Raw genomic sequence first — 57,671 nt, forward strand, 5'->3', positions numbered from 1 at the left:
GGTCGCAGCGGGTGACGAAGGAGAGCGACGCGCTCGATCTCAAGCGCGGCGTGTTTAAGCAGACAAGCGCGAAGAAGATCGCCGCGTCCCTGAAACGCTCGGCCGAGCACTCCAGACGCCGCAAGTCCGGCGCCTATCGCTCGGCGCTGTCGATGCTGACCTTCTATATCAACCGCGCCGGCAAGACCTTGCCGAAGACACAGCGCACGCGGCTCGAGCGCGCGAAGGTCGAGTTGAAGCGGGCGTTCGGGAGGGAGTGAGGGCCCTGTCGCTAATAGACTTAGACGGCGCCACAAACTCAGCTCGTCATCCCGGACAAGCGAAGCGCAGATCCGGGATCCCCGCGCGAGCGCACCGGGCTCGTCGCGAGAACCACAGGAAGTGGTTTGGCGAAGACTCGGGATTACCAGCCCCGCACCACAACTTCTCCCTGGGAGTATGGGTCCCGGCCTTCGCCGGGACGACAATTGAGAGTTGGGCAACAGCGAGCGCTAGACGCGCAGCGAAGATTTACGCCGCCCTGATATTCGCCATGAAGCGATCGAGCTCGGCGCGGAGGCGCGTGCTTTCGGCCGACAGCGTCTGGGCAGAGTTCAGCACCTCTTCCGAGGCCGAGCCGGTCTCGGCGGCGCCGCGGTTGACCTGGCCGATGTCGGTGGCCGCTGTCTGCGTGCCCTGCGCGACGTTCTGGACGCTGCGGGCGATCTCCTGCGTCGCGGCGCCCTGCTCTTCCACCGCGCTGGCGATCGACGTTGCGATGGTCGAGATCTGGCCGATGGTGGCGCCGATCTCCTTGATCGCGGCAACCGACTCAGCCGTGGCGCCCTGCATGCCCGTGATGTGCGAGGAAATCTCGTCGGTCGCCTTCGCGGTCTGGCTTGCCAGCGACTTCACCTCGCTGGCGACCACCGCAAAACCGCGGCCGGCTTCGCCGGCGCGGGCCGCTTCAATCGTGGCATTCAAGGCCAAAAGATTGGTCTGCTCGGCGATCGCCGTGATCAGCTTGACGACCTCACCGATCTGCTGCGCGGCATGCGAGAGTTTGCCGATCCGGCCGTCGGTCTCCCTGGCCTGCACGACGGCGGCCTCCGCGATGCGGCTGGAATCGCGGACCTGGCGGCCGATCTCCTCGACGGAGGCCGAGAGCTCTTCGGTCGCGGTTGCGACCGACTGCATGTTGGAGGAGGCCTGCTCTGAGACGCCGGCAACCTGGCTCGACAGCGTCTGCGTCGTCTCCGCGGTGCGGGTCAGCGTGGAGGCTGCCGATTCGAGCTGCACGGCTGAAGCCGACACGTTCGAAACGATGGCGCCGACCGCGGTCTCGAAATCATCGGCAAAGCGGATCAGCTCGGAGCGGCGTGCTGCGGCCGTCTCCTTGCTCTGGGCTTCGCTCGCCGCCGCATCGCGCTCGGCTTTCGCGACTGCCTGCATCTTGAACTCTTCGACCGCGCCGGCCATCTCGCCGATCTCGTCCTTGCGGCCGAGCCCCGGCAGCACGACCTCGAAATTGCCCGAGGCGAGCTCCCGCATCGCCTTGCACATCGCGATCATCGGCCGCGAGATGCCGTTGCCCAGCATCAGCGCGAGCACGGCACCGATCGCGAGGCCTCCCAGCGCCAGCATCAGGATGAGCCGCTCGGTCTCGCCGATCGCTGCATTGGCGCTGGCCTCGATGCGCTGCTGATCAGCCGTCAGGTCCGACCTCAGTTCATTCGAGAGTTTCAGGATGGCGCTGGCCGACTTCGTCATCTCGCCGTTCAGCTTGGCAACCGCCTTCACGTTGTCGGACAGTTTTGCGAAGGAGGCGCGGTACTGCTTCAGGAGATTGCCGATCTCGGTGGCGCGGTCGGTGATCTTCTGCTCGCTGGCATAGATCGAGACCAAAAGGGTCTCCAGGAACTTGATGCGCGCCGTGATACCGTCGGCCGCCTTCGTCTCGGGCTTGGCGACGAAGGCGCTGACCGAGGTGGAGACGGCGAGATATTGCGAGGTGATGTCCTTGGCCGTGGTCTGCACCGACGGCAGCCCCGCCAGCGCCGCAGTGTCGGCGAGGTCGTCGAACTTGAAACGGATCTTGTTGCCGACGGCATTGAGCTCTTCGCCGGCGATCCGGGTGTTCTCGCGCGTCAGCGTGACGATGTCGGCGAAGACTTTTGCGAAGGCCTGGAATTCCTGTTGCAGCTTGCCGATCTGCTCGCGCCGCGCCGGCGCCGTGGTGGCGGCCATCGATTTCGCGATCGCCGACTTGAGGTTCTCCTCGGCGGCCTTGGCCGCGGTCTCATCGTCAGCCGCGCCGGTCAGCGTGTAGGCCCGCGCCAGCGCCTGGTAGGAGATCAGGTCGCGATCGACGCCCCGGGCAAGGTCCGCTTCCGACACGCTGGTCCGGTAGGACGTCACGGCGCCCGCGACCCGCTCGAAGCCGAGATAGGCGAAGGCCATGCTGGCAGCCAGGATGACCAGCACCGCGGCAAAGCCGAGGATGATCTTTGCTCGGAAGCGCAACGTCGGACGCATCGCTCGCTTTACCTTCGTTGCTTGCTTCGACGTTTCCTTCAAGGTTTCCTTCGAAGTTTCCTTGGACTTGACGGACATGCCCCACCCCATTTCACCTGCGGCCAGCCAGCCGCAATCCAGGAGCAGCCCGCTCCCTGACTCCCAGGGAAAATACGGCGGAAAGGATAAGCCGCGGTAAATTTGCGGCGGTGCGGGCGGTGGCAGGCCGATGCTCGAAAGGCATCCTCAACTGTCGTCCCCGGGGGCGCGCGGAGCGCGAGCCCGGGACCCCCGCGCTCGTCGCGAGAGCCCAGGACGGGGTTTGGCGAAGACACGTGGTTACCAGTTCGCGCCGCAACCACTCCCTGTGGCTATGGGTCCCCGCCTTCGCGGGGACGACAGCCGAGTGTGGGCGACGACGCAATGCCTAAAGCGCAGCGAATACTCACGCCGCCCTTATGTTCGCCATGAAGCGGTCGAGCTCGGCGCGCAGGCGAGTGCTTTCGCTGGAGAGCGTCTTGGCCGAGTGCAGCACCTCTTCCGAGGCCGAGCCGGTCTCGGCGGCGCCGCGGTTGACCTGGCCGATGTCGGTGGCCGCTGTCTGCGTGCCCTGCGCGACGTTCTGGACGCTGCGGGCGATCTCCTGCGTCGCGGCGCCCTGCTCTTCCACCGCGCTGGCGATCGACGTTGCGATGGTCGAGATCTGGCCGATGGTGGCGCCGATCTCCTTGATCGCGGCAACCGACTCAGCCGTGGCGCCCTGCATGCCCGTGATGTGCGAGGAAATCTCGTCGGTCGCCTTCGCGGTCTGGCTTGCCAGCGACTTCACCTCGCTGGCGACCACCGCAAAACCGCGGCCGGCTTCGCCGGCGCGGGCCGCTTCAATCGTGGCATTCAAGGCCAAAAGATTGGTCTGCTCGGCGATCGCCGTGATCAGCTTGACGACCTCACCGATCTGCTGCGCGGCATGCGAGAGTTTGCCGATCCGGCCGTCGGTCTCCCTGGCCTGCACGACGGCGGCCTCCGCGATGCGGCTGGAATCGCGGACCTGGCGGCCGATCTCCTCGACGGAGGCCGAGAGCTCTTCGGTCGCGGTTGCGACCGACTGCATGTTGGAGGAGGCCTGCTCTGAGACGCCGGCAACCTGGCTCGACAGCGTCTGCGTCGTCTCCGCGGTGCGGGTCAGCGTGGAGGCTGCCGATTCGAGCTGCACGGCTGAAGCCGACACGTTCGAAACGATGGCGCCGACCGCGGTCTCGAAATCATCGGCAAAGCGGATCAGCTCGGAGCGGCGTGCTGCGGCCGTCTCCTTGCTCTGGGCTTCGCTCGCCGCCGCATCGCGCTCGGCTTTCGCGACTGCCTGCATCTTGAACTCTTCGACCGCGCCGGCCATCTCGCCGATCTCGTCCTTGCGGCCGAGCCCCGGCAGCACGACCTCGAAATTGCCCGAGGCGAGCTCCCGCATCGCCTTGCACATCGCGATCATCGGCCGCGAGATGCCGGTGCCGAGCAGGAAGGCGAGGATGGCGCCGAGCAGCGTGCCGCCGGCAGCCAGCATCAGGATCAGATGTTCGGTCTGGTCGATGCTGGCCTCGGATTCTGTTTCCAGCCGCTGCTGCTCGGACACGAGATCAGCCTTCATCGCCGTGGCGCCCTGCATGATGGCGCCCGCCGAGCCGCTCATCTCGGTGACGAGGTCGTCGATCATCCTGGCATTGGCGACGAGCTTCTCCAGCGCTTCGCGATAGGCCGCAAGCAGACCCTTGGCGTCCTTCAAGCCGGCGACGATCTTGTCGTCCATCGAATAGACCGCGTTGAGCGAATTCTCGACGAATTTCAGCCGCGCCAGCGCGCTTGCGGCAAGCGCCTGGTCGGAATTGAGGACGAAGTTGGTCGCCGCCGCGCTTGCGGTCTGGAACTGGGCATTGACTTGCTTGGTGCCGAATTCGATCGCCTGCGCCTCGGAGTCGGAGGCGTTGTTGCCGATGTCGTCGAGCTTGTACTTGAGGAGGTTGGCGTTGCGCTGAAGCTGGTTCTCAACCAGAAGCGCGCTGTCGCGCTTGGCGTGCAGGATCTTGGCAAAGGTCGCGGAGAAGTTCGAAAACTCCTTGGCGAGCTTGCCGAGGCTTTCCAGCCGCGCCGGCCTCTTGGCGCCCTTGATGGCCTGATCGATGGCCTTCTTCAGGCCGGCTTCGGCCTCCAGCGCTACCTTGGCGTCATCTTCCTTTCCGGTGACGACGAAGTAGCGGGCGGCCGAACGATAGGCCAGCAGCTCGCGATCGATGTTGCGGGCGAGGTCAGCCTCGGAAACGCTGGCACGGTAGGAGCCGACGCCGGCCGAGACGCGCTCAAAGCCGAAATAGGCGAAGGCCATGCTGACGGCCGAGATGACGAGCACGGCGGCAAAGCCGAGAATGATCTTGGCGCGGAACTTCAGGATCGGAAAAAATGTGCGCTTCGACTTCGACGCGGTACGCCCGGCCATTCCAACCCCCAACTTATGTTCTTGCAACATTCATGCGGCCCGGAAGCAGCCCCTCCCGAACCGATGCGGAAAATTAAGGCAGAAACGTCAAGGGGCGGTAAATTCGTCCGGCCTGCATCCTGCGTGGAGAAAGTTCCTGTCCAAGGCCGTCCGGGCGCCGTGTTGCGGCTAACCGGAAAACGCCTTACTCTTGGGGCACTTGTCGGGCACTTATCAGGCTCTTGGCGTAGACCGAGCCAGTCCTCGAGGGGAGAGACGGAGTGGGGCAAACCGATTTTCGGTTTGGCGGAGCGTCCGGCGTGGCCGTTGCCAAATCGAAGGCTGCGAGCGTCGATGAAGCCGTGGCCGAGCTCGCGGCCCAGCTCCCATCCGACGAGATGGCGCTGATCCTGGTCTTCCTCTCCCCTGCTTACGACCCCCATCACTTCATCACCGAGATCACCCGGCACTTCGATGACACCCAGGTCTGCGGTTGTACGACCGCTGGCGAGCTCGCCCCGGATGGCTGGGACGAGAACAGCGTCGTGGCGCTGGCGTTCAGCCGCGCCGACTTCTCGGCAGTAATCCGGCCCATTCTCAATCTCGACAGCTTCCGCGTCGAGGACGGCCGCAGGATCGGCGGCGAGCTCCGGCACGAGCTGCTGCGGGTCACCCCGCAGGTCGACCGTGGAAATCCCTTCGGCCTGGTCTTGATCGACGGCCTGTGCCGCCGCGAGGAAGCGGTGATGTCCGCCATCTATGCTTCACTCGACGACATCCCGGTCGTCGGAGGATCGGCGGGCGACGGGATGCGCTTCGAGAAGACCTGGGTGTTCTTCGACGGCAGGGCCCACACCAATGCCGCCCTCCTGATACTCCTGAACACGTCGCTGCCGTTCCGGGTCTTCAAGTGCGACAATTTCGAGCCGCGGCCGCAGAAGATGGTGGTCACCGAGGCCGACATCGAAAATCGAACGGTCAGGGAGCTGAACGCGGAGCCTGCGGCGAAGGAATATTCGCGCATGGTCGGGATCATGGACGCCAAACTCGACCCGTTCTCCTTCGCGTCCCACCCCGTACTGGTGCGCGTCGGCGGCTCCTATTACGCGCGATCGATCCAGCGCGTCGAACCGGACGGCTCCTTGCATTTCTTCTGCGCCATCGACGAGGGCATGGTGCTGACCGCTGCGACGTCGCGAAGCCTGGTCGGCTCGACGCGCGAGACCTTTGCCGAAATTCGCGATGAGATCGGAGACGTGTCGCTCTTCATCGGCTTCGAATGCCTGTTGCGCCGGCTGGATGCCGAGCAGCATCAGCTCGCCCGCGACATGTCCGAGCTGTACCGGCAGAACCGCGTCGTCGGCTTTCACACCTATGGCGAGCAGTTCGGCTCGATGCATGTGAACCAGACCTTCACGGGCGTCGCGATCGGAAGGCGCCCGTCGTGACGGAGACGTGGCAGGACCCTCAATCGGTCGAGCAGCTTCAGCGGGAAGCTGCGAAGCTGAAGAAGATCAATGCCGCGCTGATGTCCCGGGTCGAGCGCTCGATGGATCAGCAGCTCAATGCCTTCTCGCTGTTCGAGACGGCCATTGCGCTAGATCACCAGGTTCGCGACCGGACGCACCAGTTGCGCGAGGCGCTGCATTCGATCGAGCGCGCCAATGAGGGGCTCTACCGCGCCAAGCAGCAGGCCGAGGCCGCGAGCTCGCTCAAATCCTCTGTGCTGATCTCGGTCACCCACGACCTGTTGCAGCCGTTGAACGCGGCGCGCCTGACGCTGTCGGCGTTGACCGAGATGATGGAATCGCAGGAGGCGGGCCAGCTCATCGATCAGGTCGACCGCTCGCTGGTGACGCTGGAGGACCTGCTGCGCTCGCTGCTGGAGATCGCAAAGCTGGACGCCGGCGCGCTCAGGCCCGACGTGCGCGCTGTCGCGCTGGCACCCCTGTTCGAGCAGCTCCGCAACGAATTCGAGCCGATCGCCGCGCGGCAAGGTCTTTCCTTGCGCATCCGCACCTCACAGCTTGCGGTGACGTCGGATGCGATGATGCTGCGGCGGATCCTGCAAAACCTGCTTGCCAATGCGATTCGCTATACCCGCAGCGGCGGCGTCGTCATGGGATGCCGGCCGAGGGGGGAGCGCATCTGCGTTCAGGTCTCCGACACCGGGCCGGGAATTGCGCAGGCGCAGCAGGAAGCGATCTTCCGCGAATTCCAGCGTGGGGAAGCGAGCGCCACCGACCAGGCCGGTTTCGGGCTCGGCCTCTCCATCGTTCGCCGTTTCGCAACGGTGCTCGGACACGAGGTGCGGTTGTCATCGCAGGTCGGTCGGGGATCGACCTTTGCCCTCGAGCTGGAGCCGGCCGACCTCACTGAAGTCAGCGACGAGGTGCACGAGGTCAAGCTGGCCGAGCGGCACTATGGCGGGCTCGAAGGCGCCAAGATCCTGTTGATCGAGAACGATCCGAACGGCTCCGAGGCCATGGCCGCCCTGCTGGAAGGCTGGGGCTGCGACGTCGCGACCACGCGATCGGCCGCCGACGCATTGCTGCGCCTCAGCGAGCTCGGCGGCGCCCCCGATGCCGTGATCGCCGACCTCCATCTCGATCACGGCGAGAGCGGCCTGTCGGCCGTCGCCGACATCCGCCGGCATTTGCAGCTGGACGTGCCGGCCATGATCATCACGGCCGACTACTCCGAAAAGGCCGCGAAGGAAGCCAGCCTCCACGGGCTCGAGGTGCTGAAGAAGCCGATCAAGCCCGCCGAGATGCGCGCGCTGCTGTCGTTCCTGTTGACTTGAGGCGGGATGGATCGGGCTAATCGACCGGCCGTCACAAAATCCGCAAAATAACCCCATGCAAAGTAGAAGCGGGCGGCGGTGACGCCCTACGCTTTATCCGAAATCGCTTGACGCGTCGGGCAAATCACCGGCAAAAGCGTATCGTCGCGAAGAGCGGCATGGCTATCGCATACGGCGCTTGAGAAGCTGGTGAAAGCGCTCGGCCTCATGGTTCGAGACGCGCCGCGGGCGGTGCTCCTCACCATGAGGGTCAAAAATTTTCGCCGCGAAACAAGACCTCATCCTGAGGAGCCCGCAAAGGCGGGCGTCTCGACGGATGGGCCGCAAAGACGTCGCTCACCCACGGTCCTTACGGCGGAGCGAGGGAGACAATTGAGACCCAATCGCGGCCGTCCCGTTACTCCGACTGCGCGCGATCGTGCTTCGCTCCCGCCCGGTCGCTTGCCAGCGTCGCGAAATCTATGCGGGACATTTCGACGATCGCCTTGGTGCGGCTCAGCACGTTGAGCTTGCGCAGGATGTCGGAGACGTGGACCTTCACGGTGGTCTCCGAGATCTTCAGCTCATAGGCGATCTGCTTGTTCTGCAGGCCGCGCTTGAGCATTTCGAGGACGCGCAATTGCTGCGGCGTCAGATCGTGCAGGCGCTTGATGAGATCCTGCGCGGGGCCGGCGGCGCGTTGCGTACGTGTCGCACGATAAGCGCCGGGGACGCAGACCGCGCCGCGCAGCACCTCGCCGATCGACTGCGCAAGATCCTGCTTGGACGAGGATTTGAGGATGTAGCCGGCGACGCCGAGCGACAATGCGCCGGAAATGATCTGCGGATCCTGATGCCCGGATACGATGACGACGGGAATTTTGGGAAACGCCTTGCGGATGCGGATGATGCCTGAAAGACCCGTCGTGCCCGGCATCGACAGATCGAGGAGAATGAGATCGAGCCCAGATGTCGTCGACAACAGCTCCAGCGCGCCGTCGATCGAGATCGCCTGAACGATATCGGCCTCGGGCGCCACCATCTGTAGCGCCCCTTCGAGCGCCTCGCGAAACAGCGGATGGTCTTCGACAATCAGAAATCGCATCACGCGTGAGCCATTCCCAAGATGTTGCCGGGTCCAACGTTGAGATGAGAATGCCTCAGCCGAGCCCAACCGGGTTGATCCAGGTCAACAACGAGAGCGCGCATTATTGCGGCCTGCCGCGATCGGCCCGCGCATAGGGCCGGCCCTTGGGATCGGGCAGGTCCATCTTGCCGATCTCGATGATCGCCTTGTTGCGGCTGAACAGGCCGAGCTTGCGCAGGATCTCGGTGATGTGCGCCTTCACGGTGGACTCCGCAAGCTGAAGTTCCTGGGCGATCTGCCGGTTCGGATAGCCGCGGCGCAGGAGGTCGAGCACGCGAAGCTGCTGCGGCGTCAGCTCGCGCAGCTTGACCGCGAGCGCCTTGCTGGTGTCGGCGCGGCGCCGCTGCGGCGTCGCGACAAAATCCTTCGGCACCGAGACCGATCCGCTCAGCACACCCTCGATCGATTGCGCGAGCTCGCGTTTCGACGTCGACTTCGGCAGATAGCCGGCAGCGCCCAGCGCCAGCGCCTCGCGGACGACGTGCTGATCCTCCTCGCTCGACACGATGGCGACCGGCAGGCGCGGATAGGTCTCGCGCAGGCGGAGAAAGCCGGAGAAGCCGGTCGCATCCGGCAGCGAGAGATCGAGCAGCGCGAGGTCGATGCCCTGTTCGGCCGAGAGGATATGCAGGGCGTCCTCGATCGACATCGCCTCGAAGATCCGCGCCTCCGGCAATGCCAGCCGCACCGCATTGCCGAGCGCCTCGCGAAACAGCGGATGATCGTCGATGATCAGGAAGCTGGTCATGGCGCCTTCCCAAGAGTCGATCGCACAAGACTTCACCGCAGGAGCGGAAGCGGCGCATTCCTGCGGTGACCGTCCGGCACCGGGAGGATGCCGGATGGACGCTACCACATCCTCCCGATCGCGTCCGGTCAAGATCGTTCAGTCGTTCGATTCGGACTGGACCGTCAGCAGGAAGGAATAGATGTTGTCGAACTGGTCGTCCGTGAAGACTTCCTTCCAGGCCGGCATGCCCTTGGCAGGCCGTCCTTCATGCACGGTGGTCCAGTATTTCTCGCGCATCTCGTCGCCGTAGCGGTGACGCAGCAGCCGCAGATCGATCTTCTTCTCGCTCTGGATCGCGTCGGGACCGTGACAATGTGCACAGGTGCCGTTGAAGATCTCCTTGCCCGTGCCGACGGCCTCGGCGCTTGGCGCGGCCGCCTCGCCCTTGGTCTCGGTCGCCAGCACGTTGGCGATCTCAGTCACCCGGGCTCCGGTTCCCGTTCCCGTCGTTATTCCCGCCGGCACCGCCTGGGCGCCGAAGCGAACCGGTTGGCCGGTCGGCAAGCCGTATTTCACCGCGAGATCGGCGATCGTCTTCTGAAGCTGCGGCAGGATGGCATCGACGCGATCGCGCAGCTCCGTCGACGTCTTCGCGAAGCCGATGGCCGCGTCCCATGACAAGCCTTCGCCTTCGGTGAGCTCGATCTGATAGCGATCGCGGTAGGTGGTCTTGTTCAGCCAGCCGGCGACAGGCCCCCAGATGAAGGCGACGTCGGCCTTGCCCTGGTCGAGCGCCTGCATGCCTTCCTCGGGCGACAGCACGGTCACCTTCTGGATGTCGTCGCGGCTCGCGAGCAGGTTTTGCGGCGTGCTGGCGAACTGCACTGCGACGCGCTTGCCCTTGAGGCCGTCGACGCCGCCGATCGCCTGTCCCTTCGCCGCCACCAGGGCGTAGCCTTCCTTCGCGAAAGCGTTGGAGAAGATTACGGCCGGCCCCATGAAATCCTCGGAGCGCGGCAGGCCGATCATGGAGTCGCATTGCTTGCCGAGCAGCGTGACGCGCACGGTGCGCTTGCCGAAATAGGATTTGTACCAGTCGTACGCGATCGGCTGGCCGAGCGCCTGCGCCAGGGCCTGCCCGATCTCGACATAGAAGCCCGGCTGCGACGCACCGTCGCTCGAAAACGGCAGATTGGTCGGATCGGCGCAGAGCCGGAACGGCTGCGCCTCGTCCGCGTGAGCCGTTGCGATGGGCGCGGTCATCGCGGACGCTGCGATCCATGCGACCAGCGCAGTCATGGCGCGATTTCGGCTCTTGCCGCTTCCAAGATGATTCCGGCGCATCCTCATCTCCCGTAGTTGGGACTTGTTGGACCAGGCGTTGCGGCACAAGGCATCAACCGATGCCGCAACGATCGTCTGGAAAAAGCGCGCGCGTATCTCGTCACCTCTGAGATACGCGCGCGAGTGGTCACTGGACGGAGAACACGAAGAGCGAACCGCCCTCGGGAGCTGCGGCCGTCATCTTCCCGCCGATGCCGCCCAGGAATGCGGGCATCGCAGCGGTGCGACCGACGACGATGGCCACATATTGCTTACCGTCGACCTGATAGGTCACGGGACCTGCACCAATGCCGGAGCCGAGATTCTTGCTCCAGAGCACCTTGCCGGACTTCGCATCGATGGCGCGGAAATCGCCATGGATGTTACCGGCAAACACCAGGCCGCCAGCCGTGGTCAGCGTGCCACCGTTGAACGGCAGGTCTTCCTTGATGGACCAGACCTTCTTCTGCGCGACCGGATCCCAGGCCACGAGCTCGCCCATGAAGCCGCCGGGGCCTTCCTTGGGCGGGAACTCACCACCCAGATAGAACACGCCGCGCTTGTAGGAAATGTCGCTCACCGACCAGTCCATGCAAACATTGTTGGACGGGATGTAGACGAGACCGGTCTGCGGATTGAACGACATCGGCTGCCAGTTCTTGCCGCCGATCAGGTTCGGACAGACGTCCTTGATGGGATGGCCAGGTCCCGGACGCTTCTCGGGGTCTTCGACCGCACGCATGGTGGCGACGTCCCACTTCTGCGCCCAGTTGGAGAAGACATATTTCTCAGCCGAAAGAACCTTGCCGGTCTCGCGGTTGGCGACGAAGAAGAAGCCATTGCGATCCGCCTTCATCAGCGCCGGAACGTTGCTGCCGCCGATATTGAGGTCGGCGAGCACGGCTTCGTTGACGCCGTCATAGTCCCAGGCATCGGCCGGCGTGGTCTGGATGTGCCACTTGATCCTGCCGGTGTTGGGGTCGAGGGCGAGCGTGGAGGCCGTATAGAGATTGGTCAGCTTGCCGAAATCGCCATTGCCCGTCGAGCGGACAGCCGAGTTCCACGGAGCGGGATTGCTGGTGCCCCAATAAACCGTATCACTCTTGGGATCATAGGAGCCGACCAGCCAGGCCGCACCGCCGCCGTGTTCGGCAGAGTCGCCTTTCCAGGTGTCGCCGCCGGGTTCGTCCGGTTTGGGGACGGTGAAGGTCTGCCACATCTGCTTGCCAGTGCTGATGTCGAACGCGAGCAACGCGCCGCGCACGCCATACTCGCCGCCGCCGAAGCCGGTGATGACCCTGTCGCGAACGACGAGCGGCGGCGAAGTGATGACCGAACCCTGCTTGTAGTCGACCACCTTGGCGGTCCACAGCGACTTGCCGGTCGCGGCATCGAGCGCCGTCAGCTTGCCGTCGAGGCGGCCGACGAAGATCTTGCCGTCGGCGTAGGTGACGCCGCGATTGTTCACGTCGCAGCAGGCGTATTGCAGCACGTCATCGGGAATGTCGGGCTCCCAGGTCCATTTGCGCGCGCCGGTCGCGGCATCGAGCGCGTAGACGTATTTCGGGCCCCAGGAGCTCGAGACGTAGAGCGTGTTGCCGATCACGATCGGCGAGGATTCGTTCGAGCGCAGCGACGCCAGCGAGAACGAATAGGCGAGCGTCAGCTTGCCGGCGTTCTCGGTGTTGATCTGATTGAGCGGGCTGAAGCGCGTGTTGCCATAGTCGTGGCCGGAAACCGCCCACTGGTTCGCATCGGATTGCGCCTTGAGCACCGAGTCGTTGGCGCGAACGCCCGACGTGCTGGCGGCCAGCATCGCAATCATCGAAATGCCAGCCAAAAAGCCCTTCGTTCCAAAGGTCATGTATTCCCTCCGCGGTGTTGGTGTGCACGCCATGTTGGGCGCCTGAGCGCGCTGCGCTCGTGATGCGCAGTTTGTCTGCGATCCATCGTTGGAAATTACAGCATCGGCTTGGCGCGCTTAGTATAGGCGGAAGGTAGTAGTGCAAATCACTGGCGCCTTTGCCGCTCATCTCGTTGTCGACGCTTGCGTCTTGCCATTATTTTGCAGCTCGCAATGCACGATCGGATTTGCGGCAACATCGTGCCGTGATCCGATCGTTGCACCTGACGTCGCGCGTCGATCACCTGCGTCAATCACGATGATGGCGCTACCACAGTCGCAAAGCTCTCGAAGAAATTCGCGGCCAGCTTCTTCGACGTCGAATCGATCAGCCGCGAGCCGAGTTGCGCAAGCTTGCCGCCGATCTGCGCGTCGGTCTCGTAGTGCAGGATGGTGACGTCGGGCGATTCTTCCTCGAGCCTGACTTTCGCGCCGCCCTTGGCGAAACCGGCCACGCCGCCGGCGCCTTCGCCGATGATGCGATAGCCGTTGGGCGCGTCGATATCGGCCAGCGTCACCTTGCCGCTGAACGTCGCCTTCACCGGACCAACCTTCAGCACCACGGTTGCCGTCATTTCCGTCGGCGATGCCATCTCGAGCGATTGGCAGCCGGGAATGCAGCGCCTGAGAATGTCGGGATCGTTGAGCGCAGCCCACACCTTGGCCTTCGACGCCGGGATCCGCTGACTGTCGTTCATCTGCATCGCTTCCACCCTCCTGTTTGCTTGTAGGGCTCGACTAGGGGGCGGCGTCCGCTTTCGATCAATCGCCAGGAAGTACTAGGGCGCCCCAATCGCCGCGACGGCCGGACCCTGCCAGAGGCACCTCCAATAAAATCAATGGCTTAGCTCGCAAAAACCTACTACCAAGATCGCGATTACAAAGCCGTGAGCTCGTGCTCCTATTCGCTCAACGAACAAGGCATCAAAGGGAGAAACGACGCGCGACAGGGCTGAGGTCCGAGGGCGAGCGACGTCGCGCGGCGGCATGGAAGGCACGCCGCCGCAGGCGCGAAGCAGATCTTTCCGAAAGCGTCTCACGGGCCGCGCCACGCGTTGGCGGCGGCATGGAACGTCATGATCGAATCGCGCACCTTCGACTGGCCGCGATGACCTTTCCATGACGCGCAGTCACCAAAATCCCAGTTGCAAAGTTCCGTTCGCGCTGTCTCTAATTGGAATAACGACAAAACACATATGGGAGGTACTCACGTGTCTACAGTCAAACTGACAGTGAACGGCAAGGCTGTTTCTGTCGATGTCGAGGACCGCACGCTGCTGGTCCATCTCCTGCGCGATCACCTCAACCTCACCGGCACGCATGTCGGCTGCGACACCAGCCAGTGCGGCGCCTGCGTCGTGCATATCGACGGCCGCGCGGTAAAATCCTGCACCATGCTGGCAGGCCAGGCCGACGGCGCAAACGTCACCACGATCGAAGGTCTTGCCAAGGGCGACGAATTGCACCCGATGCAGGCGGCGTTCCGCGATAATCACGGTTTGCAGTGCGGCTACTGCACGCCGGGCATGATCATGTCGGCGGTCGACATCGTGCAGCGCCACGGTGGCCAGCTCGATGAAGCCACCGTCCGCCACGAGCTCGAAGGCAATATCTGCCGCTGCACCGGTTACCATAACATCGTGAAGGCGGTGCTGGATGCCGCCGGCCGCATGAAGGTCGCGCAGGCCGCCGAGTAAGCGGCGACCTCGCCTAATCGAACAACCGCCGCAGCTTTCGATGGAAAGCGCGGTCAAACAAATTCCGGTCGGGAGGACAGGACATGGGTGTTGAAGGCATCGGCGCAAGCGTTGTGCGCAAGGAAGACAAGCGTTTCATTACCGGCAAGGGCCGGTATGTCGACGACGTCAAGCTACCGGGCATGACGTATGCCCATTTCATCCGCAGCCCCCACGCGCACGCCAAGGTGAAAGGCATCGACGCCTCCGCGGCGTTGAAGCTGCCGGGCGTGGTCGCGGTGCTCAACGGCAAGCAGATCGTCGACGACAAGGTCGGCAACCTCATCTGCGGCTGGGCCATCACCTCCAAGGACGGTAGCCCGATGAAGATGGGCGCATGGCCGGCGATGGCGCCGGAAACGGTGCGCTTCGTCGGCCAGGCGGTCGCAGTCGTGATCGCCGAAAGCAAGAACCTGGCGCGTGACGCCGCCGAAGCCGTGGTCGTCGATTACGAGGAACTGCCCGCTGTCGCGAACGTGACCGACGCGATCAAGGCCGGCGCGCCTCAACTCCATCCCGAGGCACCCGGCAACCAGATCTATGACTGGGTCATCGGCGACGAGAGTGCCGTGAACGACGCCTTCTCGAAGGCAGCCAATGTGGTGAAGCTTGACCTCACCAACAACCGCCTCGCACCGAACCCGATGGAGCCGCGCTCGGCGGTTGCCGACTACAACGAGGCGGAAGAGCATTTCACGCTCTACACGACGTCGCAAAATCCGCATGTCGCGCGGCTCGTGCTGTCGGCCTTCTACAACATCGCGCCCGAGCACAAGCTGCGCGTGATCGCACCCGATGTCGGTGGCGGCTTCGGCTCCAAGATCTACATCTACCCCGAGGAGATGGTGGCGCTGTGGGCGTCGAAGAAGACCGGCCGTCCGGTGAAGTGGACCGGCGACCGCACCGAGGCCTTCCTCACCGACGCGCATGGTCGCGACCATGTCACGCATGCGGAGATGGCGTTCGACGCCAACAACAAGATCACCGGCCTGAAGGTGAAAACCTACGCCAATTTCGGCGCCTATATGTCGCTGTTCTCCTCGGCGGTGCCGACCTATCTCTACGCGACGCTGCTGTCGGGCCAGTACGACATCCCGGCGATCCATGCCGAGGTGATTGCCGTCTACACCAACACCACGCCGGTGGATGCCTATCGCGGCGCGGGCCGGCCCGAAGCGAGCTACCTGGTCGAACGGATGATGGAGACGGCGGCGCGGCAACTGAAGGTCGATCCGGCCGCACTGCGCAAGACGAACTTCATCACCCAGTTCCCGCATCAGACGCCGGTCATCATGGCCTATGACACCGGCGACTTTAATGCTTCGCTCGATGCAGCCATGAAAGCGATCGACTATGCCGGCTTCGCAGGCCGCAAGGCGCAGGCGAAGGCCCAAGGCAAGCTGCGCGGCATCGGCGTCTCCTGCTACATCGAGGCCTGCGGCATCGCTCCGTCGAAGGCGGTCGGCAGCCTGGGCGCCGGCGTCGGCTTGTGGGAATCGGCCGAGGTACGCGTCAACCCGGTCGGCACCATCGAGGTCCTGACCGGTTCACACAGCCACGGCCAGGGCCATGAGACGGCGTTCGCTCAGCTCATTTCGGAACGCCTAGGGGTTCCGATCAGCCAGGTCTCGATCGTCCATGGCGACACCGACAAGGTGCAGTTCGGCATGGGCACCTACGGCTCGCGCTCCGCGGCCGTCGGTCTCACCGCGATCCTGAAAGCGATGGAGAAGGTGGAGTCCAAGGCCAAGAAGATCGCGGCCCATCAGCTCGAAGCCTCGGAAGCCGACATCGTCATCGAGAATGGCGAGTTCAAGGTCACCGGCACCGACAAGTCGATCGCGCTGCCGATGGTCGCACTCGCGGCCTATACGGCGCACAATCTACCTGACGGGATGGAGCCGGGCCTGAAGGAAAGCGCCTTCTACGACCCCTCCAACTTCACCTTCCCGGCCGGCGCCTACATCTGCGAGCTCGAGGTCGATCCCGCCACTGGCAAGACGTCGTTCGTCAACTTCGTGGCGGCCGACGATTTCGGGCGCCTGATCAATCCGATGATCGTCGAGGGCCAGGTCCATGGCGGCCTCGCACAAGGCATCGGCCAGGCGCTGCTCGAGCACGCCGTCTATGACGCCAACGGACAGCCGATCACGGCTTCGTTCATGGATTACACCATGCCGCGCGCCGACGATCTGCCGTCGTTCAAGCTCAGCCACACCACGACCCTTTGTCCCGGCAATCCGCTCGGCATCAAGGGCTGCGGCGAGGCCGGCGCGATCGGCGCGTCCGCGGCCGTGATCAACGCGATCACGGACGCGATCGGCAAGAACAATTTGGAAATGCCCGCGACCCCTGACCGGGTGTGGCGCACGATCCACGCGGCTTAAGAGGAGGAACGAAGATGTACCAGACCACTTATCATCGTGCCTCCTCTGTCGACGAGGCAGCCGCGCTGTTCGCCAAGGGCAGCGAGGCAAAATATCTCTCCGGCGGCCAGACGCTGCTGCCGGTGATGAAGCAGCGGCTCGCCAGCCCCTCCGACGTGATCGACCTTGCGAAGATCAAGGAGCTGATCGGCGTTGATGCCTCCGGCGACACGCTGACCATCAAGGCCGCGACGCCGCATTACGACGTCGCGACCAGCGACGCCGCGATGAAGGCGATCCCGGCGGTTGCGTATCTGGCCTCACTGATCGGCGATCCCGCGGTGCGCTATCGCGGCACGATCGGCGGCTCGCTCGCCAACAACGATCCGGCCGCCGACTATCCGGCCGCCGTGCTGGCGCTGGGTGCGACGATCAAGACCAACAAGCGCTCGATCGCGGCGGACGACTACTTCAAGGGCCTGTTCGCGACCGCCCTTGAGGACGGCGAGATCATCACCGCCGTGTCGTTCCCGGTTCCGGCGAAGGCGGGTTACGCCAAATTCCCGCATCCGGCCTCGCGCTTCGCGCTGACCGGCGTGTTCGTTGCCCAGACCAAATCGGGCGACGTCCGCGTGGCCGTGACCGGCGCTTCGCAGAGCGGCGTGATGCGCGTTGGCGCCATCGAAGCCGCTCTGAAGGCGAACTGGGCGGCATCAAGCATCGACGGCGTGACGATCCCCGCGAGCGGTTTGCTCTCGGATCTGCACGGCTCGGCTGACTACCGCGCCAATCTGATCAAGGTGATGGCGCAGCGCGCGGTTGCTGCCGCGGGCTAATAGCTACTCAACACAAATTTTCCGCGGCGCGCAGCAATGCGCGCCGCTTTTATTATGCGCCCATGCATCAAAAGCGCTTGCCTCGTCGGGTCGAAGGCGAGAAAATTTAATCGACGGATTAACTCGCCCCGCAGAGGAACGTGCGTCTCCCGCGCCCGTCTTGCGACCCCGAGGAAACAACAACGTGCTCGATCAATCAGCCCAGGAAAGATCAGAAGGCTCCTCCGTCCGCGCCTCCGGCCCGCTCGCAGGTTTCCGCATCGTCGAATTCGCGGGCATCGGCCCCGGCCCCTTCGCCTGCATGCTGCTCGCCGACATGGGCGCCGAGGTCGTCACGCTCGATCGCGTCGGCGCGAAGAAGAGCATGAAGTCGGTGGCCGGCCGCGGCCGCAAGGTGATCGAGCTCGACCTGAAGGACAAGGGCGCAATCGCGCAGGTTCTCGACCTGCTCGCCAACGCGGACGCGCTGATCGAAGGTTTCCGTCCCGGCGTGATGGAGCGGCTCGGGCTCGGACCCGATGTCGTGCTCGCGCGCAACCCAAAGCTCGTCTACGGCCGCATGACCGGCTGGGGCCAGGAAGGACCGCTCGCGAATGCCGCGGGCCACGACATCAACTACATCTCCATTACCGGCGCGCTGGCCGCGATCGGCACGAAGGATGCGCCGGTGCCGCCGCTCAACCTGGTCGGCGATTTCGGCGGCGGCGCGCTTTATCTCGTGGTCGGCGTGCTCGCGGCGCTCCTGGAAGCGCAAAGGTCCGGCAAGGGCCAGGTGGTCGACACCGCGATGTGCGACGGCGCGGCCTCGCTGATGTCGTTCTTCTTCGACATGGCCGCGATGGGCCGCTGGACCGAAGGCCGCGACCAGAACTTTCTCGATGGCGGCGCGCATTTCTACGGCGTCTACGAATGCGCCTGCGGCCATTTCATCTCGATCGGCTCGATCGAGCCGCAATTCTACGCGCTGCTGCGGCAACACGCCGGGCTCACCGACGCCGATTTCGAGGCACAGATGGACCGCAAGGCCTGGCCGGCGCTGAAGGAGAAATTGAAGGCCGTCTTCAAGAGCAAGACGCGCGAGGACTGGTGCAGGATCATGGAAGGCACCGACATCTGCTTCGCGCCGGTGCTGACGATGTCGGAAGCCACCGAGCATCCGCACATGGTCGCGCGCAACGTCTTCATCGAGCGCCACGACGTGAAGCAGCCGGCGCCCGCGCCGCGGTTCTCGCGCACGCCGTCAGTGGTTCGCGAGCCGGAAGCGGCGGACATTGGGACGGTGACGAGCGCGTGGAAGGCGGGGCGGTAGCGGCGCTGCCGCCGCACTCCCCGCTCGTCGTCCCGGGGCGCGCGAAGCGCGAGCCCGGGACCCATAACCACAGGAAGTGGTTTGACGAAGACTCTGGGTTACCGCTTTCGCGCCACAACCACTCCCTGGGGTTATGGGTCCCGGCCTTCGCCGGGACGACAGTTGTGTTTGATGAGACAGCGTGCCCAACAACGCGTGCTTAAGCCGCGTCGTCCACCTTCAGCACGCCGCGCCGAATCTGATCCTCCTCGATCGATTCGAACAGCGCCTTGAAATTCCCCTCGCCAAAGCCGTCGTCGCCCTTGCGCTGGATGAACTCAAAGAAGATCGGGCCAATCGCGTTCGCCGAGAAGATCTGGAGCAGCACCTTGGTCTGGCCGCCGTCGACGACACCCTCGCCGTCGATCAAAATGCCGTTGCGCTGCAATCGCGCGACGTCCTCGCCGTGTCTGGGCAGCCGCGCGTCGACCTTCTCGAAATAGGTGTCGGGCGGTGACGGCATGAAGGGCAGGCCGGCCTCACGCAGCCCCTCGATCGTGCCGTGGATCTCGCGGCAGCCGCAGGCGATGTGCTGGATGCCTTCGCCGCGATAGACCTTCAGATATTCTTCGATCTGGCCGGACTCGCCCGCATCCTCGTTGATGGGAATGCGGATCTTGCCGTCGGGGCTGGTCAGCGCGCGCGAGAACAGGCCGGACGCGCGGCCCTCGATATCGAAGAAGCGGATCTGGCGGAAGTTGAAGAGCTTCTCGTAGAAGCCAGCCCAGACATCCATGCGGCCGCGATGGACGTTGTGGGTGAGGTGATCGAGATAGAACAGGCCGGCACCGACCGGGCGCGGGTCACGGGCGCCAAGCCATTCGAACTCGGCATCATAGGCCGAGCCTTTCGCGCCATAGCGATCGACGAGATAGAGGAGGCTGCCGCCGATGCCCTTGATCGCGGGCACATCCAGCGTCTTCTGCGCGGACGCCGCCTCGGCCGGCTCGGCGCCGAGCGCGATCGCGCGGTCATAGGCCGCCTTCGCATCGACCACGCGGAACGCCATCGATGGCGCGCACGGCCCATGCGCGGCGACGAAATCGAAGCCATGCGTGCCGGGCTCCTCGTTGACGAGGTAATTGATGTCACCCTGGCGATAGACTGTGATCTTCTTGGTGCGGTGGCGCGCGACGGGTGCAAAGCCCATCAGCGTGAACAGCGCGTGCAGCTCTTGCGGATTGGGATGGGCGTATTCGACGAACTCGAACCCGTCGGTGCCCATCGGATTGTCGGCGCTGATGGTGGCGGGCGGTGCATCGTGCGGAAACGGACCCATTGGCGATCTCTCCCGGATTGTTCGCCTGAACTATCCTTCATGGGGCGCGCAATGGGCGTGCAAACGGGACGCGATTCCGGTAGCATATGCATGGTTTGTGCATGAAACGGACAAATGACGCATGATCCCGGTCGACGCCTTCGATCTCAAGATCCTGACCGCGCTCCAGGATGACGGCCGCCTCACCAACCAGGAGCTCGCCGACATCGCGGGGCTCTCGGCCTCGCAATGCTCGCGGCGGCGGATGCGGCTGGAGGAGGAGGAGGTGATCGCGGGCTACCATGCCGACCTCTCCAGCGAGGCGCTCGGCTTCGGCGTCGTCGCCTTCATCCAGGTGACCCTGGCGACGCACTCGCCCGACAATGCCAAGCGGTTCCGCACCCTGGTCGGCCGCATCGACGAGATCCAGGAAGCCTATTCACTCACCGGCGACGCCGATTATGTGCTGAAGGCCGTGCTGCGCGACCTCAAGGGGCTCTCCAATCTCGTCAACGACGTGCTGATGCCGCACCAGAGCGTCGCGCATGTGCGCTCCTCGATCGTGCTCGACCGTCTGAAGGAGAGCTCGCGGCTGCCCTTGAAGGGACTCACGCCTGGCTGAAATCGAGGGAAATGCGGCATTCGCGCGAGGGGCGCGATCTGCGATGATCGGCGCCAGCCTATTTTTGTTTGAGCATGATCTCCGCGCAAACGCCTTCCGCGTTTGTCGCGAGGGAAGACCGCTCCACACTTTGCGCCAACGCGGCCCTTCGGGTCCGAATCATGCTCGGGGAGATTTCAGCCATGGCCCTCCAGCTTCGGCCGAACTGCGAATATTGCGACTGCGACCTGCCGCCGAATGCTACGAATGCGCGGATCTGCTCCTATGAATGCACGTTCTGTGCGGACTGCGTCGAGACGAAACTCTTCAACGTCTGCCCGAACTGCGGCGGCGGCTTTGCGCCGCGCCCGATCCGCCCCGAGAAGGAATGGCGGCCCGGCGTGTGCGTGACGAAGCACTTGCCGTCGGACAAGCGGGTGCATTTGAAATACAGCGCAGAGGTTGTCGCGGCGCATTCGGCCAGAATCCGCGGCGTGCCGCCGGAGGAGCGGTAGACTCTCGCCACACCGTCATTGCGAGGAGCGAAGCGACGAAGCAATCCAGAATCTTTCTGCGGAAGGATTCTGGATTGCTTCGCTGCGCTCGCAATGACGGAGTGTGGCGTTAGAACGTCGCCTCACTCCGCCGGTAGAATCGTCCCCTCGACCTCGCCGAAGCCGACGCGGTAGCCGTCGCTCTGGCACCAGCCGCGCATCGCGAGGCTGTCACCGTCTTCAAGGAACGATCGCTTCACCCCGCCGGGCAATTCCACCGGCTCGGTGCCGTTCCAGGATATCTCCAGCAGGCTGCCGCGCTGGTTCTTCTCCGGGCCCGAGATCGTGCCGGAGCCCAGAAGATCGCCGACATTCATGGCGCAGCCGCCGGAGGCGTGGTGCATCAATTGCTGCACCGACGACCAGTACATGTACTTGAAATTGGTGCGGCTGATGCTCGTCGCCGCATTCGTGCCGGCGGCGCGCAAGGAGACGTCGAGCTCGATATCGTAGTTCTGCGGCCGATCCTGTCTGAGATAATCGAGCGGCGCCGGGCTCTGCTCGGGACCTTTCGTGCAGAACGGCTCCAGCGCCTCGCGCGTCACCACCCACGGGCTGATCGAGGTGGCAAAGGCCTTGGCGAGGAACGGGCCCAGCGGCACATATTCCCACTGCTGGATGTCGCGCGCGCTCCAGTCGTTGAGAAGGACGAAGCCGAAGATCATCTCCTCGGCCTGTTGCTCGCTGAGCATGCCGCCCATCGGCGACGGCTGCCCGATGACGACGCCCATCTCCAGCTCGAAATCGAGCCGCTTGCAGGCTGCGAAGCTTGGCACCTCGGCCGTCGGCGGCTTCAACTGTCCGCGCGGCCGCTTCACCCTGGTGCCGCTCACGACCACGGTCGAGGCGCGGCCGTTATAGCCGATCGGCATGTAGAGCCAGTTCGGCTGCAGCGCATTGTCCTTGCCGCGGAACATCACGCCGACATTGGTGGCGTGCTCCTTCGACGAATAGAAGTCGGTATAGCCGGAGACCGCGAACGGCAGATGAAGCCGCACGTCGCGCATCGGCACCAGGGCCTGCTTGCGCAGCTCCTCGTTGTCGCGCAGCTCCGGATGGTCGCGACGCAGCAGCTCGCTGATTCGCGCCCGCGTCTTCGCCCAGACTTTTGGTCCCAGCGCCATGAACGGATTGAGTGACGGCGCGGAGAACACGCCGAGCGGGCCCACGTCGAGCCGGGAATCCTGCTCGAGTTCCCAGAGGTCAAGCACGTAGTCCCCGATCGCAACACCAACCCGCGGCGCCGGATAGGCCGCCGTCGAGAACACGCCGTATGGCAGGTTCTGGATCGGGAAGTCGGAGGACGGATCGACGTCGATGAAGGAGCGGAGGCTGGGGTCGTTGGGTTGGGGCACGAGACTCTCCGGGATTGAGGTCGTCATTCCGGGATGGTCCGAAGGACCAGACCCGGAATCTCGAGATTCCGGGTTCGATGCTTCGCATCGCCCCGGAATGACAGCACGGGAGGAAACGCGTGGATCGCCGGGTCAAGCCCGGCGATGACGAGCAAAACAAATCATCACGGCCTGTTCGGATCGAAGCGTTTCTCGAGGCCCTTCCAGCAATCGGCATAGTCGTCCTGGAGCGTCGACGACTTCGCGGCATGCTCAGTGACGCGCTGGGGGAAGCGGGTCTCGAACATGAAGGCGAGCGTGCCGGTGAGCTTGACGGGCTTCAGCTCGCCGTTGCTCGCGTGATCGAACGCGTCGCGGTCGGGGCCGTGCGGCAGCATGCAATTGTGCAGCGAGATCCCTCCCGGCACAAAGCCTTGCGGCTTCGCATCATAAACGCCGTACACCAGCCCCATGAACTCGCTCATGATGTTCATGTGATACCAGGGCGGACGGAAGGTGTTGTCGGCGACCATCCAGCGCTCCGGGAAGATGACGAAGTCGATATTCGCCGTGCCCGCCGTCTCCGACGGCGAGGTCAGCACCGTGAAGATCGAGGGATCGGGATGGTCGAAGGCGATCGCGCCGACCGGCGAGAAGCTGCGCAAATCATATTTGTAGGGCGCGTAGTTGCCGTGCCAGGCGACCACGTCGATCGGCGAATGCGGCAGCGTCGTCTTGAACAGGGAGCCGCCCCACTTCACGTAGAGCTCGGTCGGCGTGTCCTTGTCCTCGTAGCAGGCCACCGGCGTCAGGAAGTCCCGCGCGTTGGCAAGGCAGTTGGCGCCGATCGGTCCGCGCTCCGGCAGCGTGAAGGCGCCGCCATAATTTTCGCAGAGATAGCCGCGCGCGGGCCCGTTCGGAATCTCCACGCGGAATTTGACGCCGCGCGGGATCACCACGATCTCGCCGGGCTCGGCGTCGATGCGGCCGAACTCGGTGACGAGACGAAGATTGCCCTGCTGGAGCACGAACATCAGCTCGCCGTCAGCATTGTAGAAATGCTGGTCCACCATCGATTTGGTGACGAGGTAGACATGCGCGGCCATTCCGGCCTGGGTGTTGACATCCCCGGCCGTCGTCATGGTCTGCACGCCCTCAAGGAACGTGATCTCCTCTTTCGGGATCGGCGTCGGGTCCCAGCGGAGCTGCGCAATCGGCAGATCGTTTTCATGGCACGGTGCCGAGCGCCACAGGCCGGCATCGACCTTCTCGAAGCGTCCCGAATGCTTCACCGACGGGCGGATGCGATAGAGCCAGGAGCGCTCGTTGGTGCCGCGCGGCGCGGTGAAGGGCGAGCCCGAGAGCTGCTCGGCATAGAGCCCATAGGCGCAGCGCTGCGGCGAATTGCGCCCCATCGGCAGCGCGCCCGGCAGCGCCTCCGTCTCAAAGCTGTTGCCGAAGCCGGACATGTAGCCCGGCGTGACCTGGGCCGTGCTGCGAACGATTTGATCAGGCGAGGTGTTGATGTTCATGACTATCCTCCTCCTTGCAAGGCAGCCCACATCTCCTGGTCGCGCTTGTCGGTCCAGATCACGGGGTCGTCGATCCCCGACGCCTCGTCAAAGGCGCGCGACACGTTGAATGGCAGGCAGTGCTCGTAGATGGCAAAGCTCGAAAACTTGGGATCCATCACCTCGCGCGTCGCCGCCATCGTTTCCTTCAGCGTGCGCCCCTTGGCGACGGAGATTTCGGCCGCGCCATAGAGCGTGGTGACGAAATCGCGTGTCATCGCGATTGCCTCGCGCGCGGTCGTGGTCCCCTTCAGCGCATCGCCGCGGCCCGGCGCGATCGCCTTCGGATTGAAGTTGCGGATCTCGTTCAGCGTCAGCGGCCACTCGCGCAAATGCGCATCGCCGCAATAGCAGGCCGAGTGGTATTCGATGAGATCACCGGAGAACATCACCTCGGCATCCGGCACCCAGGCGACGATGTCGCCCGAGGTGTGGCCGGCCCCGAGCTGCATCAGCCGCACCTCGCGTTTGCCGAGATAGATCGACATCTCGCCTTCGAAGGTGAGCGTCGGCCAGGTCAGGCCGGGAATGCTTTGCGCATCCTGGAACAGACGGGGAAATCGACCATACTCGGAATCCCAGTCCTGCTTGCCGCGCTCCTCGATCAGCCGATAGGTCTCCTGCGAGGCGACGATGCCTTGCGCCTTGTAGGCGGATGCGCCCAGCACGCGGACGGCGTGATAATGCGACAGCACGACATATTTGATCGGCTTGTCGGTGACGTTGCGAACGCGCTCGATCACCTTGTTGGCCATTGCGGGCGTTGCCTGCGCGTCGAACACCAGACAGCCGTCCTCGCCGACGATGACGGCGGAGTTCGGATCGCCCTCGGCGGTGAAGGCATAGAGATCAGGGCCGATCTCGGAGAAGGTGACCTTCTTCTCCGCGAGATCGCCGGTGGATGCGAAGTTCTTCGCCATCAGTTCGTTCCTTGCACGGTTATTGTTGTTGCTGTTGCTGCTGCTTGCCGTCGACCATGCGGCGCCTGGCGAGCACGATCGCTTCCCGGAGAACGTCGATATCGCCGATATGGTTGGCGAGGATCAGGACCAGAGCGGCGTCAAAATCCGCGCTCTGCTCCTCGCTGAGACCACGATGCGCCTCGACGATGGCGCGGAAGGCGTCATCGGGCCGCGCGAAGTTCGAGCTGGTAGAGAGAGCCATTCTCGCAAAACCTTCAGTTCAAGCCTTGTTCAATTCAAGCCTTGGGCGCGCGACAATGCCGCTGCGACCATCGCCTTTGTCGGATGACGAAAGCGTGCCGCGACGTAGCCATCGGGCCGCAGCAGATAGGCCGTGTCAGACCCGGCGTCGTAGCGCTTTGCGGCGAGCCCGCCGGGGTCGACCAGTCCGCCTTCGCCGCCGACGCGGATGTCCTTCACGTCGCCGGGCAGCTCGATCGCCGCACCATTGCCAAACCCGAGCACGGCAAATTGCGTTCCGCCCTTGCGGAACATATCGGTCAAATAGGCGCCCTCCCCCGCACGCGTCCTGACCGGCGCATCCAGCATGGAACAGCCGGGCCGCGGGCCACCGTTCCACGTCTCCACGTCGGCCGAGGACAGCGGCGAGTTGTAACTACAAGGCACCGAGAGCCGGCCGCCATTGACCATGCGCTTGCCGAACTCGGTCTCTTTCGCCAGCGACAGCACCGCCTTGCGCAGCCGCGCCTCCTGGTGCGAGTTCGGCGCCATGAAATCCGTCGAGCGGGTCGATTCGCGGATGTTCTCGTCCGCCGCCATGCTGCGCTCGACGTGGTAGCTCTCGAGCAAGGTCGCCGGTGATTGGCCGCGCAGCACCCGATCGAGCTTCCAGGAGAGATTCTCCGCGTCCTCAAGTCCGGAGTTGGCGCCGCGCGCGCCGAAGGGCGAGACCTGGTGCGCGGAGTCGCCGGCAAAGATCACGCGGCCATGGATGAAGCGGTCCATGCGCCGGCACTGAAATTTGTAGAGCGAGATCCATTCGAAATCGAACTTGTCGTGCCCGAGCATGCGCGCAATCCGCGGCCGCACGTTTTCCGGCTTCTTCTCGACGCCAGGGTCGGCATAGCGATTGAGCTGGAGGTCGATGCGCCAGACGTCATCCGGCTGCTTGTGCAAGAGCGCCGAACGTCCCGCATGGAACGGCGGATCGAACCAGAACCAGCGCTCGGTCGGGAATTCCGCGGTCATCTTGACGTCGGCGATCAGGAATTGATCCTCGAACACCTGACCGGCGAAGTCCGCACCGACCATCTGCCGCAGCGAGGAGCGCGCACCGTCGCAGGCGATAACGTATTGCGCGGAGAGGCGATAGGCGCCTTCGGGCGTCTCGATCGTCAGCAGGGCGGAATCGTTGCGTTGCTCGAGCGCCGTCACCTTGTTGCACCAGCGCAGGTCGATCTCCGGCAGATCGTTGATGCGATCGACGAGATAAGCTTCCGCATAATATTGCTGGAGATTGATGAAGGCGGGCCGCTTGTGCCCCTCTTCCGGCAAGAGGTTGAACTGGTAGAGCTGGGACTCGCCGTGGAAGATCCTGCCGACGCTCCACACCACGCCCTTTTCGACCATGCGGTCGCCGACGCCGAGCCGGTCCCAATATTCCAGCGAGCGTTTCGAGAAGCAGATCGCGCGCGAGCCCTCGCCGATCCGGTCGGCATCGTCCAGCAGCACCACGCGCTGGCCGCGCTGCGCCAGATCGATCGCGAGCGACAACCCGACCGGCCCCGCGCCCACCACCACGATCGCATGCTCGGCCGGAGTCTGGCCGGGGCGATCCTGGTCCGGGTGGCGGCGATAGCCGAACTGGGTTTTTGCCTGCGCCATGCGCTAACCTTTCGCTCTGGTCAGGAGGGGACTTATCTGCTAGATAGTCTCACGTGCAACTATCTTGGACCGGCCGCCGCCGTCCGTCAACTGGCATTCGGAGCGATTTTTTGGCGAGGACATCCAGCGAAGCCGCGCTGAAGGCGAAGGACGCGAACGAGGCGTCGCCGAAGGCGCGGCTCGATCTTTTCAAATTCGTGCCGTTCCGTCTGAATCGCCTGGCGGCGGAAGTGAGTTCCGCACTCGCGGTCGAATATCAGGAGCAGCACGGGCTCGACATTCCGGCCTGGCGCGTGCTCGCCACGCTCGGCTTCCGCAACGATGCCTGTAGCGCGCAGTTCATCTCGCAATGCACCCGCACGCATAAATCCACGATCAGCCGCGCGGTGACCGCGCTGCTACATGCCGACCTGATCGAGCGCGTCGAGAACGAAGCCGACCGCCGCGAATTCCGCCTGCAACTCACCAAGAAGGGCCGCGCGCTCTATGAAGAGCTGTTTCCGCAACTGTTGCGGCGGGAGGACGAGATCCTCAGCTGCCTCTCCGCGCAAGAGCGCAAGCAATTGTCGGCGCTGCTCGGCAAGATCGAGCAGAGCCTCGACCTGATCCAGACCAGCGAAGAGGCGGACGCGAAGCAGGCGTATTAGGGCGCGGACCTCAGCTGACGCTCGAGCGGAATCTTGCGATCAGCCAGAGCCTTCCGGCTCATCACTCGAAGCTGACGCCAGTCACTTGGGTCAGCAATGCCGATTCTCTTGACCCTTCAACCCCCGACCATACTGTAGCGGTTGAGTGTTCTTAAGCTTGAAAGGAACGGCATAGCCGTTTGCGACTGCACATGAACTATCTGCGTGGGTTCTTCAGCTTCTACGGCCGGATAAGCGGACTTCAATACGCGATGGTCATGCTAATCGGATACCTGGGATCGCTAGCCATCTTCGCGCTGACATGGCCCAGCCTTCGTGCGATGGGGGATCTCGGTGTATTCACGGGGTTTGCAAATCTAATCGTTGGGATCTGGGTTTTGTTCGCGGCCATGGCGAAGCGGTTTCACGATATAAACAAATCGGGCTTTTCCAGTTTACTTATTTGCGTTCCGATCTCTGGATTGTTCACACCACTGGTTTTGCTTATTTATCCAGGTGACGCCGCGGATAACGGATTTGGACGACCCCCGCTTTGGTTCTAAATCGTCAGCGTTAAGTCGCCTGCTTACGGCCCTGAGAGGGATTGAGAGCGGTGCCTCGCTCTCTCCCGTCGTCATTTCACAAACGACCGCGCCGGCGGCAGGTGCAGCGCCCAGGCATCGACCTTGTCGCTCGCGCGCGGATAGATCTCGGTGACCAGCGGATCGTGCCCGGGGATGAAGCGATCGGGATGGCCGGCGAGGCGCTCGATCGTTTCCCAGCCTGCGGCCATGTCGCCGACGTTATAGACGATCGGGAACGGGCTGCGCCGCTGCAGATTGGCGAAATAGTGCGCGGCGTCGGAGGCGAGCACCACGGGCCCGCGCGCGGTCTCGACCCTGACCACCTGCAAACCGTCGGAATGACCGCCGACGCGGTGCACGGTCACGCCAGGCGCCACCTCGCCGTCGCCGGAATAGAAGCTGACGCGCTCGCCATAGACATGGCCCACCATCTGCGTGACGTGCTCGACCGAGAACGGATGTCGCAATAAGCCGTTGCACATGCAGCGGCCCGTCGCGTAAGCCATCTCGCGCTCCTGCAGATGGAAACGCGCATTCGGAAAGCGATCGAGATTGCCGGCGTGGTCGTAGTGCAGATGCGTCACGATGATGTCGGCAATGGCTGAGGCCTTGACGCCAAAATGCTCGAGCGCGTCGACCGGATTGAGCGTCAGCTTGCGGGCGCGCAAGGTGGCTTCCTCGGCGTTGAACCCGGTATCGACCAGGATATCGCGGCCGCCCCCGCGGATCAGCCAGACGAAATAGTCGAGATCCTGCGCGGTGCTATCGTGCGGGTCCGGCGACAGGAAGTTCATGTGGGGGGTGCGGGGCGACATCGTCGCGTAGCGCAGCGCGTAGACTTCGTAGAGGTTTCCCATGGTTGCACTTTTTTCGTTGAGGGGAGCCTAAAGAGCGGTCGCGAGCAGCAAGCCATCGCCGGACGCAAAGGTCAAACGCCGCCTTTCGCCCGGCCCGCATGTGAGACCGATCACATTTTTGTCGCGATGGACGCGCTAAGAGGTGTTCCCGCCGGGCCCCCCTCCGATCGAGCGATGCCGTGACAGCCGCTTTCGTCCCTCCCATCTTTCCCGCGACGTCGCGGTCAATTGTCGCGATAATGCCTGTTCTCCAAGCGGTTGACGCCCCCACCCCCCGGTTTGATAATGCAAATTGCGTAAGTTAAGGTCGCCGCGGCGCAAAGCTCGCGAACGGCGCCTTTTTGGCTGGACCGCGCTCGTTATGAAGATTCGCTTTCTTTCGCTTCTGCTCTTGATGTTCTTGGTCGTCCTGACCGCTCCATCCTTTGCCGCCGGCGACCGCTATGCGCTGGTCATCGGCAATGCCAAATATCCGGACGCCGACAGCCCGCTGAAGGAGCCGATCACCGACGCACGCGACGTCGCCGACGAGCTCAAGCATGACGGCTTTACCGTCGATGTCGGCGAGAACCTGACTGGCGACGGCATGCGCCGCGCCTTCGACAAGCTCTATGGCAAGATCAAGCCGGGCGCGGTCGTGCTGATCTTCTACAGCGGCTTCGGCATCCAGTCGGCACGCCAGAGCTACATGATCCCGGTCGACGCCCAGATCTGGACCGAGTCCGACGTGCGCCGTGACGGTTTCAGCATCGAGACAGTGCTCGGCGAGATCAATACTCGCGGCGCCGGCGTCAAGATCGCGCTGATCGATGCCTCCAGGCGCAACCCGTTCGAGCGGCGGTTCCGCAGCTTCTCCGCGGGCCTCGCGCCGGTGATCGCGCCGAACGGCACGCTGGTGATGTATTCGGCCGCCTTGAGCTCGGTGACCTCGGATGGCGGCGGTGACCGCAGCCTGTTCGTCCAGGAACTTTTGAAGGAAATCCGCGTCCCCGACCTGATGGCGGAGGAAACGCTGAACCGCACCAAGATGGGCGTCACCCGCGCCTCGCGAAACGAGCAGGTGCCGTGGATCTCGTCCTCGCTGGCCGAGGATTTCTCCTTCATTCCCGGCGCCGGCGGATCGCGGCCGACCGCCACGGCGCAGCCGGCCACGCCGCCGCCGGCCCCACCCGCCCCCACACCGCCGGTGGTTGCAAACAACCCGCCGCCCGCGCCGACACCCGTCCAAACTCCGGCTGCGCCGGCGCCGCCGAAGCCGCAGGTCGAAGCGAATGTAGCGCCGCCTCCCGCACCTGCGCCTTCTCCCGCGCCAGCCCCTGCGCCATCACCGAAACCGCAGGTTGATGCGGCGATTCCCGCGACGCAGCCGCCAGTGAAGCCGGCCGACGTCGGCACCAGCCCCAATACCGGCGGCAACACCGACACTGGGCCGAGCCAGGCCGCGCTGGCCGACGATCCGACCATCAAGAGCCTGACCGCCAAGATTGCGGCCAACCCCGACGACGTGAACGCGCTCTACCGGCGCGGTCAGGTCTATGCCAGCAAGGGCGCCTATAACCTTGCGATCAAGGATTTCGACGACACGATCCGGATCAATCCCAAGGACGTCGAAGCCCTGAACAACCGCTGCTGGACCCGCACCGTGATCGGCGACCTCCAGGGCGCACTGAAGGATTGCAACGAGGCCCTGCGGCTGCGCCCGAACTTCGTCGATGCGCTGGACAGCCGCGGCCTGGTCAACCTGAAATCGGGGGCGGTGAAGAACGCCATCGCGGATTTCGATGCGGCGCTGAAGATCAACCCGCGCCTGACCTCATCGCTCTATGGGCGAGGGCTTGCCAAGCAGCGCAACGGCTCGGCCTCGGAAGGCGCGCTGGACATTGCGAACGCCAAGGCGATGGATCCGAACATCGGCCAGGAGTTCGCAAGTTACGGAGTACGTTGATATTTTTTTGAGATTCGGGGCGCCGCGCCTCGAACCCCCGAGAGCCCCGCGGAGACCAACGCAAGGATGACGCAAGGGCCCGTCCGGGCTTGTTGCAGGATTTTTTTTGCAGGAGGGACTGGCAATGAGATTGGCTGCAAAGGGCGTGACCGCGATCCTCTCGATCCTCACGATCGGCGCCGCGCTGACGCTGCCGCTATCGAGCGCATTCGCAGGCGACGACAAGGACACCGGCAACAACGTCACCGAGGACCAGATCGTGCGAGCGCTGGCGCCGCCGAAGAAGCCCCTGACGCGCGGCCTCTCGATCGGACCGCAAACCACCGATCCGGCGCCGAGCGCCGCCGAGACCAAATTGCTCCAGAGCGTGCGGGGCCGCGCCACGCGCTCGCTCTCGGTGACCGAACGCGAGGAAATCGCAACCGCCGCCAAGGACAAGCCGAATATCGATCTCGAGATCACCTTCGACTACAACTCGGCCAACATCAGCGCCAAGTCGATGCCGTCCGTGCAGGCGCTCGGCCGCGCGCTGACCAGTCCCGACATCAAGGGCTCGACCTTCGTCGTCGCCGGCCACACCGACGCCGCTGGCGGCGAGGGCTACAACCAGGACCTGTCCGAGCGCCGCGCTGACGCGATCAAGCGCTACCTCGTCGACAAGTATAGCATTCCCGCGGCCGACCTCGTCACCGTCGGCTATGGCAAGAGCAAGCTGAAGGATCCGAGCCAGCCGATGGCGGAGGTCAATCGCCGGGTGCAGGTCGTGAATATGGAAAACAAGACCACCGCGTCCAAGTGAAGGCGGCACATTGTTCAGGTGACCGGTCGTAATGTCTGTAAATTCGAGTGTCCGATGCGCGTCCCGCAAACCCTGCGGGACGCAGCTTCGTTTCGGGGAAACTCTTTCAATAGCGGCCGCGAGCTCGCGGGCCGTGAGCCAGGCAGGATGATCCGGCGATGAACATCACCGAATATATCAAGCCTGCGGGAACCGCACTGTTCATCGTCGCGCTCGGCGTCGGTTATTACTGGTTCGAGAACCGCCATCGCCTGGAGGTAAAGGAAACACCCGGAGACGCCGTGGTGGTCGTGACGAAATCGACCAATGCCTGCTTCTCCGATCTGGTGCGCGTGACCGGCTTCTTCGTGCCGCGCCGCGAGGCCGTGGTGACCGCCGACCAGGAAGGATCGCGCGTCACCGACCTCTTCGTCGCCGAAGGTGCCACCGTCACCGAGAACCAGGAACTGGCGCGGCTGAGCCCGCCTCCGCAGATGCCGGGCCAGCCGGCGCGACCGGGACCGCAAGGACCGATCTCGCTCAAGGCGCCCGCAGCAGGCCTCGTCACCGAAGTCCGCACCGTCGTCGGCGCTCCGGCCTCGCCGCAGGCCGGCCCGATGTTCCGCATCGCCGTGGGCGGCGAGATCGAACTCGATGCGCAGGTGCCGGCCGTGCATATGCCAAAACTCAATCCCGGCGCGACGGTGCGGATCAGCCGGGACGATGCCCCCGACCTGATCGGGCGCGTCCGGCTGGTCTCGCCCGAGATCGACCGCGCCACGCAGCTCGGCCGCGTCCGGATCAGCGTTGCCAACAATCCGTCACTGAAGGTCGGCATGTTTGCCCGCGCCTCCATCGACGCCAAGCGCAGCTGCGGCGTTGCGGTTCCCAAGACTGCCATTGACCATCTTACCGTCCAGGTGGTCAAAGGAAACACGGTCGAGACGCGACGGGTGCGGGTCGGGCTGACGTCCGACACCGCAACCGAAATCCTGGAAGGTCTCGACGTCGGCGAAATCGTCGTGGCCGACGCCGGCTCTTCGCTCCATGACGGCGACCAGATCAAGACAGTCTTCGCCGATGAACTCGATCGATCGCGAGTACGCTGATGGCTCTCAATATCTCGGCATGGTCGATCCGCAATCCGCTGCCGTCGGTCGTCTTTTCCATCATCCTCCTGATCCTGGGCTGGGTGTCCTTCACCAAGCTCGCGGTGACGCGATTGCCTTCGGCCGACATCCCCGTGATCTCGGTCGCAGTGTCGCAGTTCGGTGCTGCGCCTGCGGAGCTTGAGTCGCAGGTCACCAAGACAGTTGAAGACGCAGTCTCCGGCGTCGAGGGCGTGCGGCACATCACTTCGCAGATCACCGACGGCCTGTCGGTGACCACGATCCAGTTCGCGCTCGAGACCAATACCGACCGCGCGCTGAACGACGTCAAGGACGCGGTGACGCGGGTGCGCTCCAACCTGCCGCAGAACGTCACCGAGCCCTTGATCCAGCGCGTCGACGTCATCGGCCTGCCGATCGTCACCTATGCCGCGATCTCGCCCGGCAAGACGCCGGAACAGCTCTCCTATTTCGTCGACGACGTGGTCAAGCGCGCGCTGCAGGGCGTGCGCGGCGTCGCCCAGGTCGAGCGCATCGGCGGTGTCGAGCGCGAGATTCTGGTCTCGCTCGATCCTGACCGGCTCCAGGCCATGGGCCTCACCGCCGTCAATGTCAGCCAGAGCCTGCGCGGCACCAATGTCGACGTCGCCGGCGGCCGCGCCGAGATCGGCAAGAACGACCAGGCGATCCGGACACTGGCCGGCGCCAAGACGCTGAGCGATCTGGCCGGCACCATGATCCCGCTGTTCGGTGGCGGCGAGGTCCGGCTCGACGATCTCGGCACTGTCACCGACACCATCGCCGATCGCCGCACCTTCGCCCGCTTCAACGGCGAGCCGGTGGTCGCCCTCGGCATCAAGCGCTCGAAGGGCGCCAGCGACGTGGTGGTCGCCGCCGCCGTGCAGAAGCGCATCGATGCGCTCAAGATCGCCTATCCCGACGTCGACCTGAAGCTGATCGACACCTCGGTCGAATACACCAAGGGCAACTACGAGGCCGCGATCTCGACCCTTTTCGAGGGCGCGATCCTTGCCGTCATCATCGTGCTGCTGTTCCTGCGCGACCTGCGTGCCACCATCATCGCCGCGATCTCGCTGCCGCTGTCGATCTTCCCGGCCTTCTGGGCGATGGACCTGCTCGGCTTCTCGCTCAACCTCGTCAGCTTCCTCGCCATCACGCTGTCGACCGGCATCTTGGTCGACGACGCCATCGTCGAAATCGAGAACATCGTGCGGCACATGAACATGGGCAAATCGCCCTATCGTGCCGCACTGGAAGCCGCCGACGAGATCGGGCTCGCGGTCATCGCGATCTCGCTGACGATCATCGCGATCTTTGCGCCCGCCAGCTTCATGTCCGGTATCGCCGGGCAGTTCTTCAAGCAGTTCGGCATCACCGTCTCGGTGCAGGTGTTCTTCTCGCTGCTCGCCGCGCGCTTCGTCACCCCGATGCTGGCGGCCTATTTCCTCAAGCATCACAATCACGAGGAGCCGCCACCCGGCCGCGTGCTGCGCACTTACCACAAGATCGTGGCGTGGTCGGTGAAGCACTATTTCATCACCGTGCTGATCGGCTTCGGCATCTTCGCCGCCTCGATCTGGAGCATCACGCTGTTGCCGCAGGGCTTCCTGCCGGCGCAGGACAGCGCACGATCGCTGCTCGCGATCGAGCTGCCGCCGGGCACCCAGCTCTCCTATACCGAAAAGGTAACCGAGGACATCGTCGCGCAGCTGCGCAAGCGGCCCGAGGTGAAGAGCGTGTTCGTCGACGGCGGCCGCGTCCCGCCGGGCACGCAGGAAGTCCGGCGCGCCTCCCTGATCATCAACTATACGCCGAAGCACGACCGCAAGATCACCCAGCGCGAGCTCGAGTTTTCGATCGGCCGGGAGCTGGAAAACATCCCGGACATCCGCTTCTGGTTCCTCGACGAGAACGGCCTGCGCGCAATCTCGCTGGTCGTCACCGGCGTCGACGCCAACATCGTCAACAACGTCGCGAGCGAGCTTGCGACGCAGATGAAGCGGATCCCGACCATCTCCGACGTGATCTCGGAAACCGCGCTCGAGCGGCCCGAGCTGCGCATCGAGCCCCGCGCCGAGCTTGCGGCTCGACTGGGCGTCTCGACCGAAATCCTGTCGCAGACCATCCGCGTCGCGACCATCGGCGACGTGGGACCTGCGCTCGCGAAGTTCGACGTCGGCGACCGTCTGGTGCCGATCCGCGTTCAGCTCGAGGACGCCGCGCGCGGCAATTTGAAAACCCTCGAACAGTTGCGGGTGCCGCTCGGCGAGCACGGCGAGAAGGGCGGCGTACCGCTCTCGGTCATCGCCGACGTCAAGCTCGACCAGGGTCCGACCACCATCAACCGCTACGACCGGGAACGCCAGGCGACCGTAGCCGCCGACCTCGTCGGCCACGCTGCGCTCGGCGATGCCACCAGGAAGATCTACGAGCTGCCGGTGATGAAGAGCCTGCCGAAGGGCGTGAGGGTCAGCCCGTCCGGCGACGCCGAAAGCCTGAACGAGCTGTCGGACGGTTTTGCCACTGCAATCACCGCCGGCCTGCTGATGGTCTATGCCGTGCTGGTGCTGTTGTTCGGCACCTTCCTCCAGCCGATCACCATCCTGTTCTCGCTGCCGCTCTCGATCGGCGGCGCGATCGCGGCACTGCTCGTGACCGGCAAGCAACTCACAACGCCGGTGTGGATCGGCATTTTGATGCTGATGGGCATCGTGACCAAGAACGCGATCATGCTGGTCGAGTTTGCGATCGAAGCAATCCGCGCAGGCAAGCCGCGTGACGAAGCCATGATCGACGCCGGCATGAAGCGCGCCCGCCCGATCGTGATGACCACGATCGCGATGGTCGCCGGCATGATGCCGAGCGCACTCGCGGTCGGCGCCGGCGGCGAGTTCCGCTCGCCGATGGCACTTGCGGTGATCGGCGGCCTGATCTTCTCGACCGTGCTGTCGCTGGTCTTCGTGCCCGCGATGTTCATGGTGATGGATGACATCGGCGCGCTGATCTGGCGCTTCGGCAAGCGGCTGATCGTGCACAGCGCCGATACCGACGCCGACGAGCACCATGGTGCGCCGACGGTTACGGCTGCACCTGCTGAAGCAACACCGGTGCCAAAGAGCATCGTGCACCCGGCGGCGGAGTAGGATTTACCTTCTCCTATTCATTCCTCGCAATCGACGTCAGCTTGGACATGTTCTTCAGCAGAATCCGACCGCGCTGCAGGTCCAGGATCGCTTCCTTGCGCCAGGCCTGGAGCTGACGGTTGACGCTTTCGCGGGCGGCGCCGACGAAGACGCCGAGCTGCTCCTGCGAGATATGCACCTCCGAACCGAAATCGGCCGCCAGTGCGCAAAGCCTGCGGGCAAGCCGCACCGGCAGGGGCTGGAGCATGGACTCTTCCATGCGCTCGCTCTGCCAGCGGATGCGCTGGCACAGCAGCGTGATGATCTTGATCGCGACCTTCGGCTCGCGTTCCAGGAAGGAGAGGAAGTCCTCGCGTCGCAGCACGAACAGCTCGCTGGCCTCGCCCGCGGTCGCATCCGCCGTGCGGTTCTGGCCGTCGAGCACGGCGACCTCGCCGAACAGGTCTCCCGGCCCCATGAAATTCAGCGTCAGCCGGCTGCCGTCGGAGGAGCCGGTTTCAATGCGGACCTGACCGCGGCGGACGCCGAACAGTGCATCGCCGGGGTCCCCCTTCTGGAACAGCACTTCGCCATTCGCCAGATGCTGGGTGTGGCAGAGATTGGACAAGCGCTGCAGTTCGTCTGCACCGAGGTCGACGAACATCGGATTCATTTTCAGAATGACCGCAAATTCGGCCTGTTTGCTCATTGCAATTTCCTTTGCAGGACCTTGGTAATCCCCCCTTGGCAATTCCCTTGGAACCATCAAACATCAGAGTCGCGGAAAACCCGCGGAGAGAAGTGTGTCATAAGTCACATAATTTTGCAGCACCCCTTGTTTATTTTTGGCCGCTTGGAGCGGTTTCCCCTCCCGGGATAAACTGACGGGCAACTGACGGGTGAGCGGGCCCGGCCGGGTTCGACGCCGCCAACCGTTTGGAAAGTCGACATGAGAGCAGTGAAATTCGCCGGCGCTGCGGTCGCCGCCCTCACCATCGTCATCGCGCTTCTGCTGGTGATCGGTGTCCCCTCCGGGTTCCTGACCTCGGCGATCACCTCGCGGGTGGAAAGCGCGACCGGCTACCGCCTGACGATCGCGGGCACCACGAAGGTCAGCCTGTGGCCGACACTGAACGTGACGCTGAGCGACCTCACGCTCCAGGATCCGAAGGACCGCACCGGCATCAGCCGCCTCACCATCGACAGCGTTCAGGCCGACATGTCGCTGGCGAGCGTGTGGTCGGGGCATCCGAGGATCTCCGATCTCCTCGTCACCCACCCCGTGCTCTACCAGCCGCTGCTGCGCGAGCGCATGCCGACGAGTGCTTCCGCACCGAAGCCGGCCGTGCCGCTTGACGCAGGCGGGTTCAGCATCAAGCACGTCACCATCACAGACGGCGAAGTGGCGTTTTCGGTCGCGCGTGACCGTGTCGAAAGCCGGCTCAGCGCGATCAACGCGGACGCGACCGTGAATGCCGATAGCAAGGTCAATTTCAAGGGCACGGCGCGGGCCGGCGATCACGACATCAAGTTTGACATCAAGGCAGTGGCGCCTGCGGCGCCGGTCGAGCGACAGACGATCCCGCTCGACTTCGCCATCGACGCGCCGAGCCTGCTGCAATCGCAGCTCAGCGGCCACGCCGAGGCGCGGCTGAACAACTCGGTCGTGATGATCAATAGCATCAACGGCACGCTCGGCGAGGGCGCTTTCAACGGTTGGGCCTCGGTCGACATCGCCAGCAAGCCGCTGGTCAAGCTCGATCTCGACTTCCAGCGGCTCGACATTCCCCTGTCGAAATCCGCCGACGGCGCCGCCGGTCAGCCCTGGAGCGACGCGCCGATCAGCGTCTCCGGACTCAACTATGTCGACGCGCAGATGCGGGTCTCGGCGACCGAGGCCAACATCGGCGAAGCGCGTTTCGCACCTCTCGCGCTCGATGCAAAGCTCGCGGGCGGCGTGCTGAAGGCCGGTACGGCCAATCTCGGCGCCTATGGCGGCCAGGTCTCCGGCGAGGTGATTTTGGATGCGACCAGCGGCGCGCCGAGCTTTGCCATGCATTCCGATCTGGTCGGCGTGCGCGCATTGCCGTTGCTCAAGGGGCTCGCCGATTTCGACCGGCTCGACGGCAAGCTGCAAGCGAAGATCGCGGTGCGCTCTGCAGGCACCAGCCAGCGCGCCCTGATGGCCAACATGCAGGGCACGGTGTTCGCCAATTTCCAGGACGGCGCCATACGCGGCATCAATGTCGCGCAGATGATCCGCTCGCTGACCACGTCCACACTGTCAGGCTGGCAGGACAGCCAGGAGCAGAGCACGGATCTGACGCAGCTCTCCGCCTCCTTCCGCATCGACAATGGGCAGGCGGTGACGACCGATCTCAATCTCGTCGGCCCGCTGGTGCGCGTGACCGGCGCCGGCACCATCGCGCTCGACACCAAGATGATGGGTTTTCGCGTCGAGCCGAAACTGGTGATGACCACCGAGGGCCAGGGCCGCACCTCCGATCCCGTCGGCTTCGGCATTCCCGTGATGATCGAGGGCCCCTGGTCGCAGCCAAAGATCTATCCGGACATGGCGGGCGTGCTCGACAATCCGGAGGCTGCCTACGCAAAGCTGCGCGAGATGGGCAAGGGCCTGTTCGGCCCCGATGGCGCCAGCCTCGGCAACATCCTGGGCAGTCTCGGTCTCGGCGGCACTGCACCAAACGGAAACAACGCCGGCAGCGCCAATCCGCAAGGACAGCCGTCGCAAAACAATCCGCTCGGCGGGTCGCTGGGCGAGGCGATCGGCAATCTGATCCAGCAGGGCCTGTCCGGCGGCGCCCCCGGAACCAGCACCGGCCGCAGCCGGAGCCTGCCGGGATCGCCCACCCAACCGGCACCGCAAGCCTCGCCCGCTCCGCCGGCCCAGGACAACCCGTCCGCCGAGCAGCAAAATAGCCAGCCGATGAATGACGTGCTGCGCCAGCTGTTTAACCGGTGATTTTTGCGGCGGCGCGTGTCCCTCGAATAGTCTTTTCCGGGCTACCCTCCCTGGAGAGGGAACCGAAAGGGCTGGGTTTGCAGCGACAATTAATCTCCTGTTCGGCCAGCGCCTTAGCCCATATCCGGCAAGCCTGGGCGGTTGTGCAGGCGGAACTGTGCTAGAACGGCGGGCAGCCCCTGCATCGGCCGTGGCGCGTGAGGATCTGGATGGCGGGAGCGAGAGACAAGACCTGGTTTTTCCGCGAGGGCCTGTTCGCCAAATATGTCGTCTCCCTCGTCGGCCTCGTCGTGTTCGTGCTCGCGGTCAACGGCGCGATGGAGACCTGGATCTCTTATCGCGCCACCAGGACAAGTCTGACCGATGGCCTCGAGGAGAAAGCGCAAGCCGTCTCCAAGCGTATCGAGCAATCGATGTCCGATCTCGAGCGCCAGATCAGCTGGGTGACGCGCGCCTCGCAGGACACCATCGAGAAGCGCCGCGCCGACTATGTCCAGCTCCTGAACCAGGTCTCGGCCGTAAGCCGGCTCACCCAGCTCGACGGCGAGGGCAAGGTGGTGCAGCGCGTCTCGCGCGCCGCGGTCTCCAGCGGCAGCAGCACGGACTACGCGCGCGACACGCGCTTCACCGACGCCGTCGCCCGCGGCACCAGTTACACGCCAGCTCATTTCGTCGACCAGGAGCCGTTCATTTCGATCTCGGTCGCGCATTCCGGCTTCAAGCCCGGCGTCACGCTGGCCGAGGTCGACCTCGGCTTCCTCGCCGACTTCCTGTCCGACGCCCAGGTCGGGAAGGTTGCGTTTGCCTATGTGGTCGACCCGCATGGCAGAGTGCTGGCAGCGTCGTCGAAGGGGCCGGAAGTCGCCGCCGATCTTTCGAAGCTGCCGCAGGTCGCAGCCGCGATCGCCTCCGACCGCGACGGCGCGTCCTCCGGCGCCGACTTCAACGGCCATGCGGTGCTGACGGCCACAAGCGAGGTGCCAAAGCTCGGCTGGACGGTGCTGTTCGAGCAGCCGACTGCGCAGGCGCTGACGCCGATCCGCGACCAGCTGGTGCGGGTCGGACTCCTGATCGGTATGGGCCTGCTGGTCGCGATCCTCGCCGGCACGCTTCTGGCGCGTCGCATGCTGATCCCAATCACCGCGCTCAGCGCCGGCGCGCACCGGCTCGGCGAGGGCGATTTCAGCCACCGCATCGACGTGCGCACCTCCGATGAGCTGGAGGGACTGGCAAATCAGTTCAACAGCATGGCGAACCAGCTCCAGGAGACCTATTCGAGCCTGGAGACCAAGGTCGAAGCGCGCACGCGTGACCTCGCGCAGTCCATCAACGAGCTTAAGGTCCTCGAAGAAGTCGGCCGCGCCGTCGCCTCCTCGCTCGATCTCGATGCTGTCTTGCCGACGATTGCCGCCCGCGCGCTCGAGATCAGCCAGGCCGACGCAGTCTTGATCTACGGTTACGATGCCGACAAGCACCAGTTCAACCTGGTCGAGGCCAACGGCATCGACAAGTCGGCCGAAGGCGCGCACATCACCATCGACGAGGGCGCGAGCCCGCTCGGCGAAGCCGCGCGGAGCGGCGAGCCGATCGCGCTTCCCGATCTCGATGAGGCGACCAGGCAGCCATTGCGCGACGTCGCCCTCAACGCCGGCTTCCATTCCGTGCTCGTGGTGCCCCTGGTCGACCAGCAGGGCACGCTCGGCTCGCTGGTGGTGCTGCGCCGGGCGAGCGGCGAGTTCGCAAGCAGCCTCACCGGATTGATGCGCACCTTCGCGCATCAGGCGGTGCTGGCGATGCGCAATGCGCGCCTGTTCACCGAGGTCGACCACAAGGGCCGCGAGCTTGCGGCCGCTCATGAGACCGTGCAGCAGCAGGCGGCAAAGTTGCAGGAGCAGACCGAGCAGCTCCGCAACTGGAACCGCTCGCTGGAAGAGCGCGTCGAGAAGCAGCTCGGGGAGATCGGACGCATCAAGCGCCTCGAGCGCTTCCTCGCCCCGCAGGTCGCGCAGCTCATCGCCTCCTCCGACGGCCACGATGCGCTGCTCGACAGCCACCGCCGCGAGGTCACCGTCGTGTTCTGCGACCTGCGCGGCTTCACCTCGTTCACCGAGGCGACCGAGCCGGAAGAGGCAATGAACGTGCTGCGCGAATATCACGCAGCGCTCGGCGAATTGATCCACCGCTACGAGGGCACGCTCGACCGCTTTGCCGGCGACGGCGTGATGATCCTGTTCAATGCGCCGATCCAATTTGCCGACCATACCAAGCGCGCGGTGAAGATGGCCGTCGAGATGCGCGATACGATCGGCAAGCTGACCGAGAAGTGGAAGAACCGCGGCCATTCGCTCGGCTTCGGCGTCGGCGTCGCGCTCGGCTATGCCACGCTCGGCCAGATCGGCTTCGAGCAGCGCCTGGAATATGCCGCGATCGGCAGCGTCACCAATCTCGCCTCGCGGCTATGCGACGAGGCCACGGCCGGCCAGGTCGTGGTGGCGCGGCGCGTTTATGGCATCGTCGAGCCCTGGGTTGAAGCCCGCCCGCTCGACGATCTCCAGCTCAAGGGCTTCAATCATCCCGTGCTCGCAATGGAGATCTTGAGCTGGCGCGAGGAAGTCGACAACGTCGTGGATGCATCGGCGGCGCGGCGCAGGATGTGAGCTATTGCGGCTCCTTCAGCCGTGAGGAGCGCAAGGACATGCCCCAGCGTCGTCCTGGCGAAAGCCAGGACCCATACCGCGGAATCTATCAATCGCGGATGGTCGTAGTACCGAACGAATAGTCTTCGCCAAATTTCTCCCTGTGGTTATGGGTCCTGGCTTTCGCCAGGACGACGGCTGAGATCGGTGCACCACCTTCCGCAGTGGCACTATGAGATTTCCGCCACCCCTCCCACGAACCACATCCCTCCTTCTCACGACTAACCATCGCCTCAGCGACGAGGCTCAAGTTTGCATGGAGACGACCGTGACGTTTGCCCCGCCTTCGCGCGCGTATGATTTGCAGATGCTGGATCGTCCCGTCGACCGGCAGAGCGATAGCGGCTGGGTGTTCGGCCTGCCGCCGGGCATCACGAGCGAACAATGGCCGCTCGATCCCGTCTCCGGCTATCCGCTGATGCACGGCTTCACCATGCCGTTGCCGCCGGACTATCGCGTGCATGGCGAGGACATCGTCGCGGTGTCGTTCTTTGCCACAAGCCCTGAACACAATGACGGCGGCGCTGTTGATGATGCTCCAATCCGCGAGGCGGTGATGGCGCGGCCCGCGCATCCGCGGCTTTCACGCATGACCGACATCCTCGATTACGAATATGCCGCGCTGCTGCTGACGGCGCGCGAATATGCCGGCGCCTTCGCGGCTCCGCCCGTGCCGCTTGCGCTCGCGACCGCGGAACCGCCGCGCTGGCTCGATGTCGGCGGCGCGAGCGCCTTTCACGAATCCGCGCCGGCTTACGCCAAGAAGATGCTGGCGAGCACTCCCCGTGCCGATCTCGCCGAGAACCGCGCGATCGCGCTGACGCCGCGCTCAAGCGATCCCAACGCCGCCAAGAGCCCGCAGGACAAGCATGTCAAACACGGACCGCCGACCGGCTATCAGCCCTATTACTACTATGCGGGCGGCGTTGTGAGCCGCGACAATTTCCGCCTGCACGATTGGAGCAGGGACCACGCGCCGAACCATCTCGGCGGCACCATGCGGCCTTGCCAGGCGGTGCCGGAGATGAGCCCGTTCTACGTCGAGTTCGAGGAATATTTCGGCGGCTACAATTTCGGCGGCGGCAATGCGCAGCTCGATTTCAAGGAGATGAAGTTCGACTGGGCGTGCGGTTAGCGCGCAGGCACCGCACACCGCTCTTCGCCGCTCACACGCCCCGCTTCAGCCCCATCGCCTCGAACTGCGCCTTCTGCTCGTCGGTGAGGCCCCACTCGAAATCGTCGAGCGCATCGCCGACGCTCTTCACCGCCTCGAGCATGCTATCCAACCGCGCTTTCACGGCCTGGAGGCGGGCTTGCGGGGTGCGCAGGTTCTGCGGCGGACAGGGGAGCAAGGCTTCCATGGTGCCCATCGTGGTGTCTTGCAGCACCTCCAGTGCGGCGCGCTTGGTGTCGTCGAGGCGAAGAGCGGTCGCGATGTCGTCCGCCGGCCATTGCTGCTTGACGAGCTGCTCGTACTGGCGCTGGGCCTGCTCATCGCTCTGCGGCTCAGCGGGCGCCTTGCAGGCTGCGGCCTGCATCTCCTTGCGCTTGGTCTCGGCAGCATTCGCGCGACTGTCCTTGCCGAGCGCGTTGAGGCGCGACTTCTGCTCGTCGTCGAGCAGGCCGTAGAATTTTGCAAGCCGCGGCGCGACCGCATCCACCGCGTTGATCATCGCCTCGAGGCGACGCTGCATCAGCGCGAAGCGATCGAGCGCATTGGCGGCCGCCTCGGTCGGGCAGGAGCCGCGGATGGTCGCACCCGCAGCGCCCCAGGCGCTGACGAGCTCGTCGAGGCCGGCGCGCTGAACTTCGTTCGGCTGCACCGTGCGCAGGATCGCATCGATCGGAAGGCCTACGGCATCACCGGTGTCGCAGAGCTGTTGGAGCTCGGGGACCCTGCGGTGACGGCGGCCGGGCGCCGTATAGGCGGCGAGCTCGGTCTGGGCATAGGGCGCGAAGATCGCGGCATAGATATCGCCATAGCCATAGGCCCACAGTGCGGTGCCATCGCCGCGCATGGTGAAGTCGGTGATGTCGTCATCGGCGAACGGCCAGAACAGCGGGCCGACCCAGCCATAGGTGCCGTCGGCGTGCTGCCACCAGCCCTGCTCGGCGCGGCCGCCGCGCCAGCCGGCGAGCGCCGCAACCGCCGTGAGCTGGGCCCGAACGGTCGGGCGCACGGCGTCCGCGGCAGAGCGGAGATCCTGCGGGCGCAGCGCGGCCATCCGGACACGGCCGTGCCGCGAGGCCATGCGCATGTGGCGGATGCCGGCAACGCCGAGCATCCGGCCCATCGCGAAGCGCGCGACGCCGAGAGGACCGCCGATCCGCAGGCCGAAGCCGGCCTCGGCCACGTCAGGCAGCATCGCAAGAGTGACCAGCGCGATTCCGGCGGCCGCAATTCCTAGGCGGGATTTCGACATGATGGTCACCTTGGCTCCCTCGTCCGCGCCAAGTCCCTGCGTCAAGTCCCTGCGTCAAGCCGCATCTCGTCACAACGTCAATGACGCGCGGTGGAACAGAAAGTTCCCGCGCTCAGGTCACCCACCCTGCAATTTGCGGGATCGAGAACCCTCACCTTGCCTTGCGCGGCAAGACGAATGTCTGGCCGGGATAGATCCGGTCGGGGTTGTGGATCTTGTCGCGATTGGCGTTGTAGATCAGGGCGTAGCTGAGGCCGTCGCCGTAGGCGCGGCGGCTGATCTGCCAGAGGCTGTCGCCCCGGATGACGATGCGGCTCGAGGTAATCGAACCCGTCGACTCCCCCTTCGAGCGCAACGGACCCTTCTCGACGGGCGGTGCGGTGGCGAGCGCCAAAACGGATTGTGCGGTGCTCGGCGGCGCGGCCGAGCTGTCATCCTTGGCAGACGTTTCCTTGGACGATTCCTTGGAAGTTTCTTTGGCGGGCGTTTCTTTCGCAACCTTGGCGACATCGGTTCGCGCTTGTGCAGCGCGCGGCGGCTGGGCCATGGCGTTCAGCGTCACGGGGACGTCGGTTCTCGATTTCGAAACGCTCCCGTCCGGCGCCGTCGATTGCAGGCTGAGCTTGTAACTGCCCGGCGGCAACTTTGGCGGCGTCATCACGAAGAGGCCGGATGCGTCGGCGACCGCGGAAGCATGGCTCTCGCCATCGCGTAGCAGTTCGACGCGTGCGCCCGGCGCGGCGCGGCCGGCAATCACCGCCTCGCCGTCCTCATCGACGCGGGCGACATCGAAACGCGGCCCGGTCTCCTCGCTAGCGGCCGGCGACGGAGCCGTTGGCGTCGGCAGATCGGCAAGCGCGGTCTGGGCTTTGCCGAGGGCAGTGGCGACGTCATTGCTGGGCGCCGCTGACGGTGCGACGGACGGCGCGCCCGGCGGCAGGAATGTGGGCGGCGCGGCGAGCGCCGTCCCGGCTTCCGGCTTGGATTCGACCTTGGCCTTGCCGTCGGCGACCTTGACCTCGGGCCCGCCGCGCAACGCCTGCCACAGCCCGCCAGTGCCGACGACGATCGCGGCACCGCCGGCCGCAACCAGCAGGAGCGAGCAAACGGCAACTGTCGCCTTCGATGCGATCACCATGAATCCCAACGCCCCTTACAGCCCTTCACGACAAATCACGCCCGCAAACTGCGCTCAATTCGCGCGCGCATCAAGCTGGCAATTCGATCATCCGCAATCGGTCACAGCTTCTGACCGATAGGGCCGCAATGGTACGCGTTCCCAAATAGGATCAAACCTTCAACCCGCGGGTTGTCGCAATCGCTGATGGCGGAACAATCCGGCCGGTGGGTGTCAGCGGAAACTGCATCACGTGCGCACCGGGCCTTCGGGGCCGGACGGTTTTTTGCGTGCGAAACTCAAGAGGCGAAAGGATGTCTGTCGGCTATCGATTACTCCCTCTCGTTGCGGCGCTTGCTCTGATCTGCGCCCCCGCACAAGGCCGCGACGACGGCCGGTTTGCGAATTCCCCCCTCAAAGGCTGGTTCGAAAGCCTGCACAGCAAAGGCGGCGGACCGTGCTGCGCGGATGCCGACGGCACCGCGGTAGCCGATGCCGACTGGGACACGAGGGACGGCCATTACCGCGTTCGTCTTGAGGGTATGTGGGTCGAGGTGCCCGACGACACCGTCATCACCGAGCCGAACCGCGCCGGTCGCACCATGGTCTGGCCGTACTACGTCAACGGCCGCACGCTGATCCGCTGCTTCATGCCTGGCAGCATGACGTGAGGAGTTGGGACTCTCGTGTCCCGGTTCAGCAGCGCAGCGTGCAACGATGCGCTGCTGAACCGGGACCTAGCGTTGCAGTTCGGTGTGGGCCCAGGATCAGCAACCCATCACGCCGCGAAGGGCGGCGCGCTGCGCAGCATCCGGGGCACAGAGAGCGGAGCGGAGTCGAGCTACGCCGCCCTGAGATCTTCGACGAAGCGGTCGACCTCGCGCTTCAGATCGTCCGACAGGCGCGACAGCATCTTGGCGGAATCGAGCACCTCGCCGGCGGCCGCACCCGTCTGGCCGGCAGCCTGCGAGACGCCGGAGATGTGACGTGAAACCTCCGTGGTGCCCTGGGAGGCCTGCTGCACGTTGCGGGCGATCTTACGTGTGGCGGCGCCCTGCTCCTCGACGGCAGCGGCGATCGCGGCCGCGATCTCGTTGACGCGCTGGATGGTGGTGCCGATCGACTGGATCGCGGTCACGGACGAGCGCGTCGCGCCCTGGATAGCGGCAACCTGGCCGGTGATCTCCTCGGTCGCCTTCGCGGTTTGCGTGGCGAGATTCTTCACCTCGGCTGCGACCACGGCAAAGCCGCGGCCCGCTTCGCCGGCGCGCGCGGCCTCGATGGTGGCGTTGAGCGCCAGCAGGTTGGTCTGTTCGGCAATGCCCGTGATCAGTTCGACGACATCGCCGATGCGTTGGGCGGCGTCCGCGAGCGCCTGCACCTCGCCATTGGTGCGATCGGCTTCCGCCGCAGCAGCCCCGGCAATGCTCGAGGATTCCGCAACCTGGCGGCTGATCTCGGCGATCGAGGCCGACAGCTCTTCCGTGGCGGCGGCAACCGTCTGCACATTGGACGACGCGTCGCCCGACAGGGACGCAACGGAGGCCGCTTTCGACGAGCCCTGCTCGGCGGTCGACGACATCGACTGCGCGGTGGCGTTCAGCTCGCCGGACGCCGAGGCGAGCGTATGCAGCGATTCCGTCACGGTCTTCTCGAACTCTCCGATCAGCCGCTCGACGGCAAGCTGGCGCCGCTCCTTCCGGCCCTGCTCGGCCGCCTGCTCCTCGGCGAGGCGATCACCCGTGATCATGTTCTCCCTGAAGACGGACACCGCACGCGACATCTCGCCGATCTCGTCGCCACGCTCGATGCCGGCGAGCTCGATCGCATAGTCGCGCTCGGCAAGCGAACGAGGTCAATTTCCGGATCGGGACGCTGACGCGGCGGTTGACGAGGATGAAGCCGAACACGGTGATGGCGAGCGCGACCAGCATCATCGCGCCGTTGAACACCAGGCTCCACTTCGCCGAGGCCATCTGCTGCCCGGCACGCGCGACCATCTCGGCAAGCGCGACCTGACCAGCCTCGACGCTGGAGTTGAGGATGGCGGTGTTGAGCTTGGAGAGATCCTCGATCTTGATGTCGATCGTCTGGTTGTTGCTCAGCGCCTTGATGAAACCCTGCTGGCGCTCGACCATGGCCGCGGCTTCGCCCTGCTTCGAGCGCGCGACCACATCGGTGAGGCTGGCGGGCGCGTCAGCGCGGCCGGCTGCATCCAGCACCTGGCTCCAGGCCTGCTTGGCACGGCCGGTATCCTCGGCGGCGCCGACCATGTCGGCGGCGCTCCAGGGTTTTGCGCTGGCCGCCGCGGCTTCCAGGCGGATCGCGACCAGGCCGCCGAAATTGCGCGCCGCCCAGGCCGACTGCTTCACCCCCAGGAGGTGATCGACCACGGGATCGCCGAGCTTCAGCGCATTCTCGAGCTCGCCCGTCAACGCCAGAATGCCGTCGAGATAATCCTGGGCGGTCTTGCGGAAATCGTCGGCGACCTTGGCGTCACGACTGGATTTCGGCTGGTGGATGGCAGCTTCCGCCTTGGGCCGAAGTGGCACGAGTGTGTCATGGATCGCGACCAGCCTGCTCAGGGCACTGGCGAGACGGGAATCGGTCACGCCCTCGAGACGCTCGAGCACGCTCTTATAGGCGGCTTCCGACAATTGCCGGTTGGTGGCGATGCGATTGTCGGCATTGGCGTTGGCCGGCCCCTCCGCGAGCAGCGCCGACAGGAAGGTGCCACGCTCCAGGCGAAAGCCGAGCAGGGTCGCAAACAGCTGCTGGTCGGTGCCGGCATAACGATCGAGCTTCTGCGCCGCGGCGTTGCGCTCGACGGCGCCATAGAGCCCGGTCGCGAGCTGGGCGATCAGAAACAGGCCGAGGATGCCGATGATGGCGCCGAGAACCGAACGTATGGAGGGATTGCCGAACAATTTCATTGCGGGGCCGCATCCTCTAAAAAAGATGCAGAAAATTACCGTCGCGCTCCTAAGATTTGGTTCACCTCGATACCGGCAAAGGCCGTCGCATCGGATGAAGGCGCGCGGAAGGGCAAACTCCGCAGAACTACGGAGGACACGCCCCGGACCCAGGGCGGACCTTCAGGAGCGTTCGGCCCCGCGCACTTCCGCGAACTCGGCATCGGGATGCGCGACGATGGTCGCGAACATGATGCCGCTGATGATGATCGACCAGGCGGTGTCCCAATAAATCCAAAACACGTCAGCCTCCGCAAAAGCCTCCCGCCGCAAGCAGCAATTCTAGAACAGCCGGGCGACGATGCCGTTCCTCTTCTGCTGCGGCGTGTCGGCGCACCCAAGAACCAATTCTTGCACCAATTCTTGCACCAACTCTTCGACCAGCATCTTGGAGCCAATATCTTGCCGAACTGTCACTTGTTGGTCGGCGGCGGCCTCCGGTCGGTTTGATCGGTGCGATGCTTTGCCACCACGTCTTCATCGCGCCGGCTGGTTTTTGGGCGTGGCGGAAATTTAGGCTGGCCGGCTTTGCGGCGCCCAATCGATACAATTTCGACATCGATCGATCCAAACTGGATTTTGGCGGAATGGCAGGGAGGCCTGTATCCTCGCCGGCAACCAAGAGAAGCCATGCCGGACGGCAAGGGCGATTTTGGAAAGCTGGAGGAAGCCTGATGTCCCGACCGACCCGCCGTACTGCCCTGCAACTGCCGCTTGCGGCATGCGCCGTCGTCCTCGCCACCCACCTTGGAGCAAGCGCCGGCATGGCCGACACATTTGCCTATGTCGGCAATGCCGACAGCAACGACATCTCGGTCTTCCGCATCGACGACAAGGGCGAGATGAGCCCGGTGCAGACCGCGCCTTTCGCAGGCATCGAGAAGCCAGGCTCCTCGACGCCGCTGGCAGTGACGCCCGATCACCGCGTGCTGATCGCCGGCGTGCGCTCGCAGCCGTTCTCGGCCGTGAGCTTTGCCATCGATCAGAAGACCGGCACGCTCAAGCACATCGGCAACGGGCCGCTCGCCGACAGCATGGCGTATGTCATGACCGACCGTACCGGCAAGTTCGTGCTCAGCGCCTCCTATGGCGGCAACAAGGTCGCGCTCAATCCGCTGCTCGATACCGGCGTCGTCGGCGAGCCCAAGCAGGTCATCCCGACGGGACTGAATGCGCATGCCTTCATCCCCTCGCCCGACAACCGCTTTGCGTTTGCGACCAATCTCGGCTCCGACCAGGTGCTGGCCTTTGCATTCAACGCCGCCACCGGCGAGCTGACGCCGAGCGATCCGCCGGTCCACAAGGTGCCCGAGAAATCAGGTCCCCGGCACTTCGTTTTCCACCCCAACGGCAAATACGTCTATCTCATCCACGAGCTGAACGGCGACGTCGCCGCGTTCAGCTATGACGCCAAGACCGGCGGGTGGAGCGAGATCCAGCGGACCACCGCGCTGCCCGAAGGCTTCACCGGCAAACCCTGGGCCGCCGACATCCACGTCGCGCCCGACGGCCGCTTCCTCTACGCCTCGGAGCGGACCACCAACACGCTGACCGCCTACAAGATCGATCCGGCAAGCGGCAAGCTCGCCACGGTTGGTACCGTGCCGACCGAGAAGCAGCCGCGCGGCTTCAACATCGATCCCACCAGCCGCTATCTCGCCGCCGTCGGCGAATTGTCCGACGGCATGTCGGTCTACGCGATCGACCAGGCCAGCGGCGCGTTAACCAAGCTGAAGTCCTATCCGACCGGCAAGAAGCCGAACTGGGTGGAGTTCGTCACGCTGCCGTAAGTGTGCGGGAGCCGCGACCGACCTACGCAATCATCCGTAGTTTCGGTCGCGGCTCGCTGCCGTCATACTCCGGCACGCAATGGATCGTCATATTGTCTTCAAATGCCCGCAGACCGGCATGAACGTTCAGCATCGGCTCATGGCCGAGCCGACGGATGCCAAGGATACGCACGACTCGGTCATGTGTCCGGCGTGTGCGCGCCTGCACCTGATCAATCGCACCACGGGCAGGCTGCTCGGCGAACGCCGCGGCTGACGGATGGCACCAGGCGCCGAACCTGATCTTCAATCTCGCGACTAATCAAGGGCTTGCCGTGGACGCGCCTGCGGCATTTGCTCCTGCCTGGGCACCGGGGGCGCCATGGTCTGTGCCCCCGCCATCTGCTATCGAGTGAAGCGTTTGATCCCGTGGATTAGTCCGATGCGTCATTGCACCCGCATGTCCAACAAGACCCTGTTTCCCGTGGCCGTCGCCGCCGCATTGGGGCTTGGCCTTTTTCTTGGCCCCCTCCCGGCCCGCGCCGCCGATGAGGAGGCGCCCAAGGGACCGGCCGTCACGGTGCTGAAGGCGGCAAAGTCCTGTTTCTCCGACATCGTGGAAGCGAGCGGCACGATCATCGCACGCGAGGAAACCTCGGTGCGGCCCGAGCGTCCCGGATTGAAGGTGACGGAGGTCCTGGCGGAAGCCGGCGACACCATCACCGCCGGCCAGGTGCTGGCGCGGCTGGCCTTGCCCGAAGGCGGCACAGTCCAGGTGACGGCGCCGGTTGCAGGCATGATCTCGGCTTCGACGGCGCAGATCGGCGCGCCGGCCTCGGCGCGCGGCGAAGCGCTGTTCTCGATCGTGGCGCGCAGCGAATATGACCTCGTCGGCCTCGTCGCCACCGCCGACATCAAGAAGCTCGCGGTGAACCAGCCGGCGACCGTGCGCATCGCGGGTGCCGGCGACATCGATGGCAAGGTGCGCAAGATCGGGCCGACGGTCGAGCCGAACGTCCAGCAGGGCATGGTCTATATCGGCATCTCGACGCCGCGGCGGCTGCTGGTGAATTCCAGCGGGCGCGCGCTGATCAAGACCGGGCAGAGCTGCAATATCGCGGTCCCGCTGACCGCCGTGCAGTACAGCCCCGCCGGCACCGTGGTGCAGATCATCCGCCGCAACCGCGTCGAGACCAAGCGCGTCGAGATCGGGCTGATGTCCGGCGGCAATATCGAGATCCGCGACGGCGTCAACGAAGGCGACATCGTCGTCGCCCGCGCCGGCGCGCTGTTGCGCGAAGGCGACCCGGTACGCCCCGTGATGGCGAGCGCGGAGACGAAGTAACGCTTAAGAAGGGTTCTTGTCCCGGACGCACTGCAGCGTGCAACGCTGCTGGGCTGAGCCGGGACCCATCTCTTTCGAAGACTCCGCAAAAAGGCATGGGCCCCGGCTCAGCAGCGCATCATTTCATGATGCGCCGCGTCCGGGGCACGAGACTTTGCTGGAGACTTTGGTGGATATGAAGGACTAGCCGCCGGCCTGGTCGAACTGGACGTCTTCCAGGAGCGAGGACGACACGGTCGGGACCTGGTCGCCTTCGGAGGCGCGGGAGATGGCGACGCGGGTCTTGTTGAAGACGCTTTCGGCGCTGCCCTGCGCATTGAGGTTGTTCAGAAGTTCGCTGACCAGCACGCTGTGATCGCCCTTGCCGTCGTCGGCGACCTTGCCGGGGGAAGCGGAGGAGAGGATCAGCGCGTTGTCGGGCGCGCTGATCGGCGCCAGCCCGTGGCTGTAGGAGCGGAAGCGGCGCTCATAGGGGTTGCGGCGCGAGGCATCGACGACGACGAGCTTGGCCTTGGCACCCTGCTCCTTCATCATCTCGAGCACGCTCTCGATCGAGACGCCCTGGCGGCGGACGTCGCTTTCCTTCCAGATCACGGCGTCGACCGGCAGCATGTAGCTCTCGCGGCCGGCCTGCACGCCGTAGCCGCCGAAGAACAGCATGACGACGCTGTCGCGTGTGATCTTCGACTTCAGGCGGTTGACGGCGCGGACCATGTCGTCCTTGCTGGCGTCCTCCACCATGTCGACGTCGAAGCCGCCCCTGCGCAGCGAGGACGACAGCGCGCGCGCGTCGTTGATCGACTGCGACAGCGGCGCATTGGCGTCGGGATAATGACCATTGCCGATGACGAGGGCGAGGCGCGAGGTGTGGCCGACGGAACCGGTCACCTCAGCGGTCGAGACCGCCTTGGCGGCATCGAGGGCGCGCATGTTCAGGGCAGCGTGGGCGCCGATCGCCAGCGACACCGTGCCGATCAGAGCGGCGGCGACCGCGATGGTACGTCGGGAAATGTCGAGCTGCCTTACATTCATCTCGGTTCATTCCTGTCAGGAGCCATCGCAACGCGCGTACCTGTTTGAGTAGCGCGATGGCGTCTTTAGGTTTGAGGGATTGGCCGGGGATGTGTCCCCGAATTGCGCGCAATTTGCGGCGCCGCACCAAACAAACCCTTAACCGGATATCGCCCCCGGGGCAATAGATTGCCCTTCTTTTTAGCTAAACCACTGAATATACTGGTTAATTGCTGACGCCGCAGATGGGCCTTTTTTCATCCTTTCGGCCCCTTTTCAGGGCCGAACAAGCAGTTCCCGTCCCGACTTTTTCTGTGACATCGGTCACATTTGTGTTCCACGCGAATTCGTGACACTTTTCAAATACTTGCGGAAACACAGGCGCGCTGCCGGGACGACGCGCCGTGAACCCCGGCAAGGCCCCGCGCGACCAGGTAATTCATGAGCTTTCATTATTTCGCCGGGCACGCCTTCCGCGCCCTGACGGCACGGAAGGACGGCCCCTCGCTTTATGACGTCTGCGATCCCGTGCTGGCGGGCCCGGCCACCGGCGATCCGCATCTGGCAAAGTTCTACAAGACTGCGCTCGGCAATCCGGCCCTGCGGGCGCTGCTCCGCCGCGCCGGCCTGCCCGACCTGCGCGATGAGGCGAGGCTCACCCGGCTGCGCGCGGCGCTGACCCGTGCCCGCGACGATGCCGAGCCCGACTGGGAGGCGGTCGGCCGTCCCGTCGCCGACCTCCTCGACACCATCGCGCTCGACCATCCCAAGCCGCCACCAATGCCGTTCAACGGTGCGGGGCCGGCGCTGGCCGAGATCGACAACGTGATTCGCGACTGCGCGCATCATCTGCTGCGCAGCTACCGCCAGAACGGCTTCCTGCCGACCTATGCCGCGTTCAACCTGATCGGCGATCCCGACCTGCGCGGTCGCGAGCTGATCATGGCGCTGACCGGCCTGAACTCGCGCGGCTACAAGAACTCCTCGCTGCTGTTCAACCTGGCGCGTATCTTCGTCGCGCGCTCGAGCGCAGGCGCCATCATCAATCCGCCCTGGCGGGGCATCGCCGAGCCGATGTGGGAGCCGGTGCAGATCCGTCACCGCTCGGCCTATTACGACGCCTTCTTCATCGAGGCGCTGCTCGCCTATGGCGAGACCGGCCTCGCCTCGCCCGCCGACGCCAAGGCCGCGCAAGCCGCGATCGCCGACATGGTCGATTTCTGCATCAACATCAGCCGCGAGGAAGTGAAGGGTGCGGACGGCGCGCGCTTCGACGTCATCACTGCGCTGGCGCCGGCGCCGCATCCGCGCTTCTCGCGCTTCTTTGCGCAGATCAAGCAGGACCTGGGCTTCGGCGTCTACGTGCCGGACTGCGACACCACGGCGTGCTCGTTCTCGGCTGCGACGCAGGCAGGCAGTGAGGATCCGATCCTCGCCCAACCGCTGCTCGATTTCTACGCCGGCTACCAGGTGCGCGAGGGCGTCAACGAGCCGCGCGTCACCGTGCCGCTCAACGACAACATCGATTACGAAGGCGGCGTCGCCACCTGGATCGACAATCTCGCTGGCGAGCGGCCCTACGGCAACGATCTCGATCCGACGCTGAACCTCGACATCCTCGAAGTGTCCTTCCGCAATCTCAAGCGCTGGAAAATTCTGGAGACGCCGGCGCGGCTTGCCACCGTGCATCGCATCGTCGCCTTCCAGAAGCGGCTGGCGGCGAGCGGCGCCTTCGCCAATCCGCGCTCGCACATCTATTATCTGCCCGAGCTCTACAGCGCCTATTTCGGCCGCTGCTATGCCGCCTTCCTGTCACTGCCGCTGGCGGCCCAGGCCGCGATCGATCCCGACGGCGCCTTCGATTTCATCCGCGCCCGCGTGCTCGGCTATGTCCAGGGCGAGATGCTCGTCGCCGAGATGAACGCATTCGACGCGGCGCTCGCCTTGATCGCGCTCGGTCATCTCGGCGCCGATCCCAAGACCTTCGCGCCGGCGCTGAACTGCATCGTCAGAGTTCTCGGCGAAGGCGGCCGCCGCGGCCCGTTCCGCGCCTATGAATGGAACAAGATGAAGACCCCGACGCGGATCCTGGTTGGCGGGCCGGAGGTGACGTCGGCCTTCGTGCTGATGGGGCTGGCGGTGGCCAGGCGGCGAATGGTGAATGGCGAATAGCGAATGGGATGACCTCCCCATGCGCCATTCCCTATTCGCTAATCGCCCCTGCGATGACAGGAAGTTGAAAGCCCATAAGTTGGGCAGGTGCTGGCCCGGCGGCCAAATACCGACCACAATTGCTGGGCTTATCGGGATTTTCATCAGACGCGGACCGGCATGTCGCGAACATTTCTTGGCTTGATTATCCTCCTCGCCTTGCCGTCGCTGGCGCAGGCTGCCGATATCACCGGCACGGCAAAGGTCCGCGACGGCGATTCCGTCCAGATCGGCAACACCCGCATCCGTCTCGGCGGCATCGACGCGCCGTCGACCGACCAGCTCTGCCTCAACACCAAGGGCGAGCGCTGGACCTGCGGCCTGGCAGCGCGCGAGGAGCTCGCCAAATACGCCGAGGGCAAGAACTGGGTCTGCCATGCGAAATCGATCGACCGGCGCGGCCGCACCGTGGCGCGCTGCGAGGTCGACGGCGAGGACATTCAGAAATGGCTGGTGCGGAGTGGCTGGGCGCTGGCCTTCACCCGCATCTCCCACGACTATGAAGCCGACGAAGCGGTCGCGCGCGAAGCCAAGGCCGGCATGTGGCAGGGCGCCTTCATCGCCCCCTGGGACTGGCGCGTGCGCAACAAGAAGACCGCGATCCTCGGCGCCACCAAGCCGCCCGAAGGAGCGCATGCGATCCTGCTCGCCTCGGCGTCGGGCCCCGTCGCGCCCTCGCCGGATTGCACCATCAAGGGCAACGTCAACAGCGCCGGCGAATGCATCTTTCACCAGCCGACCAGCCGCTGGTACGCTCAGATCAAGATGAAGATCAGCAAGGGCACCCGCTGGTTCTGCTCGGTCGAGGAAGCCGAAGCCGCCGGATGCCGCGAGACGCGGCGATAGCCATGTCCGGGCGATCGCTTCTTGCATGATTATCCCGCGTTTTACGTGCTTTTCTTGGCTCCCCACGGCGCGTAAAAAGCGTGAGCCGATGATCCTCCAGACCGTCTTCATCACATAAGGAAGAACAACAATGACCGTTCGCGCGGGCCGGGAATTTCTGGCCATCCCCGGGCCCACCACGATGCCCGACGAGGTGCTGCGGGCGATGCATCGTCCGGCGATCGACATCTACTCCAAGCAGATGACCGATCTGACCGAGAGCCTGATCAGTGATCTCTCAAAACTGTTCGCGACCAAGGGCAAGTCCTACATCTACATCGCCAATGGCCACGGCGCCTGGGAAGCCGTGCTCAGCAATGTGCTGTCGCGCGGCGACAAGCTGCTGGTGCTGGAAAGCGGCCGCTTCGCGATCGGCTGGGGCCATGCGGCATCCCTGATGGGCGCCGAGGTCGAGGTGCTCAGAGGTGACTGGCGCCGCGCGGTGCGCCCGCACGAGGTCGAGGAGCGCCTGCGCCGTGACAAGGAGCACAAGATCAAGGCCGTCGTCGTCGTGCAGGTCGACACCGCCTCGGGCGTGCAGAACGACATCGAGGCGATCGGCAAGGCGATCAAGGCGAGCGGCCACCCGGCGCTGTACATGGTCGACACCGTGGCTTCGCTCGGCTGCATGCCGTTCGAGATGGACAAATGGGGCATCGACGTCGCGATGTCCGGCTCGCAGAAGGGCCTGATGACGCCGCCCGGCCTCGGCTTCGTCGCGGCGAATGATCGCGCGCTCGAGGCGCACAAGAAGGCGAACATGGCGACGCCCTATTGGAGCTGGAGCGAACGCGAAGGCACCGAGCATTATCGCAAATATGCCGGCACCGCGCCGGTGCATCTGCTGTTCGCGCTGCGCCAGGCGATCGACCTCTTGCACGAGGAGGGCCTTGAGAACGCATTCCGTCGGCATAGCCTGCTCGGCGAAGCCGCGCGCCGCGCGGTCGCGATGTGGTCGGAGGGCCAGGTGCTCGGCTTCAATATTCTGGAGAATGGCGAGCGCTCCAACACGGTGACGACCGTGACCGTGGGCAACGGGCATGATCCCGCGGTGCTGCAGCGCTATTGCAAGGACAAGTGCGGCGTGGTGCTCGGCACCGGCATCGGCGATCTCTCCGGCCAGGCCTTCCGCATCGCTCATATGGGCCACGTCAACGCGCCCATGCTGCTCGGCACGCTCGGCGTGATCGAAGTGGGCCTCAACGCGCTGAAGATCCCGCACGGCAAGGGCGGCCTCGAGGCGGCGGTGGCGTATCTCGGCGAGCAGGTCGGGGCTTAGGCTTCTTCGCCTCTCCCCGCTTGCGGGTGAGGGGGACTCTCCGCGAGTCCAATTCTCACCGTCCCCGTGGAGGCTCCCCCTCACCCCGCCCTCTCCCCGCAAGCGGGGCGAGGGAGCCGACCGTCGGTGCGCGCGGCCTTCTTTAAATCCCCCGTGTCCGATCCGATATAGGGGCAAGACACGCACCCTGACGCGAGGATCGACTTGACCAAAACCGCCAGCCCCACCAAGCCCCCCGTCGCGCCGCGGCGGCCGCATTCCTTCACCCGGCACGGCATCACCGTGAGCGACGACTATGCCTGGCTGAAGGACGCGAAATGGCAGGAGGTGCTGCGCGATCCCGCCGTGCTCGATCCCGACATCCGCAAATATCTCGACGAAGAGAACGTCTATACCGAGAGCCTGCTCGGCCACACGGCACCCTTGCAGAAGACGCTGGTGCGCGAGATGCGCTCCCGGATCAAGGAAGACGATTCCAGCGTGCCCTCGCCGGACGGCGCGTTCGCCTATTTCCGCAAGTTCCGCGAAGGCGGACAGCATGAGCTGTTCGGCCGCATGCCGCGCAATGGCGGCGACAGCCATATCGTGCTCGACGGCGACGCGCTCGCAAAGGACCACAAGTATTTCAGGTTCGGCGGCAGCCGGCATTCGCCCGATCACAAGCTGCAGGCATGGACCGCCGACA

General features: G+C 64.7%; 46 protein-coding genes (2 of these 46 cut by a window edge). 25 read left to right on the plus strand and 21 right to left on the minus strand.

The genetic code is table 11. The annotated features are described in order from the left end of the window. Nucleotides 1–260, plus strand: partial view of a DUF3175 domain-containing protein gene (locus Q2941_RS08710; RefSeq protein ID WP_458192213.1) — the 3' portion only. The gene continues 142 nt to the left of window position 1, outside the view; only the last 260 of its 402 coding nucleotides appear in the window; the start codon falls outside the window, past its left edge; the stop codon is at nucleotides 258–260. Between the two features lie 250 nt (nucleotides 261–510). Here Q2941_RS08710 and Q2941_RS08715 read toward each other — a convergent pair whose 3' ends face one another. Further along, on the minus strand, nucleotides 511–2,514 hold the full coding sequence (locus tag Q2941_RS08715; protein WP_458192214.1) for a methyl-accepting chemotaxis protein: 2,004 nt from the start codon (nucleotides 2,512–2,514) through the stop codon (nucleotides 511–513). Between the two features lie 424 nt (nucleotides 2,515–2,938). Beyond that, nucleotides 2,939–4,978 (minus strand): methyl-accepting chemotaxis protein, encoded by a 2,040-nt coding sequence (locus tag Q2941_RS08720; RefSeq protein ID WP_458192215.1) that lies wholly within the window; start codon nucleotides 4,976–4,978, stop codon nucleotides 2,939–2,941. Between the two features lie 260 nt (nucleotides 4,979–5,238). Here Q2941_RS08720 and Q2941_RS08725 point away from each other — a divergent pair, with 260 nt between their 5' ends. Together Q2941_RS08725 and Q2941_RS08730 are read left to right on the plus strand one after the other, a co-directional pair. Then, the gene (locus Q2941_RS08725) at nucleotides 5,239–6,405 is read left to right on the plus strand and encodes an FIST N-terminal domain-containing protein (RefSeq protein WP_027526342.1); all 1,167 of its coding nucleotides are present in this window, start codon (nucleotides 5,239–5,241) and stop codon (nucleotides 6,403–6,405) included. Continuing rightward, nucleotides 6,402–7,760, plus strand: coding sequence for a hybrid sensor histidine kinase/response regulator (locus Q2941_RS08730; RefSeq protein WP_027526343.1), 1,359 nt, complete (start codon nucleotides 6,402–6,404; stop codon nucleotides 7,758–7,760). Before Q2941_RS08725 ends, Q2941_RS08730 begins: the two co-directional genes overlap by 4 nt. Before the next feature lie 397 nt (nucleotides 7,761–8,157). Here Q2941_RS08730 and Q2941_RS08735 read toward each other — a convergent pair whose 3' ends face one another. The 5 genes from Q2941_RS08735 to Q2941_RS08755 all read right to left on the minus strand — a co-directional run bounded on the left by Q2941_RS08735 (nucleotide 8,158) and on the right by Q2941_RS08755 (nucleotide 13,546). Next, entirely contained in the window at nucleotides 8,158–8,844 is a 687-nt protein-coding gene (locus tag Q2941_RS08735; protein WP_254109365.1) for a response regulator, read from the minus strand. Nucleotides 8,845–8,947: 103 nt separating this feature from the next. Continuing rightward, complete coding sequence (locus Q2941_RS08740; protein WP_027526345.1) at nucleotides 8,948–9,634, minus strand: response regulator; 687 nt, start codon at nucleotides 9,632–9,634, stop codon at nucleotides 8,948–8,950. Between the two features lie 138 nt (nucleotides 9,635–9,772). Next, nucleotides 9,773–10,966, minus strand: coding sequence for a c-type cytochrome (locus Q2941_RS08745; RefSeq protein WP_458192216.1), 1,194 nt, complete (start codon nucleotides 10,964–10,966; stop codon nucleotides 9,773–9,775). Nucleotides 10,967–11,087: 121 nt separating this feature from the next. Next, entirely contained in the window at nucleotides 11,088–12,803 is a 1,716-nt protein-coding gene (locus tag Q2941_RS08750) for a PQQ-dependent methanol/ethanol family dehydrogenase (protein WP_458192217.1), read from the minus strand. Between the two features lie 293 nt (nucleotides 12,804–13,096). Then, the gene (locus Q2941_RS08755; protein WP_027526348.1) at nucleotides 13,097–13,546 is read right to left on the minus strand and encodes an SRPBCC family protein; all 450 of its coding nucleotides are present in this window, start codon (nucleotides 13,544–13,546) and stop codon (nucleotides 13,097–13,099) included. 507 nt (nucleotides 13,547–14,053) lie between these two features. Here Q2941_RS08755 and Q2941_RS08760 point away from each other — a divergent pair. The 4 genes from Q2941_RS08760 (at nucleotide 14,054) to Q2941_RS08775 (ending at nucleotide 19,089) form a co-directional block, all read left to right on the plus strand. Continuing rightward, nucleotides 14,054–14,539, plus strand: a complete 486-nt coding sequence (locus Q2941_RS08760; RefSeq protein ID WP_027526349.1) for a (2Fe-2S)-binding protein — start codon at nucleotides 14,054–14,056, stop codon at nucleotides 14,537–14,539. Between the two features lie 83 nt (nucleotides 14,540–14,622). Further along, nucleotides 14,623–16,965, plus strand: coding sequence for a xanthine dehydrogenase family protein molybdopterin-binding subunit (locus tag Q2941_RS08765; protein WP_458192218.1), 2,343 nt, complete (start codon nucleotides 14,623–14,625; stop codon nucleotides 16,963–16,965). A gap of 14 nt (nucleotides 16,966–16,979) precedes the next feature. Continuing rightward, nucleotides 16,980–17,780 (plus strand): FAD binding domain-containing protein, encoded by an 801-nt coding sequence (locus Q2941_RS08770; RefSeq protein ID WP_458192219.1) that lies wholly within the window; start codon nucleotides 16,980–16,982, stop codon nucleotides 17,778–17,780. 184 nt (nucleotides 17,781–17,964) lie between these two features. After that, entirely contained in the window at nucleotides 17,965–19,089 is a 1,125-nt protein-coding gene (locus Q2941_RS08775) for a CaiB/BaiF CoA transferase family protein (protein ID WP_458192220.1), read from the plus strand. Nucleotides 19,090–19,288: 199 nt separating this feature from the next. Here Q2941_RS08775 and hppD read toward each other — a convergent pair whose 3' ends face one another. After that, nucleotides 19,289–20,407 (minus strand): 4-hydroxyphenylpyruvate dioxygenase, encoded by a 1,119-nt coding sequence (gene hppD / locus Q2941_RS08780; protein ID WP_458192221.1) that lies wholly within the window; start codon nucleotides 20,405–20,407, stop codon nucleotides 19,289–19,291. Nucleotides 20,408–20,528: 121 nt separating this feature from the next. On the opposite strand from hppD, the gene Q2941_RS08785 reads away from it, so the two are divergent. Further along, a complete protein-coding gene (locus tag Q2941_RS08785) occupies nucleotides 20,529–21,008 on the plus strand; it encodes an Lrp/AsnC family transcriptional regulator (RefSeq protein ID WP_458192222.1) in 480 nt (159 codons plus the stop codon). A 182-nt stretch (nucleotides 21,009–21,190) separates the two neighbouring features. Next, a complete protein-coding gene (locus tag Q2941_RS08790) occupies nucleotides 21,191–21,502 on the plus strand; it encodes a DUF1272 domain-containing protein (RefSeq protein ID WP_027526355.1) in 312 nt (103 codons plus the stop codon). Between the two features lie 122 nt (nucleotides 21,503–21,624). Here the strand turns inward: Q2941_RS08790 and fahA are convergent, their stop codons facing one another. From fahA to Q2941_RS08815, 5 genes are all read right to left on the minus strand, one after another. Next, nucleotides 21,625–22,896, minus strand: coding sequence for a fumarylacetoacetase (gene fahA, locus Q2941_RS08795; protein ID WP_458192223.1), 1,272 nt, complete (start codon nucleotides 22,894–22,896; stop codon nucleotides 21,625–21,627). A gap of 164 nt (nucleotides 22,897–23,060) precedes the next feature. After that, nucleotides 23,061–24,407 (minus strand): homogentisate 1,2-dioxygenase, encoded by a 1,347-nt coding sequence (gene hmgA / locus Q2941_RS08800; RefSeq protein ID WP_254109371.1) that lies wholly within the window; start codon nucleotides 24,405–24,407, stop codon nucleotides 23,061–23,063. 2 nt (nucleotides 24,408–24,409) lie between these two features. After that, the gene (locus tag Q2941_RS08805) at nucleotides 24,410–25,366 is read right to left on the minus strand and encodes an MBL fold metallo-hydrolase (RefSeq protein ID WP_458192224.1); all 957 of its coding nucleotides are present in this window, start codon (nucleotides 25,364–25,366) and stop codon (nucleotides 24,410–24,412) included. Nucleotides 25,367–25,385: 19 nt separating this feature from the next. Beyond that, entirely contained in the window at nucleotides 25,386–25,610 is a 225-nt protein-coding gene (locus tag Q2941_RS08810) for a DUF2783 domain-containing protein (RefSeq protein WP_027526359.1), read from the minus strand. Nucleotides 25,611–25,639: 29 nt separating this feature from the next. Next, nucleotides 25,640–27,253 (minus strand): FAD-dependent oxidoreductase, encoded by a 1,614-nt coding sequence (locus Q2941_RS08815; protein ID WP_254109373.1) that lies wholly within the window; start codon nucleotides 27,251–27,253, stop codon nucleotides 25,640–25,642. 110 nt (nucleotides 27,254–27,363) lie between these two features. Here Q2941_RS08815 and Q2941_RS08820 point away from each other — a divergent pair, with 110 nt between their 5' ends. Together Q2941_RS08820 and Q2941_RS08825 are read left to right on the plus strand one after the other, a co-directional pair. After that, nucleotides 27,364–27,900, plus strand: a complete 537-nt coding sequence (locus Q2941_RS08820) for a MarR family winged helix-turn-helix transcriptional regulator (protein ID WP_027526361.1) — start codon at nucleotides 27,364–27,366, stop codon at nucleotides 27,898–27,900. 191 nt (nucleotides 27,901–28,091) lie between these two features. Next, nucleotides 28,092–28,442: a DUF805 domain-containing protein gene (locus Q2941_RS08825; protein ID WP_458192225.1), complete on the plus strand. Its 351-nt coding sequence runs from the start codon at nucleotides 28,092–28,094 to the stop codon at nucleotides 28,440–28,442. Nucleotides 28,443–28,513: 71 nt separating this feature from the next. Here the strand turns inward: Q2941_RS08825 and Q2941_RS08830 are convergent, their stop codons facing one another. After that, a complete protein-coding gene (locus tag Q2941_RS08830; protein WP_458192226.1) occupies nucleotides 28,514–29,320 on the minus strand; it encodes an N-acyl homoserine lactonase family protein in 807 nt (268 codons plus the stop codon). Between the two features lie 361 nt (nucleotides 29,321–29,681). Here Q2941_RS08830 and Q2941_RS08835 point away from each other — a divergent pair, with 361 nt between their 5' ends. The 4 genes from Q2941_RS08835 to Q2941_RS08850 all read left to right on the plus strand — a co-directional run bounded on the left by Q2941_RS08835 (nucleotide 29,682) and on the right by Q2941_RS08850 (nucleotide 36,316). Continuing rightward, the gene (locus tag Q2941_RS08835; protein WP_027526364.1) at nucleotides 29,682–31,265 is read left to right on the plus strand and encodes a caspase family protein; all 1,584 of its coding nucleotides are present in this window, start codon (nucleotides 29,682–29,684) and stop codon (nucleotides 31,263–31,265) included. Nucleotides 31,266–31,389: 124 nt separating this feature from the next. Continuing rightward, nucleotides 31,390–32,064 (plus strand): OmpA family protein, encoded by a 675-nt coding sequence (locus Q2941_RS08840; protein WP_458192227.1) that lies wholly within the window; start codon nucleotides 31,390–31,392, stop codon nucleotides 32,062–32,064. A gap of 158 nt (nucleotides 32,065–32,222) precedes the next feature. Then, complete coding sequence (locus Q2941_RS08845; RefSeq protein WP_027526366.1) at nucleotides 32,223–33,152, plus strand: efflux RND transporter periplasmic adaptor subunit; 930 nt, start codon at nucleotides 32,223–32,225, stop codon at nucleotides 33,150–33,152. Further along, nucleotides 33,152–36,316 (plus strand): efflux RND transporter permease subunit, encoded by a 3,165-nt coding sequence (locus Q2941_RS08850; protein ID WP_027526367.1) that lies wholly within the window; start codon nucleotides 33,152–33,154, stop codon nucleotides 36,314–36,316. Before Q2941_RS08845 ends, Q2941_RS08850 begins: the two co-directional genes overlap by 1 nt. A gap of 13 nt (nucleotides 36,317–36,329) precedes the next feature. On the opposite strand, the gene Q2941_RS08855 is transcribed toward Q2941_RS08850, so the two are convergent. Further along, nucleotides 36,330–37,004: a Crp/Fnr family transcriptional regulator gene (locus Q2941_RS08855; protein ID WP_458192228.1), complete on the minus strand. Its 675-nt coding sequence runs from the start codon at nucleotides 37,002–37,004 to the stop codon at nucleotides 36,330–36,332. 240 nt (nucleotides 37,005–37,244) lie between these two features. Between Q2941_RS08855 and Q2941_RS08860 the strand changes: the two genes are divergently transcribed. The 3 genes from Q2941_RS08860 (at nucleotide 37,245) to Q2941_RS08870 (ending at nucleotide 43,109) form a co-directional block, all read left to right on the plus strand. After that, complete coding sequence (locus Q2941_RS08860; RefSeq protein WP_458192229.1) at nucleotides 37,245–39,278, plus strand: AsmA family protein; 2,034 nt, start codon at nucleotides 37,245–37,247, stop codon at nucleotides 39,276–39,278. A gap of 209 nt (nucleotides 39,279–39,487) precedes the next feature. Further along, nucleotides 39,488–41,935 (plus strand): adenylate/guanylate cyclase domain-containing protein, encoded by a 2,448-nt coding sequence (locus Q2941_RS08865; protein WP_458192230.1) that lies wholly within the window; start codon nucleotides 39,488–39,490, stop codon nucleotides 41,933–41,935. 307 nt (nucleotides 41,936–42,242) lie between these two features. Beyond that, a complete protein-coding gene (locus Q2941_RS08870) occupies nucleotides 42,243–43,109 on the plus strand; it encodes a hypothetical protein (RefSeq protein WP_458192231.1) in 867 nt (288 codons plus the stop codon). A 31-nt stretch (nucleotides 43,110–43,140) separates the two neighbouring features. Here the strand turns inward: Q2941_RS08870 and Q2941_RS08875 are convergent, their stop codons facing one another. Both Q2941_RS08875 and Q2941_RS08880 read right to left on the minus strand, forming a co-directional pair. Then, entirely contained in the window at nucleotides 43,141–44,397 is a 1,257-nt protein-coding gene (locus Q2941_RS08875; protein WP_458192232.1) for a Spy/CpxP family protein refolding chaperone, read from the minus strand. A gap of 151 nt (nucleotides 44,398–44,548) precedes the next feature. Then, entirely contained in the window at nucleotides 44,549–45,535 is a 987-nt protein-coding gene (locus tag Q2941_RS08880) for a LysM peptidoglycan-binding domain-containing protein (RefSeq protein ID WP_027526373.1), read from the minus strand. A gap of 293 nt (nucleotides 45,536–45,828) precedes the next feature. On the opposite strand from Q2941_RS08880, the gene Q2941_RS08885 reads away from it, so the two are divergent. Continuing rightward, nucleotides 45,829–46,185 (plus strand): hypothetical protein, encoded by a 357-nt coding sequence (locus tag Q2941_RS08885; protein ID WP_027526374.1) that lies wholly within the window; start codon nucleotides 45,829–45,831, stop codon nucleotides 46,183–46,185. 170 nt (nucleotides 46,186–46,355) lie between these two features. On the opposite strand, the gene Q2941_RS08890 is transcribed toward Q2941_RS08885, so the two are convergent. Both Q2941_RS08890 and Q2941_RS08895 read right to left on the minus strand, forming a co-directional pair. After that, nucleotides 46,356–47,297: a methyl-accepting chemotaxis protein gene (locus Q2941_RS08890; protein ID WP_458192233.1), complete on the minus strand. Its 942-nt coding sequence runs from the start codon at nucleotides 47,295–47,297 to the stop codon at nucleotides 46,356–46,358. Continuing rightward, nucleotides 47,251–48,447, minus strand: a complete 1,197-nt coding sequence (locus Q2941_RS08895; protein WP_458192234.1) for a hypothetical protein — start codon at nucleotides 48,445–48,447, stop codon at nucleotides 47,251–47,253. The genes Q2941_RS08890 and Q2941_RS08895 overlap by 47 nt, the downstream gene beginning before the upstream one ends. Before the next feature lie 713 nt (nucleotides 48,448–49,160). On the opposite strand from Q2941_RS08895, the gene Q2941_RS08900 reads away from it, so the two are divergent. Then, on the plus strand, nucleotides 49,161–50,276 hold the full coding sequence (locus Q2941_RS08900) for a lactonase family protein (protein ID WP_027526376.1): 1,116 nt from the start codon (nucleotides 49,161–49,163) through the stop codon (nucleotides 50,274–50,276). Between the two features lie 22 nt (nucleotides 50,277–50,298). Here the strand turns inward: Q2941_RS08900 and Q2941_RS08905 are convergent, their stop codons facing one another. Beyond that, the gene (locus Q2941_RS08905; protein ID WP_156944656.1) at nucleotides 50,299–50,565 is read right to left on the minus strand and encodes a hypothetical protein; all 267 of its coding nucleotides are present in this window, start codon (nucleotides 50,563–50,565) and stop codon (nucleotides 50,299–50,301) included. A gap of 132 nt (nucleotides 50,566–50,697) precedes the next feature. Between Q2941_RS08905 and Q2941_RS08910 the strand changes: the two genes are divergently transcribed. Next, nucleotides 50,698–51,600, plus strand: coding sequence for an efflux RND transporter periplasmic adaptor subunit (locus tag Q2941_RS08910; protein WP_198031876.1), 903 nt, complete (start codon nucleotides 50,698–50,700; stop codon nucleotides 51,598–51,600). Nucleotides 51,601–51,783: 183 nt separating this feature from the next. Here Q2941_RS08910 and Q2941_RS08915 read toward each other — a convergent pair whose 3' ends face one another. Then, nucleotides 51,784–52,632: a caspase family protein gene (locus Q2941_RS08915; RefSeq protein ID WP_027526378.1), complete on the minus strand. Its 849-nt coding sequence runs from the start codon at nucleotides 52,630–52,632 to the stop codon at nucleotides 51,784–51,786. 420 nt (nucleotides 52,633–53,052) lie between these two features. Between Q2941_RS08915 and Q2941_RS08920 the strand changes: the two genes are divergently transcribed. The 4 genes from Q2941_RS08920 to Q2941_RS08935 all read left to right on the plus strand — a co-directional run. Beyond that, nucleotides 53,053–54,783 carry a hypothetical protein gene (locus tag Q2941_RS08920; RefSeq protein ID WP_458192235.1) on the plus strand — a complete coding sequence of 577 codons (1,731 nt, stop codon included), beginning with the start codon at nucleotides 53,053–53,055 and terminating at the stop codon, nucleotides 54,781–54,783. Between the two features lie 159 nt (nucleotides 54,784–54,942). Then, complete coding sequence (locus Q2941_RS08925) at nucleotides 54,943–55,668, plus strand: thermonuclease family protein (protein ID WP_458192236.1); 726 nt, start codon at nucleotides 54,943–54,945, stop codon at nucleotides 55,666–55,668. A 130-nt stretch (nucleotides 55,669–55,798) separates the two neighbouring features. Continuing rightward, nucleotides 55,799–56,986: a pyridoxal-phosphate-dependent aminotransferase family protein gene (locus Q2941_RS08930; RefSeq protein WP_027526381.1), complete on the plus strand. Its 1,188-nt coding sequence runs from the start codon at nucleotides 55,799–55,801 to the stop codon at nucleotides 56,984–56,986. A gap of 204 nt (nucleotides 56,987–57,190) precedes the next feature. Next, nucleotides 57,191–57,671, plus strand: partial view of a S9 family peptidase gene (locus Q2941_RS08935; protein ID WP_458192237.1) — the start only. It continues 1,628 nt past the right edge of the window; only the first 481 of its 2,109 coding nucleotides appear in the window; the start codon lies at nucleotides 57,191–57,193; its stop codon lies off the right edge, out of view.

This window comes from Bradyrhizobium sp. UFLA05-153 (assembly GCF_054185185.1).

Bases quoted from the DNA above. Each gene is read 5' to 3' on its own strand.
- Q2941_RS08750 (WP_458192217.1), bottom strand. From the start codon at position 12,803: ATGACCTTTGGAACGAAGGGCTTTTTGGCTGGCATTTCGATGATTGCG.
- Q2941_RS08855 (WP_458192228.1), bottom strand. From the start codon at position 37,004: ATGAGCAAACAGGCCGAATTTGCGGTCATTCTGAAAATGAATCCGATG.
- Q2941_RS08880 (WP_027526373.1), bottom strand. From the start codon at position 45,535: ATGGTGATCGCATCGAAGGCGACAGTTGCCGTTTGCTCGCTCCTGCTG.
- Q2941_RS08885 (WP_027526374.1), top strand. From the start codon at position 45,829: ATGTCTGTCGGCTATCGATTACTCCCTCTCGTTGCGGCGCTTGCTCTG.
- hppD (WP_458192221.1), bottom strand. From the start codon at position 20,407: ATGGGTCCGTTTCCGCACGATGCACCGCCCGCCACCATCAGCGCCGAC.
- Q2941_RS08930 (WP_027526381.1), top strand. From the start codon at position 55,799: ATGACCGTTCGCGCGGGCCGGGAATTTCTGGCCATCCCCGGGCCCACC.
- Q2941_RS08875 (WP_458192232.1), bottom strand. From the start codon at position 44,397: ATGTCGAAATCCCGCCTAGGAATTGCGGCCGCCGGAATCGCGCTGGTC.
- Q2941_RS08895 (WP_458192234.1), bottom strand. From the start codon at position 48,447: ATGAAATTGTTCGGCAATCCCTCCATACGTTCGGTTCTCGGCGCCATC.
- Q2941_RS08915 (WP_027526378.1), bottom strand. From the start codon at position 52,632: ATGAATGTAAGGCAGCTCGACATTTCCCGACGTACCATCGCGGTCGCC.
- Q2941_RS08805 (WP_458192224.1), bottom strand. From the start codon at position 25,366: ATGGCGAAGAACTTCGCATCCACCGGCGATCTCGCGGAGAAGAAGGTC.
- Q2941_RS08715 (WP_458192214.1), bottom strand. From the start codon at position 2,514: ATGCGTCCGACGTTGCGCTTCCGAGCAAAGATCATCCTCGGCTTTGCC.
- Q2941_RS08735 (WP_254109365.1), bottom strand. From the start codon at position 8,844: ATGCGATTTCTGATTGTCGAAGACCATCCGCTGTTTCGCGAGGCGCTC.
- Q2941_RS08860 (WP_458192229.1), top strand. From the start codon at position 37,245: ATGAGAGCAGTGAAATTCGCCGGCGCTGCGGTCGCCGCCCTCACCATC.
- Q2941_RS08740 (WP_027526345.1), bottom strand. From the start codon at position 9,634: ATGACCAGCTTCCTGATCATCGACGATCATCCGCTGTTTCGCGAGGCG.
- Q2941_RS08900 (WP_027526376.1), top strand. From the start codon at position 49,161: ATGTCCCGACCGACCCGCCGTACTGCCCTGCAACTGCCGCTTGCGGCA.
- Q2941_RS08765 (WP_458192218.1), top strand. From the start codon at position 14,623: ATGGGTGTTGAAGGCATCGGCGCAAGCGTTGTGCGCAAGGAAGACAAG.
- Q2941_RS08830 (WP_458192226.1), bottom strand. From the start codon at position 29,320: ATGGGAAACCTCTACGAAGTCTACGCGCTGCGCTACGCGACGATGTCG.
- Q2941_RS08755 (WP_027526348.1), bottom strand. From the start codon at position 13,546: ATGCAGATGAACGACAGTCAGCGGATCCCGGCGTCGAAGGCCAAGGTG.
- Q2941_RS08825 (WP_458192225.1), top strand. From the start codon at position 28,092: ATGAACTATCTGCGTGGGTTCTTCAGCTTCTACGGCCGGATAAGCGGA.
- Q2941_RS08785 (WP_458192222.1), top strand. From the start codon at position 20,529: ATGATCCCGGTCGACGCCTTCGATCTCAAGATCCTGACCGCGCTCCAG.
- Q2941_RS08845 (WP_027526366.1), top strand. From the start codon at position 32,223: ATGAACATCACCGAATATATCAAGCCTGCGGGAACCGCACTGTTCATC.
- Q2941_RS08890 (WP_458192233.1), bottom strand. From the start codon at position 47,297: ATGTCGCGTGCGGTGTCCGTCTTCAGGGAGAACATGATCACGGGTGAT.
- Q2941_RS08790 (WP_027526355.1), top strand. From the start codon at position 21,191: ATGGCCCTCCAGCTTCGGCCGAACTGCGAATATTGCGACTGCGACCTG.
- Q2941_RS08815 (WP_254109373.1), bottom strand. From the start codon at position 27,253: ATGGCGCAGGCAAAAACCCAGTTCGGCTATCGCCGCCACCCGGACCAG.
- Q2941_RS08745 (WP_458192216.1), bottom strand. From the start codon at position 10,966: ATGAGGATGCGCCGGAATCATCTTGGAAGCGGCAAGAGCCGAAATCGC.
- Q2941_RS08720 (WP_458192215.1), bottom strand. From the start codon at position 4,978: ATGGCCGGGCGTACCGCGTCGAAGTCGAAGCGCACATTTTTTCCGATC.
- Q2941_RS08925 (WP_458192236.1), top strand. From the start codon at position 54,943: ATGTCGCGAACATTTCTTGGCTTGATTATCCTCCTCGCCTTGCCGTCG.
- Q2941_RS08835 (WP_027526364.1), top strand. From the start codon at position 29,682: ATGAAGATTCGCTTTCTTTCGCTTCTGCTCTTGATGTTCTTGGTCGTC.
- Q2941_RS08770 (WP_458192219.1), top strand. From the start codon at position 16,980: ATGTACCAGACCACTTATCATCGTGCCTCCTCTGTCGACGAGGCAGCC.
- Q2941_RS08850 (WP_027526367.1), top strand. From the start codon at position 33,152: ATGGCTCTCAATATCTCGGCATGGTCGATCCGCAATCCGCTGCCGTCG.
- hmgA (WP_254109371.1), bottom strand. From the start codon at position 24,407: ATGAACATCAACACCTCGCCTGATCAAATCGTTCGCAGCACGGCCCAG.
- Q2941_RS08910 (WP_198031876.1), top strand. From the start codon at position 50,698: ATGCGTCATTGCACCCGCATGTCCAACAAGACCCTGTTTCCCGTGGCC.
- Q2941_RS08810 (WP_027526359.1), bottom strand. From the start codon at position 25,610: ATGGCTCTCTCTACCAGCTCGAACTTCGCGCGGCCCGATGACGCCTTC.
- Q2941_RS08920 (WP_458192235.1), top strand. From the start codon at position 53,053: ATGAGCTTTCATTATTTCGCCGGGCACGCCTTCCGCGCCCTGACGGCA.
- Q2941_RS08865 (WP_458192230.1), top strand. From the start codon at position 39,488: ATGGCGGGAGCGAGAGACAAGACCTGGTTTTTCCGCGAGGGCCTGTTC.
- Q2941_RS08840 (WP_458192227.1), top strand. From the start codon at position 31,390: ATGAGATTGGCTGCAAAGGGCGTGACCGCGATCCTCTCGATCCTCACG.